We start from the raw sequence: 55,665 nt of genomic DNA on the forward strand, positions 1-55,665 counted from the left end.
CCCCCCCCCCCCCCCCCCCCCCCCCCCCCCCCCCCCCCCCCCCCCCCCCCCCTTCTTCCCCCCCCCCCCCCCCCCCCCCCCCCCCCCCCCCCCCTTTCCCCCCCTCCCCCCCCTCCCCCCCCCCCCCCCCCCCCCCCCCCCCTCGGTGTTCCCCCACTCCGCTCGCCGCCCGATTTCGGCGCCGGATACTGTGCTGGTCATGGCGAACGCAGAGATCGGCGTAATCGGAGGCTCCGGCTTCTACTCGTTCCTCGACGACGTGACCGAGGTCCGGGTGGACACCCCCTACGGTCCGCCCAGCGACTCCCTCTTCCTCGGCGAGATCGCCGGCCGGCGGGTCGCCTTCCTGCCCCGGCACGGACGCGGCCACCATCTGCCGCCGCACCGGATCAACTACCGGGCCAATCTGTGGGCGCTCAGGTCCGTGGGGGCCCGGCAGGTGCTCGGCCCGTGCGCGGTGGGCGGGCTGCGCCCCGAGTACGGCCCGGGCACGCTGCTCGTGCCGGACCAGCTGGTCGACCGTACGAAGTCCCGGGCGGGAACGTACTTCGACGGGCTGCCGCTGCCGGACGGCGCGGTACCGAACGTGGTGCACACGTCCCTGGCCGACCCGTACTGCCCCGTCGGGCGTGCGGCCGCGCTGAAGGCGGCCCGCGGGCGGGACTGGGAGGCGGTGGACGGCGGCACGCTCGTCGTGATCGAGGGGCCGCGCTTCTCGACCCGCGCCGAATCGTTGTGGCATCAGGCGCAGGGCTGGTCGGTGGTGGGCATGACCGGTCACCCTGAGGCGTCCCTCGCCCGTGAACTGGAGCTCTGCTACACGTCGTTGACCCTCGTCACCGACCTCGACGCGGGTGCCGAGACCGGCGAGGGCGTCTCGCACGACGAGGTGCTGCGGGTGTTCGCGGCCAACGTGGACCGGCTGCGGGGCGTGCTGTTCGACGCGGTGGCCGCGCTGCCGTCACCGGATGAGCGGAACTGTCTGTGCGTGAACGCGCTGGGCGGGATGGACCCGGGGTTCGAACTGCCTTAGTGGGGGCGGGGGTTCCTGCTCGGGAACAGGGGCGGAAGTTCTCGTTCGGGTGAGGGAGTTTTCCACAACCCGTCGGTAGTCCACCGGCTTCGGCGGGAATCGGCGCGGGGCCTCATCGTGGCAGGGCAAACCGATGCCTCGTCACAGGTGGTGGCCCTCATGTCCTCCTTCGCTCCCTCGCCCGCCGGGTTCCCCTCCCCGTCCGCCTTCCCCTCCGCCGTCGCTTCGCGCCCACCCGGCGCCGACGCCCCTCCCATCTGCGAGGTGCCGCACTTCGCTCCCGTGCGGGTGCGCGGCGGGTGGTACCAACTACGGCGGCTCGTACGGCACCGCAGGCGGGCCGTGGCCGTCGGTCTCGCCGTGACCGCGGCCGCGCTGGTGGCGGCGGGCCCACGGGGCGACGACGGGGCACGGGGACATCCGGTGGCCGAGCCCGTACCGGGGCGCCGTGCCGTGGAGACGGTGTCGGCGCCGGTGCGGATCGCCGACGGGGCGACCGTCCGACTGCTGCAGCCCGGGGACCGGGTCGACGTCATCGCCGCCGAGGACTCGGCCCTTGGCGGTGAGGCCCAAGTGGTCGCGCGCGGGGCGCGGGTGACGAAGGTGCCGGAGCCCGTGGACGGCGTGAGCGAGGGCGGGGCGCTGGTCGTGCTCTCGGTGCCTCGGTCGACGGCGGCACGTCTCGCGGGCGCGGGTGCGACGGCACGGCTGGCGGTGACACTGTGGTGAGCCGCGCGGTACATCCAGTGCGCACCTTTGTGCCAAGTCGCCCTTTCGAGCTACCCAATTGGACAGGGTCACCGCACGTTGACGTAGGTTGCGGAGCTGTTTGTTCCACAAGCTGTGCGTGCGAGAAGAGGCCCCTGGGTGAGCGAGAAGAAGCCGAACGTCTGGGAGGGCTTCAAGGCCTTCCTGATGCGCGGGAACGTCGTCGACCTGGCAGTAGCGGTGGTCATCGGCGCCGCCTTCACCAACATCGTCAACTCAGTGGTGAAGGGACTCATCAACCCGCTCGTCGGGGCGATCGGTACCAAGAACCTCGACAGCTACAGCTCGTGTCTGAGCGACAGCTGCAAGGGCGACGAAGGCATCCGGCTCCTGTGGGGCTCGGTCCTCGGCGCCACCCTGACCTTCGTGATCACCGCGGCCGTCGTGTACTTCCTGATGGTCCTGCCGATGTCGAAGTACCTGGCCCGGGCGGAGGCCCGCAGGAAAGCGAAGGAGGGCACCCACGAGGTCATCGAGATCACCGAGCTGGAGGTCCTCAAGGAGATCCGCGACGCGCTGGTGGCGCAGCGGGGCTCGGGGCACGACGGGCGCTGACGGCCTGGGCCGTGCGACTCGCTCAGAGGTGGTGGGGCGGCTTCTCGTCGAGGAAGCGCTTCAGGTCGGCCGCGCTGTCACCGTCGGCGCGCGGCCGGTCGCCCCAGCCACGGTCGGTGTCGTCCGAGGACTGCTGGTCCAGCGGGTCGTCGAAGATCAGCGCGGCCTTGGGCTCACGCGGCTCGGCATCGGGGGCGGTGCTCATGCGTCCAGGGTACGGCCCCGGTACTCCGGGCCACGTGTCCATGCCGGCCCCCGTACCCGTGACCGGGCCCGCGCCCGCCGCTGTTCCGGCTGGTTCACCAGGCCCCGTCCCCTCGTCCCGGATCCCCGCGCAAGCAATTCCGCGCGCCATCTGCTGTGCTTGGCCGCATGACGTCCAGTCCGACTCCCACTCCCACGCCCACTCCTGCCCGGCCGCCGGGTCGGCAGAGCCCTCTGCGCAGGCTCACCGCCCGCGGCCGGGACGAGGCCCATCGGGTCGCCTCGCCGCTGGAGCTCTTCTTCGACCTGTGTTTCGTGGTGGCCATCGCCCAGGCGGGCGTGGCCCTGGTGCACTCCGTCGCCGAGGCACACGCCGGCGAGGGGATCATCAACTACGCGATGGTCTTCTTCGCCATCTGGTGGGCGTGGATGAACTTCACCTGGTTCGCGTCGGCGTACGACAACGACGACGCCCTCTACCGGGTCGTCACCCTGCTGCAGATCGCCGGTGTCCTGGTCCTGGCGGCCGGGGTGTCCAGGGGGTTCGAGGATCACGAGTACCTGGCCGTGTGGCTGGGCTACGTGATCATGCGGTCGGCGCTGATCGTGCAGTGGCTGCGGGTGGCGCGATCGAGCGAGGCCGCGGAGCGGACGACGGCGCTGCGGTACGTGTTCGGCGTGCTGCTGTGCCAGGTCGGCTGGCTCGGCCTGGTGGTCCTGCCGGAGGGCGGGCGGGCCTGGGTCTTCCTGGTGATGGCGCTGCTGGAGATGTGTGTGCCGGTCTTCGCCGAGAAGGACCACCCCACGTCGTGGCATCCGCACCACATCGCGGAACGCTACGGGCTGTTCACAATCATCGTGCTGGGCGAGACGATTGCCGCCGCCACGGTCGCCGTGAAGTCCGGCATCGACGAGAACGACGCGCTGGGCGAAGTGCTGCCGATCGCCGCGGGCGGACTGCTGATCGTCTTCGCCGCCTGGTGGATCTACTTCGTGGTGACCATCCATGGCCACCTGCGCTCCAACAAGCAGGCGTTCCTGTGGGGTTACGGCCACTACCTGGTCTTCGCCTCGGCCGCCGCGATCGGGGCGGGCCTGGAGGTCGCCGTGGAGCAGGCCGTCGGCAAGGCGCACATCTCCACGCAGGCCGCGTCGGCCGCGGTGACCCTGCCGACCGCGCTGTATCTGCTGACCGTGTGGCTGCTGCACTCGCGCCACTTCAAGGTGGGTGTCCCGCAGCAGCTGGTGCTGCCGGTCGCGGCGGTGCTGGTGATCTGCTGCACCTTCCTGGGCGACCGGGCGGTGTTCGCGGCGGGCGTCGTGGCGGCGCTGGCCGTGGTGACCGGGACGACGCTGACCGCGCGGACGGTGGCACGGGAGCAGCGGGAGCCGGTTCGCACGGTGTGATCCCGCCGGGCCGTGCGGGAGGGCGGCTGGTCGAGACTGGTGTCATGACAGATGCCATGACAGTCGACGCTCTGACGGACGTCGCCGGGGTGCGCGTGGGACACGCGACGCGCACCGGGGGCGGCTGGCTCACCGGCACCACCGTCGTGCTCGCCCCGGAGGGCGGCGCGGTCGCCGCGGTGGACGTGCGCGGCGGTGGTCCCGGCACCAAGGAGACCGACGCGCTCGACCCGCGCAACGTGGTGCAGAAGGTCGAGGCGATCGTGCTGACCGGGGGCAGCGCGTACGGGCTCGACGCGGCCTCCGGGGTGATGGCCTGGCTGGAGGAGCGGGGGCGCGGGGTGCGGGTCGGGCCGGATCCCACGCACGTGGTGCCGGTCGTGCCCGCCGCCTGTGTCTTCGATCTCGGGCGGGGCGGTGACTTCCGGGCCAGGCCGGACGCGGCGACCGGGCGGGCCGCCGTCGAGGCCGCCGCGGCCGGTGCCGTGGGTGCGGTGGTGCGGGAGGGCTGCGTGGGGGCGGGGACGGGGGCCGTGGCCGGGGCACTGAAGGGGGGTGTGGGCACGGCGAGCGTGCTGCTCGACTCGGGGATCACCGTGGCGGCGCTGGTGGTGGTCAACGCGGCGGGGTCGGTACTGGATCCGGAGACGGGGGTGTTGTACGGGGAGTTGTTCCAGGGGCGGGTGGACCGGCCGGAAGCACCGGTGCACGAGGCCGCGCGTCGGCGACTCGCCGAGACCGCGGCGAGGAACGCGCCGCCCCCGCTGAACACCACGCTCGCGGTGGTGGCCACCGACGCGGAACTGTCCAAGGCGCAGGCCCAGAAGGTGGCTGGTACGGCACACGACGGCATCGCGCGCGCCGTGCGTCCTGTGCATCTGCTCCACGACGGCGACACGGTGTTCGCGCTGGCCACGGGTGCGCGGCCGCTGGACACCGGGCATCCGCTCGCGCTCAACCCCGTGCTCGCCGCGGCGGCGGACGTGGTGACGCGGGCGATCGTGCGGGCCGTGCGGGCGGCGGAGTCGGTGGAGGGGGCGGGGGGTGTGTGGCCGGCGTACGAGGAGTTGTACGGGAGCGCCGGCGAAGGTGGAAGCGTGCCGCCCACGGCGTGACGGGTGCATGTGGGTGCGTTGCGCCCCTGGGTGCCGCGGCGTCCGCAGGGGCGTGAGGAACCGTGTGGACCCCACGTCCATGCCCGCGTTTCGTCCCGGTTCTGTCACGTGGGGCATTTGACGGGCTGTGGGGGAACCCGCGCGGGGACCGGGTCCCTCCTCCTTCACGGCACGGAGCGGACAACGCACATCACACGAACCGGGAGCAGCCCGTGACAACGCCGGACACAGCAGCGCGGCGCGCACTGGGGGCCTGTGCCGTCCTGATGGTCGGCGCCCTCGCCCTCACGGCGTGCGGCGGCAGCTCGAACGCGCAGAACGACGACAAGGGAGCCAAGGGAGACAAAGGAGCCGCCCGGGTATCGAGCGCGGAGATCGCCATCTCCGCGAAGAACGGTTCGACGGGTGCGTCGATCAACTCGACCGGCGTGAAGGTCAGTGACGGCACCCTGACGGGCGTGAAGATGACGGTGGCGGGCACGGGGCAGGACGTGCCGGGCGCGATGGCCGCGAACGGGGTGAGCTGGAAGCCCAAGGAGCAGTTGGAGCGCGGCACGAAGTACGAGATAGCCGCGACGGCCAAGGACTCGGACGGCAAGCCGGTGACGGCGAAGTCCGTCTTCACGACCGTGTCCAAGGCGAACAGCTTCATCGGGACGTACACACCGGACGACGGGACGACCGTCGGGGTCGGGATGCCGGTGTCGTTCGGCTTCGACAAGGCGATCAGCGACAAGAAGGCCGTGCAGTCGCACATCACGGTGACGTCGAGCAGCGGCCAGCAGGTGGTCGGGCACTGGTTCGGCTCGCAGCGGCTCGACTTCCGGCCCGAGGAGTACTGGAAGGCCGACTCGAAGGTCACGATGAAGATCGACCTGGACGGGGTCGAGGGCGCCAACGACGTCCGCGGGGTGCAGGAGAAGACCGTCAGCTTCACGATCGGACGCTCGCAGGTGTCCACGGTGGACGCGGACACACAGACGATGAAAGTCGTACGGGACGGTACGACCGTCAAGAGCGTGCCGATCTCGACGGGCAGCCCGGAGTTCACCACGTACAACGGGCAGATGGTGATCTCCGAGAAGTACAAGAAGATCCGTATGGACAGCAGGACGGTCGCCCTGGCCAACGCGTACGACATCCCTGACGTCCCGGACGCGATGCGTCTGACGCAGTCGGGGACCTTCATCCACGGCAACTACTGGTACAACAAGGCCAACCCGCCCTTCGGCCGCCAGGCCACCAGCCACGGCTGCGTGGGACTGCGGGACGTGAAGGGCGGCCGGGGGGACACTCCGGCCAAGTGGTTCTACGACAGTTCGCTCATCGGGGACGTGGTGATCGTCAAGAACTCCCCCGACAAGACGGTGGCACCGGACAACGGGCTCAACGGCTGGAACCTGCCCTGGAACGAGTGGGTCGCGGGCAGTGCGGTCAGCACGTCCTGATCGCCGCAACCCCCTCCCGATCAGGGGGTTTTGACGGATCGTCGGGCCGCGTGGGAACTTCCTGCGCGGCCCGGGGGTTTTCCGGGCGTACGTTTTCTCGGTTCCCGGACATGATGTCCGACCGAGGGGCTACGGTATGCACCCACAAGGTGACATGCAGCAACGCCGGGAGAAACCTTGAGCGTTCCGTACGAGACGACAGCGTACGAACCACCCGAGTCGCCCGAGTCTCCGGAGGAGCACCTCGCGCGACTCCTCGGTCGTGCCCTGAACTCCTTCGAGCTGCCCGACGAGGCGATACGACAGCTGGACTGCGCGCTGGCATACGACAGTTCGCTGCACTCCGCGCACCACAGCGCGGGCCTGCACCGCGAGACGTACCGGCACACCTGGCTGCTCGCCGACGGCTCCGCGCTCACTCTGTGGGAGCTCGTCCACAACACCGCGCGGGACAGCGTCCCGCAGCACGAGGTGTACGTCGACGAGGAGGAGCTGCGGGCGGCCACCGCGCGACTTCCCTTACCGCCGGACGCACCGGACTTCGAGCTGCCGGTGACGGTGCAGCTCTCGCCCGTGCAGCCGCCGCGGCACGCCTATGTGCCCGACGACTCGGCGGACCACGCGCGCCGGCTCCTGCGCCGCGCGGAGAACGCGGACCGGCCGGGTCCGGAGACGGCCGACCGGCTGACCGAGGCGTGCGCCCACCAGATCACACAGGCCTTCGGACGCCCGTGCCGGGCGGGGAGCGCCGGGCTGGGCTACTCCCTGTACGAGCACGCGTTCCTGCTGCGCGACGGCGCGGAGATGTCCCTGTGGGAGGTCGAGCACACGGCGACACCCGACGGACGGCACATGTGCGAGGTCTACGTCAGCGAGGACGCGGCCCGAGAGGCGATGGAGCGGCGCGCGGCGCAGGTCTCCTGAGCGACCGCCCTGCCCTCCGACCACACACCACCCAGGTCCACACCGGCCTGTCCCGCGGTGCGGTGTTCCGGTGAAGTGTCAGCGGCCGCTGACGAGTTGTCGTACGAGACCCGCGAACGCGTCCTTCTCCGCCGGTGTCAGTTCGACGGTCTCCAGGTGGGGACCCTCGCGGCGCTGGTGCGGGAGCGCGGGCAGGGAGCGGGCGGCGGCACGCCAGACGGTGGCCTCGAAACGGCCGCGGCGCAGCATGTAGACGAGACCGGCCGACCAGGCGAGGGTCACCAGGACGAGCAGGGTCATCGCCAGCAACTGGTAGACGGAGACGTGCTCAGGCATGCGGTCCAGTAGACACCACGGTCCGGGACTTCGGCCCCGGACCGTGACGTATCTCGCAGGTGCCGTGAACGACTCACAGCCGCCCCAAAGGGGCAGGGGTCACGCGGCGACCGGCTGCTTCCGCTCGGCCGTCGAGGCGTCGGCGGTCTCCGTCGCCGCGCCGGCCGTCGTCCCCGCGGCCGGCTTGCGCATGCTCTTCAGGACCACCACCAGGGCGGTCGTGACGCACACGCCCGCCGCGATGGCGATCAGGTAGAGGAACGGGCTGCCGATCAGCGGGACCACGAAGATGCCGCCGTGCGGGGCGCGCAGGGTGGCGCCGAAGGCCATCGACAGGGCGCCGGTGACCGCGCCGCCCGCCATCGAGGCCGGGATGACCCGTAGCGGGTCCGCCGCGGCGAACGGGATCGCGCCCTCGGAGATGAAGGAGGCGCCCAGGACCCAGGCGGCCTTGCCGTTCTCGCGCTCGGTCTGCGTGAAGAGCTTCTTGCGGACGGTGGTCGCGAGGGCCATGCCCAGCGGCGGGACCATGCCCGCGGCCATCACGGCGGCCATGACCTTCATCGCGGAGTCGCTCGGGTTCTGGACGGCGATGCCGGAGGTCGCGAAGGCGTACGCGACCTTGTTGACGGGGCCGCCGAGGTCGAAGCACATCATCAGGCCGAGCAGGACGCCGAGCAGGATGGCGTTGGTGCCGGAGAGGCCGGACAGCCAGTCCGTCATGCCCTTCTGGGCCTCGGCGATGGGCTTTCCGACGACGACGAACATCAGGAAGCCGACGATCAGCGAGGAGATCAGCGGGATCACCACCACCGGCATGATGCCGCGCAGCACCGGTGGGATCCTGATCCGCTGGATCGCGAGGACCACGCCACCGGCCAGCAGACCGGCGACCAGGCCGCCGAGGAATCCGGCGGCGATGTTGGAGGCGATCATTCCGCCGACGAAGCCGGGGACGAGACCGGGGCGGTCCGCCATGCCGTAGGCGATGTATCCGGCGAGGACCGGGATCAGGAAGCCGAAGGCGACCTGGCCGATCTGGAACAGCAGGGCGCCCCAGCTGTCGATCTCGGTCCAGGAGAAGTGCTTCATGACCGAGGGCGCGCTCGCGATCTGCCAGCCGCCGATCGCGAAGCCGAGGGCGAGCAGCAGACCGCCCGCGGCGACGAACGGGACCATGTAACTCACGCCGGTCATCAGCCACTTGCGGAGCTTGGTGCCGTAGCTGTCGCCGGACTCGCCGGCCCGCTCGACCGGCGTTCCCGCGCCTGCGCCTCCGCCCGCCGTGACCTCGCCGCGCGCGGCCTTCTCGCGCACCTGGGTGATCAGCTCGGCGGGCCGGTTGATGCCCGCCTTCACACCGACGTCGACGGTCGGCTTCCCGGCGAAGCGGTCCTTGTCGCGTACGGGGACGTCGTGGGCGAAGATCACGCCGTCCGCGTCCGCGATCACGGCCGGGTCGAGCCGGGTGAAGCCGGCCGAGCCCTGCGTCTCGACGACGAGTTCGACACCGGCCTCGCGGCCCGCGTTCTCCAGGGACTCGGCCGCCATGTAGGTGTGGGCGATGCCGGTCGGGCAGGAGGTGACGGCGACGATCCGGAAGGGGGCCGCCGGGGCGTCGGGAGCGGGGTCGGCCGTTGCGGCATCGGCGGAGGCCGCCGCCGATGCCGCAACGGAGTCTTCGGTGGCGCCCGCGGTGACCTCGGCAGGCGTTTGGTCCCCGCGGATCAGCGCCGCCGCGCTCGCCGCGTCCCCCGCCGACCGCAGCGCGTCCGTGAACTCGGTGTTCATCAGCTGCCGCGCGAGCGAGGACAGGATCGTCAGGTGGGCGTCGTCCGCGCCGGCCGGTGCGGCGATCAGGAAGATCAGGTCGGCGGGGCCGTCCGCGGCGCCGAAGTCGATGCCGGCGGCGCTGCGGCCGAAGCCGAGCGTGGGCTCGGTGACGTGTTCGCTGCGGCAGTGCGGGATGCCGATGCCGCCGTCGAGGCCGGTCGGCATCTGGGCCTCACGAGCGGCCACGTCGGCGAGGAAGCCCTCCAGGTCGGTGACCCGGCCCAGGGCGACCATGCGTTCGGCGAGGGCTCGGGCCGCCGCTTCCTTGGTGTCGGCGGACAGGTCGAGATCGACCAGGTCCGCGGTGATCATGTCGCTCATCGCGGGCTCCTTCGCACGCGTATCGCCCGGGGAGTGGAGTGGGCGGGAGGAGTGGGGACGGGGGTGATGCGGTGGGGACGGGTGGGGCTGGTGGAGGGGGTGACCAACGGGGAGTCCACCGTGGTGAAGAGTCTGAGGTCCCTCATGACACCGGCTCCTTCAGTACGCGGTCCACAGGCACCTCGGCCGTGACGGTCACCGCGGACGGGTCCAGGTCGTCCGGGGTCGGCATCACGCTGCCGGGCAGCTGGACGGCCGCCGCACCGTGGGCGACCGCGGAGGCGAGCGCGTCGGGGCCGCTGCCGCCGGCGATCAGGAACCCGGCGAGCGAGGAGTCACCGGCGCCGACGTTGCTGCGTACGGCGTCGACGTGCGCGCTGCCGAACCAGGCGCCCGTGGCGTCGACGAGCAGTTGCCCGTCCGCGCCCAGGCTCGCGAGCACGGCGCGGGCGCCCATCTCGCGCAGTTCCTCGGCGGCCTTCACGGCGTCGCCCACCGTGGCGAGGGGGCGTCCGACGGCCTCCGCGAGCTCCTCGGCGTTCGGCTTCACCACGTCGGGCCGTTCCCGCAGGGCCTCCAGCAGCGCGCGTCCCGAGGTGTCCAGCGCGATCCGCGCTCCCCCGGCGTGCGCCCGAGCGACCACCTCGGCGTACCAGGACGGCGCGAGCCCCCGGGGCAGGCTGCCGCAGCACGCGATCCACGAGGCGTCGCGTGACTGCTCACGGACGGTTTCCAGGAGCAGTTCCTGCTCGTGGGCCGACAGTTCGGGCCCCGGCGCGTTGATCTTCGTGAGCACTCCGTCCGACTCCGCGAGCGCGATGTTCGACCGGGTCGCTCCGGCGACCGGCACCGGTGCGACCTCGATGCCCTGCGCGTCGAGCAGATCCGCCACGAGCGCTCCCGGCGCACCGCCGAGCGGCAGGACGGCGACCGTGCGCTGCCCGGCGGCGGCGACGGCACGCGAGACGTTGACGCCCTTGCCACCGGGGTCCATGCGTTCACCGGTGGCGCGGATGACATCGCCGCGCTCCAGGGACGGGATCTCGTACGTCCGGTCCAGGGACGGATTCGGGGTGACGGTGAGGATCATGCGCACTCGTTCCTAGACACACAGCACATCCGTGCCGCCGCGCTCGATGGCGGCGGTCTCTTCGGGGCTCAGCCCGTTGTCGGTGATCAGCAGGTCCACGTCGCTCAGGTCGCCGAAACGGGCGAAGTGCTCCTGGCCGTGCTTGGCGGAGTCGGCGAGGAGGACCACGCGGCGGGCGGCGCCGATCGCCGCGCGCTTGACGGCGGCCTCGGCGAGGTCGGGGGTGGTGAGGCCGTGCTCGGTGGAGAAGCCGTTGGCCGCCACAAAGAGGACGTCGGCCCGGATCTCGCCGTACGCCCGCAGCGCCCAGGCGTCGACGGCGGCGCGCGTACGGTGTCGTACCCGCCCTCCGACGAGGTGGAGCTGGATGCCGGGGTGGTCCGCGAGGCGGGCCGCGATCGGCAGGCTGTGCGTGACGACGGTGAGCGAGGCCTCCAGCGGTACGGCGGCGGCCAGGCGGGCGACGGTCGTACCGGCGTCGAGGATCAGGGTGCCCTCGGCCGGCAGTTCGGCGAGGGCCGCCTTGGCGATGTGGTCCTTCTCGTCGGCTGCGGTCGTCTCGCGCTCGGCGAGGTCCGGCTCGAAGTCGAGACGCCCGGCCGGGATGGCCCCGCCGTGCACGCGGCGCAGCAGCCCCGCGCGGTCAAGGGCCTTCAGGTCCCGGCGGATCGTCTCGGCCGTGACCTGGAACTCCTCGGCCAGCGAGATGACGTCCACCCGCCCGCCGTCACGCGCGAGCCGGAGGATCTCCTGCTGCCGCTCCGGTGCGTACATGTCCGTTCGCCTCCGACCCGTGCCCGAACGTGTGGTTTCAGTCGGAGGCTACGCTCAGATTTCCGGAAAGTAAACAGGTTCGGGCGCGATCCGGGCATGAACGGACTTCCGGTTGAGTCCGAACCGGACGAAGGAGCACGCCGGAGAGCCGGAGGAAAGAGCACGCCGGAGAGCCAGGCGAAGGAGCACGCCGGAAAGGCCCGGCATCTCGAAAGACTGCCGGGCCCTCACCGGACACCTCACCCCACCGGACACCTCACCCCACCGGCTGCGGCTCCCGACCCTCCACGGCCACCGACTCCGAAGCCCCCTCCACGTGCTGCGCGGGCCGCTTCGGCAGCGCGAACATCAGCAGGAAGATGACGGCCATCACCGCGGCGACCCACCCGAGCGCGTGCTGGAAGGCGTCCACGAACGCCGGTCCCACCTCGACGGGCCGCACATCGTCCGGGACGACTCCGAAGAACACGACCGACACCAGGCCGAGCCCGAGCGCGTTGCCCATCTGCTGCACGGTGTTGATGAGCCCGGACGCCGAACCGGCGTGCTCGCGCGGCACCTCCGAGAGCACCGCGTCCGTCAGCGGCGCGACGATCAGTCCCATGCCGACGCCCATCACGACCAGCGGCAACGCCATCTGCCACGAGCTGATCCCCATGCCGTACCGGTCGGCCTCCCACAGGTAGAGCAGCACACCCACCGCCATCAGCAGCGCGCCGGCCTGGAGCACCTTGCGCCCGAAGCGCGGGACGAGCTGCTGCACCGACAGACCCGCGGCCGTGGAGACGGCGAGGGAGAACGGCACCCCGGTCAGCCCCGCCCGCAGCGGGCTCCAGCCAAGGCCCGTCTGCATGTACAGCGTCCACACCAGGAAGAAGATGCCGAGGCCGACACCGAACACGGTCTGCACCGCGATGCCGGCGGCGAAGCTCTTCACCCTGAACAGGGACAGCTCGACCAGCGGCGACCCGTCCCGCGCGGCCTTCCGCTTCTCGTAGGCCACCAGTGCGGCGAAGACGAGGGGCGCGGCGGCCATCGACATGTTCCCCCACACCGGCCAGTCCAGTTCCTCACCGCGGGTCAGCGGATAGAGCAGCATCAGCAGCCCCAGCACCACCAGGCCCACGCCCACCAGGTCCAGCTTCAGCGCCCGCGGCGCCTTGGACTCGGTGATGAAACGGCTGCCGAGGATCAGCCCCGCGATGCCGACCGGCAGGTTGATGAGGAAGATGGGCCGCCATTCGAGACCGAACAGGTTCCCCTCGGTCAGCAGAGCGCCGAGGAGCGGACCGGACACCGCGCCGAGTCCGACGACGGCGCCGAACAGCCCGAACACCTTCCCCCGCTCGTGCGCCGGGAAGGTCGCGTGCACGATCGACAGCACCTGCGGCACCATCATCGCCGCCATGCCGCCCTGCAGGATCCGGGCGGCGACCAGCATCTCCGGGTTCGCGGCGAGGCCGCACAGCGCGGAGGCCAGGGTGAAGCCGCCGATCCCGAAGAGGAACAGCCGCTTGCGCCCATGGATGTCACCGAGCCGCCCGCCGGTGATCAGCCCGGCGGCGAAGGCGAGGGCGTAACCGGCGGTGATCCACTGGATCTGGCTGACGGAGGCGCCCGAGTCCTGCCGGATCGACGGGATGGCGATGTTGACGATCGTGACGTCGACGAGGTCCATGAAGGCCGCGGTCATCACGATGGCGAGGGCGAACCAACGTCGCCGGTCGCCTGCGGCGGACTGGGTGCCGGGCTGTGCTTCGGGAGTCCCCGAAAGGGTGGTCTCGCTTGAGGTCATGCCGCAAAGCTACGACCCCATTAGGTCAGATCGTGTCCTACTTCTACGGCATCCTCGAACTCATGACGACGGACACCCCGGCACGGCTCCTGACGCTCCTCTCCCTCCTCCAGACGCCCCGCGAATGGCCCGGCGGCGAGCTCGCCGACCGCCTCCAGGTCTCCCGCCGCACGGTCCGCCGGGACATCGACCGGCTGCGCGAACTGGGTTACCCCGTCCAGGCGACCAAGGGTTCGGACGGCGGCTACCGGCTCGTCGCGGGCAAGGCGATGCCCCCGCTCGTCCTCGACGACGAAGAGGCCGTGGCCATCGCGGTCGGGCTGCGGGCGGGGGCGGGGCACGCGGTCGAGGGCATGGACGAGGCGTCCGTACGGGCGCTGGCGAAACTGGAGCAGGTCCTGCCCTCCCGGCTGCGGCACCGGGTGTCCACCCTCCAGGCCGCGACGACGCCGCTGCTCAGCGGGGACGGGGCGAGCATCGCGACCGAGACGCTGACCGTGATGGCGTCCACGGTGGCCGGGCACGAGCGGCTCCGGTTCGGCTACCGGGCGCGCGACGGCGCCGAGTCCCGACGCGTGGTGGAGCCGTACCGGCTGGTCTCCACCGGGCAGCGGTGGTACCTCGTCGCCTACGACCTCGACCGCGGCGACTGGCGGACCTTCCGGGTCGACCGGGTGAACGACCCCTTCGCCACCGGCGCGCGGTTCGCTCCGCGGGAGCTGCCGACGGGGAGTGCGGCGGAGTATCTGCGGCAGTCGATGCACCGGCGGCAGGAGACATACGAGATCGTCGTGACGTTCGAGGCCGATGCGACGGTGGTGGGTGCGCGGGTGCCGGCGTGGATGGGGGTGCCGGAGTCCCTCGGGGAGGGGCGGTGCCGGTTGCGGGCGACTGTGGGGGACGCGGTGGAGTGGATGGCCGTGCGGTTGGCCATGACGGGGGTGGAGTTCACCGTGCGGGAGCCTGCGGCGCTTGTGGCGGCTGTACGGGAGTTGGGTGGGCGGATGCTGCGGTCTGCGGGTGCGTGAGGTTGTGCGGGCCGTTCGGCGACTGCCGGCCGGTGGGGGCTTGTCGCGCAGTTCCCCGCGCCCCTGAGGGGAGTTGGGCGGCTGGCCGGCCGGTGGGGGCCGGTCGCGCAGTTCCCCGCGCCCCTGGAGGGAGTTGGGCGACTGCCGGCCGGTAGGGGCTGGTCGCGCAGTTCCCCGCGCCAGCGGAGGGAGTTGGTGGCGGTCGGAATCCGATGGGGTGTCAGTGTCCGTGGGGGCCGGGGCGGGTTTCGTCGTGCTCGGATTGATGGGGCGATGTGACAGAATCTGGCGTCCGGCAGGGCACCCCGTGGTTCAGGTACGGGGTGACCTGCCGTTCGTCGTATGAGTCGGACCCCGGCGCCCAGGGGGGGGTGGGGCGCCGAGGTCCGGCTCGGGGAGAGTCCCGGCGCGGGGGGGGGGATGCGTCGGGACTTGGTTCAGGCGGGTCCTGAGGCTGGCCTCCGGGATCCGAACACCTGGACCCTGAAGTCTTGTGCCCCGGGTCCAGGGGGTTGAAGCGGCGGAGTACAGCCATGTTTGCGCGGTCTTTCGCCACCCGGCGTACGCGGGGCAGGTTCAGGCCGCCGCGTCGAACCCGGTGTCGCGCGCCAGCTTCTTCAGCTCCAGCAGGGCGTGCTTCTCGATCTGCCGGATCCGCTCACGCGTGAGGCCGTGTTCCTTGCCGACCTCGGTCAGCGTGCGCTCGCGGCCGTCGTCGATGCCGTACCGCATCTTGATGATGGAGGCCGTGCGCTGGTCGAGCCGCCCGATCAGGTCGTCCAGTTCCTCGCTGCGCAGCAGGGTCAGGACGGACTGCTCGGGGGAGACCGCCGAGGTGTCCTCAAGCAGGTCACCGAACTGCGTGTCGCCGTCGTCGTCGATCGACATGTTCAGGGAGACCGGGTCGCGGGCCCAGTCCAGGACGTCCGTCACGCGCGCCGCGTTGGACTCGAGCTCGGCGGCGATCTCCGCGGGCTCGGGGTCGCGGCCGTGCTCGCGGTTGAACTCGCGCTGCACGCGGCGGATGCGGCCCAGCTCCTCCACGAGGTGGACGGGCAGCCGGATGGTGCGGGACTGGTCGGCGATGGAGCGGGTGATGGCCTGACGGATCCACCAGGTCGCGTACGTCGAGAACTTGAAGCCCTTGCGGTAGTCGAACTTCTCGACCGCGCGCACCAGGCCCGCGTTCCCCTCCTGGATCAGGTCGAGGAGCGGCAGGCCGCTGCGGGGGTAGCGGCGGGCCACGGCGACGACCAGGCGGAGGTTGGAGCGGATGAACACGTCCTTGGCGCGCTCGCTCTCCTCCACCAGGGCCTCCAGCTCTTCGCGGCTGGCGTCGGCCTTGGCCTCCTCGAACCCGTCGAGGACCTGGCGGGCGAACACACCCGCCTCGATGATCTGGGACAGCTCGACTTCCTTGGCGGCGTCGAGCAGCGGTGTACGCGCGATCTCGTCGAGGTACATGCCGACCAGGTCGCGGTCGGCGATCTCGCCGCCATGGACGCGAACACTGCGTGCCGCGTCGGTAGACCCGCCGGTGGCGGACTTACGACGGGCGACGGCACGGGTTGCCATGCGTGCTCCCTTGCGATGGTGGTGGTCAGCGGGCGGTCCTTCGGACGCCGGCACCGTCTCCGGTTGCTTCCGGACTCTCCTCGGGTGCCCTGCATCCGATGGAAACAACGACTGGAAACCGGACAGAATTCCCGGCGCATGCCCTATTTTTCTGATCTTGCAGTACCCTGTCCCGCCACAGGGGGAGGTCCGATGTCGTCGGAACGTACAGAGGTGCAGGTCAGACCGGGAGTCGAGGCTGACCTCGCTGCCCTCACCGACATCTACAACCACTATGTACGTGAGACGCCCATCACATTCGATACGGCCCTCTTCACTCCGGAAGAGCGCCGCCCCTGGCTGCTCTCCCACCCTGAAGACGGCCCGTACCGTCTGATGGTTGCCACGGCCGCGGACCCGACAGGAACCTCACAGGAGATCCTCGGTTACGCCACGTCCAGCCCGTTCCGCGCCAAACCCGCGTACGCGACCTCGGTGGAGGTCACCGTCTACCTCGCCCCGCACGCGGGGGGCCGCGGGGTCGGCACACTCCTCTACAAGGCGCTGTTCGAGGCGCTCGCCGGGGAGGATCTGCACCGCGCCTACGCGGGCATCGCCCAGCCCAACGAAGCGTCCACGCGGCTGCATGGACGCTTCGGTTTCCGGCACGTCGGCACGTACCGGGAGGTGGGCAGGAAGTTCGGCCGGTACTGGGACGTGGCCTGGTACGAGAAGGACCTGTAGGCCCTCACGGAAAGGCTCAGCCGAACTGCACCGACCGCTTCGCCATCCCCAGCCAGAACCCGTCGATGACGGACTTCTGCGCGTCCAGCTCACCGGTCACGTCCGCCGCGCCCATCGTGACGAAGAGGGGCGCGAAGTGCTCGGTGCGCGGGTGGGCGTAGCGCCCGGCCGGGGCCTTGTGCAGGAAGTCCAGCAGGGAGTCCACATCACGCGCCTCCAGGGCCCGCCGGCCCCAGTCGTCGAACTCCGAGGACCAGGTGGGCACTCCGGGGCCGGTGTGCCGCAGGGCGGCGAGGTTGTGGGTGAAGAAGCCGGAGCCGACGATCAGGACGCCCTCGTCGCGCAGGGGGGCGAGCTTGCGGCCGATCTCCATGAGCCGGACCGGGTCGAGGGTCGGCATGGAGACCTGGAGGACCGGGATGTCGGCCTCGGGGAACATCTCGACCAGGGGGACGTAGGCGCCGTGGTCAAGTCCGCGGTCCGGGACGTCCTGCACGGGGATGCCGGGGGCGCGCAGCAACTTGCGTACGGACTCTGCGAGTTCGGGGGCGCCGGGAGCGTCGTACGTCACCTGGTAGTAGTGCTCGGGGAAGCCCCAGAAGTCGTAGACCAGCGGGACGGGCTGTACCGCGCCGAGGGCGAGGGGGGCCTCCTCCCAGTGGGCGGAGACCATGAGGATCGCCTTGGGGCGGGGCAGGTCCGCGGACCAGGCGGCGAGCTCGCCGGGCCAGATCGGGTCGTCGGCGAGCGGCGGGGCACCGTGGCTCAGATAGAGGGCGGGCATGCGCTCCTGCGTGTCGGCGGACATTGCGGGGACTCCTCCAGTGCTTCCGGCGCAGAGTGCTTCAAATTTAAAGCTTCTTCCGACATGACTGTACGCCTCATTTGTTTAAGCTTCAAGGAGAGAGCTCGTAGAGTGGGATACATGAACACGGCATCCGTCCCCGATGAGGAGCCCCGGTGGCTCGACGACGACGAGCAGCGCATCTGGCGCTCCTACGTGCACGCCACGACCCTCCTCGAGGATCACCTCGACCGCCAGCTCCAGCGTGACGCCGGCATGCCGCACATCTACTACGGGCTGCTCGTCGCCCTCGTCGACGCGCCGCAACGGCGGCTGCGGATGACCGAGCTGGCCATGAAGGCGAAGATCACCCGGTCCCGGCTCTCGCACGCCATCGCCCGTCTGGAGCGCAACGGCTGGGTGCGCCGGGAGGACTGCACGGACGACAAGCGCGGCCAGTTCGCGGTGCTCACCGACCCGGGCCTGGACATGCTGCGAGGCGCCGCGCCGGGCCACGTGCGGGCCGTACGCAACGCCGTCTTCGACCGGCTGTCCCCGGAACAGCAGAAGTCCCTCGGCGAGATCATGCAGATTGTCGCCGAGGGACTCCAGCCGAACGAAGCGGGTGCGGACCTGCCCTGGCTCCGCTGAGCCGCTCACTCAGCGAAGCCGGGACAGATCCTGGAGCGTACGTACGGGGCGTCCCCATCCCCGTACGTACGTGGTGGTTCCCGAAGGGGTACGGCGTACGGCCGCCGTCAGTGGGCGACGACCGGGATCGCCAGCTCCTCCTCGGCGCCCTCCCCGGATCCGGTCACGGTGGTCGTGTCCGGACGGCCGGCGTTGACGAGGACCGAGACGATGACCGAGGCGAGCACCAGCATGCCGACGGCGAACCAGATCGCGTTGGTGTAGCCGTGCACCTGGCCCTCCAGCTGGACCAGCTGCTGCTGCGAGCGGGAGCTCGCGGAGCCGATGTGGTCCTTGATGTACGAGGTCGTGGCCGACGCGGCGATCGTGTTCAGCAGGGCCGTGCCGATCGCGCCGCCCACCTGCTGCGAGGTGTTGACCATCGCGGAGGCGACACCGGCGTCCCGGGGCTCGACGCCCAGGGTGGCCAGGGACATGGCCGGCATGAACGCCGTACCCATGCCGAGACCGAGCAGCAGCATGGCGGGCAGGATCGTCGAGGCGTACGACGAGCCGATCTCCAGCTGCGTCATCAGCAGCATGCCGACCGCGGCGACCAGGAAGCCGGGGCCCATCAGCAGGCGGGCCGGCAGGCGGGTCATCAGGCGGGTGCCGATCTGGGTCGAGCCGACCATCATGCCGACGATCATCGGCATGAAGGCGAAGCCGGTCTTGATCGGCGAGAAGCCCTTCACGATCTGCAGGTAGTAGGTGAGGAACAGGAAGGTGCCGAACATCGCGATGATCGCGATGCCGAGCGAGAGGTAGATCCCGCCGCGGTTGCGGTCGGTGACCACGCGCAGCGGCAGCAGCGGGGCCTTGACCTTGGCCTCGGTGATGACGAAGCCGATGAGCAGGACCGCCGAGGCGACGAACATGCCGACGGTCAGGGAGTCGCCCCAGCCGTTGGACTCGGCGCGGGTGAAGCCGTAGACCAGCGCGACCAGGCCGAGCGTGGAGAGCAGGACGCCGGGGATGTCGAGCGGGTTGCGGTTGCGGCCGCCCTCCGGCTCACGGATGACGAAGTACGCGCCGAGCGCGGCGACGATCGCGAACGGGATGTTCACGAAGAACGTCCAGCGCCAGTTCATGTACTCGGTCAGCACGCCGCCGAGGATGAAGCCGACGGCGCCGCCGCCACCGGCGATCGCGCCGTAGATGCCGAACGCCTTGGCGCGCTCCTTGGCGTCCGTGAACATCACGGCGAGCAGGGAGAGCGCGGCGGGCGCGAGCAGCGCGCCGAAGGCACCCTGGAGGGCGCGGGCGCCGAACATCATCGCTTCGTTGGTGGCCGCGCCGCCGATCGCGGAGGCGCCGGCGAAGCCGATCAGACCGACGACGAAGGCGCGCTTGCGTCCCCACAGGTCGGCGATGCGGCCGCCGAAGAGCAGGAGCCCACCGAAGGCGAGGGCGTAGGCCGTGACGACCCACTGCCGGTTGCCGTCGGATATGCCCAGGTCGGTCTGGGCGGACGGCAGCGCGATGTTCACGATGGTGGCGTCGAGGACGACCATCAGCTGGGCGAGCGCGATGAAGACCAGCGCCTTCCAGCGGTTGGCGTCACCGGACGGTGCCGGTGCGCCGATAGCCTTTGCGGCTGTTTCAGACATGGGGATACCCACTTCGGGACTTCGGAACGGAAAAAGAACGTGAAAGGGGACAGTCCGTCAGCACTGACGGCTGGTGAAAGACGTGACTAGAGACTGTTCTGGCGGTCTGAACTCATCGGTCAGGCCTGGCGGAGGTCCTCCAAGGTCAGCGCCGCGCCCGGGAGCACGGACGGGGCCGGGGCCCGCAGTCCGTCCAGGAACAGCTGAAGGTGGCGGTGCACGAACCCGTCGAGGGTGAGGCAGCCGGTGCCGGCCGGGGGCCGGGACAGCTGCGACACCGCGACCATCAGGTCGCCGACGCTCACGTCCGCACGGAGCTGACCGGCCGTCCTTGCCCGGTCCATGAGCTGCTCGACGAGCTGCTCGATCCGTTCGCGTGAGGCCACCAGATCGGGGTGGTACTGGTCGAAGGTGCTCTGGACCATCGGGCACAGCGCGCTGACCCGCTCGTCGGCGGAGGTGTGCACGAAGCGCTCCAGGGCACCGAAGGCGTCCCCGGTCTGCGCGAGTGCCAGCTCGGCCGCTTCGGACGTCCGGTCCAAAACGGAGCAGACGACATCGCGGACGAGCGCCTCGCGGTCGGGAAAGTTGCGGTACACCGTGGCGTTGCCGACGCCGGCCCTGCGAGCGATGTCGTCGAGCGGCACGTCGGGGCCGAACTCGGTGAACATCTCACGGGCGGCGGTGACGATCCGCTCCCGGTTGCGCAGCGCGTCGGCGCGGGGGGCCTTTCGCTGCACGGGGAGGGCGGTCTGCACGGTGTGCTCCTCGGTCGATTCCTCGGTTGACAGGGATCCGGGGAGTCAATCCCCGTTTCGCTCGGACACAGGTCTAAACGGGGAGACGCTCCCCGGTTATTTCGGGTTGAGGAGAAAACATGATGTGACCTGAGTCACAGCCAGTCAGGGACTCGGCGATACCCACGTTCGGTCTCCTCCAGCGCGCGTCCACCCCTCCCCCGGCAGAGGGTGATCGAAAAGGTGCAGCCTTTCCGACCAGCGGCTGCCGCGCTCCGAAGGGTGCCCGCATGCCGTGGACCAGCCGTCGCATACGCCCGCGCCGCGTCGCCGCCCTCGCGTCCGTGACCGCGCTGACCCTCGCCGTCAGCACCTCCGCCGGCACCGGGCACCTGATCGCGGGGACGCTGACCGCGGCCGGCCCGATCGCCCAGGCCCGCTCCGACACCCACGGCGCCTGTCTCATCAGCGGCGGCCCGGCCGTCCAGATGTCCGAGGGCCTGCCCACCCCCGGCGGCTACTCCCGCTCCACCGGCACCGTCCACGCCCTGACCCTGATGGTCGACTTCTCCGACGCGCCCGGCTCCGGCAGCGCCCTCGACCGTTTCCGCGAGTTCTTCCCGCAGACCCAGGAATGGTTCCGCACCGGTTCCTACGGCCGTCTCGACTACCGCCCCGAGACCCCGATCACCGACTGGCTGCGCATGCCGAGGTCCTTCAGGTCCTACGGCATAGAGCGCGGCGCCCCCTTCGACCCGGGCTACCGCCGCCTGGTCCAGGACATCGTGGCCACCGCCGACCCCCGGGTGGACTTCCGGTCCTACGACTTCGTCAACGTGCTGGTGACCCCCAACGCCGGGCCGTCCGCCCTCGACACGGTCCTGTCGGTGACCTTCGCCGGCAACACCGACGCCCCGGTCGCCGACGGCGTGCCCGTCGCCAACACCTCGTTCGTCTACTCCCGCCAGGACGACGGCTCCGGCTCCCTCCCGCAGACCGGCTACCGGGTCCTGCCCCACGAGAACGGCCACGTCTTCGGCCTGCCCGACCTCTACACCCAGGCCGGCGGGGGCGCGGTCGGCCACTGGGACATCATGAGCGAGGACTGGGGCGCCGACAACGACCTCCTCGGCTGGCACAAGTGGAAGCTGGGCTGGCTGGACGCGACGCAGGTCGACTGTGTGACGGAGCGCGGGACCGCGCAGTACACGCTGACCCCGCTGGCCCGGTCCGGCCCCGGCACGAAACTCCTCTTCGTCCCCATCGGCCGCCGCACCGGCTACGCCGTCGAACTGCGCACCCGCGAGGGCAACGACGCGACGGTGTGCCGGCCCGGGATCCTCGTCTACCGGGTCGACGCGGACGTGGACACCGGGCGGGGACCGGTACGGGTGTACGACTCACAGCGCGACAGCGGGGGATGCACACGCAGCCCCAACGTCCACGCGGAACTCTCGGACGCCCCGTTCACGGCCGGGGAGGAGTTCCGGGATCCCCGCACGGGCGTCCGGGTCCATGTCACGGGGGCGGACACGGACGGGAACTACCGGGTCTCGGTGACGCGGGGATAACGGCGGGCGCCGGGCCCCGGATCGGCATCGAGCACCGGGATAGCGGCGGGCACGGGGACAGGGGCGGTACCGGGTCGACCGTCGCGGGGGTGCGACGGCCGTGCGGTTACCGTAGGTGACGCGGGTCTGACCGCGGGTCGGACCGCACTGCACCGCACCGCCACCGGCGTGCCACGACCGGCGTTCGGATTACCGTAGGCGTGCCGCGACCGCCCTACCGGAGAACCGATGCCCGCTGAGACGACGCCTTCCCTGCCGGTACCGGAGTCCGCCGTGCCGGCCGAGGCGGTCGCGCCGCTGATCCGGGGGGTCAGGGTGCTGCGGGAACTGACGGATGCGGGCGGGACGCTGAGCCTGAGCGGTCTCGAACGGGCCACGGGCCTGGCACGTTCCACCGTCGACCGGATCACCTCGACGCTCGCGCGCCTGGGATACGTCCGCCTGGACGGCCGTGACGCGGTGATGACCCCCCGCCTCATGGAACTCGGCAACGCCTATCTCGCCGCCCTGCGCCTGCCCGCCCTGCTGTCCCCGGTGGCCGACGCCCTCGCCGACGAGCTGGACGAGTCGGTGTCCCTGGCGGTCGGTGACCGGGACGGCATCCGCTTCATCCACCAGGCGACCCGCCGCCGCGCGATGTCCCTCAGCTTCCGCATCGGCGACCTGCTCCCCGCCGAACGCACCGCGCCGGGGCCCCTGTTCGCGTCCGAGTGGACCGACGCCGACTGGCACGCCTGGCGCGAACGCCGGGCGGCGGACCAGGCCGACCGGGGCTTTCCGGCCGTACCGCCTCGGGAACTCCCCTGCGCGGACGGTGAGTTCGAGAGTGCCGCTGAGCAGTCGGGCCGGGACGGCTGGGCGCTGGACGACCAGTTGATCGAGCCGGGGCTTGTGGCGGTCTCCGTTCCGGTACGGGACCCGCGCACCGGCCGGATCGCCTGCGTGGCGAACGTCGTGAGCCACACCAGCCGGCACACGGCGACGGATCTGCGCGACACCCTGCTGCCGCGCCTGCGGGCGGCGGTGGCCGAGATGGAACGCGAGCTGGCCTCCGCCCCGCAGCCGGACCCGGGCCCGCCGCCCGCGAACCTCGTCTCCTGGATCGGCGCCTCCAAGCACGAACTGGGCCGGGACTTCATCGAGTCCCTCGCGCGCGGTCTGACGGTCCTGACGGCGTTCGGCGCGGGCCGGGCCGCGCTGACGCTGACGGACGTGGCGCGGGCGACGGGACTGGCGCGGGCGACGGCCCGCCGGGCCCTGATCACGTACGAACACCTCGGCCTGATCAGCCAGCAGCCGGAGTCCCGGACCTTCGGCCTCACCCCCCGGGTGCTGTCCCTGGGCTTCCCGCCCCTGTCCCGTACGTCCCTGCCGCGCATCGCGGCACCGCACCTGGCGGACCTGGCGGCGCGGGTCGGCGAGTCGACGGCGCTGGCGGTGCTGGTGTCCTCGGGGCCGGGCGCCGAGATCCAGTACACGGCACGGGCGGTGTCCCCACGGATCATGGGCGTGGACATCAGGGTGGGCACCCGGCTGCCGGCGGCGGCGACCTCCCTGGGCCGGGTCCTGCTGTCGGACACCCAGGACCACGCCCTGCTCGACGAGGACTGGGAGGACGGTCTGCGCACCCTCGCCGTGCCGCTCCACGACCGGACGGGCCGGGTGGTCGCCGCCGTGAACGTGGCCCTGCACGCGGCGGGCCGCACCCCGCGGGAATGCCTCGACGAACTCCTCCCCGAACTGCGCCTGACGGCGAGCCGCATCGAGACGGAACTCCGGACGGCGGGCCACTTCACGAAGGTCCCACTTCTCTGAGCCCGTCCGCTTCACCGACCCCGTCCCGCTTCTCCGACCCGGCGGCGTTTCTTTCCCGTTTTTCAGTGCCCGTGGCGGGCTACTGACCAATTCCCCACGGCCCGAGACTCGGTTCCGGCCGTGGGCACTCCCCCTCGTCGACGTGCCCAGGAAAAGGTCAAGTGCATCGCCCTGACCTTCGACGACGGCCCGTCCGCCGCGTACACCGCGCCCCTGCTGACGTACCTCGCGCAGTACGACGCGCGCGCCACGTTCTTCACGGTCGGGCAGAACGTCGTGGCCCACCCCGCCCTGGTGCGCGCCGAGGCCCGCGCGGGCAACGAGGTGGGCAACCACTCCTACAGCCACCCCGACCTCACCAAGCTCAGCCCGGAGCGGGCCGCCTACCAGCTGAACCGCACCAGTGCCGCCATCAAGGCCGCCACCGGCACGGCTCCCACCCTGTTCCGCCCGCCGTACGGCGCCATCAACAACACGGTCCGCCACGCCACCCGGCTCTCCCCGGTGCTGTGGACCCTGGACACCGAGGACTGGAAGTACCCGGACGCCTCGAAGGTCGCCCTGACCGTCATCGACAGGGTGCAGCGCAACGACGTCGTCCTCATGCACGACATCCACTCCACGTCGTGGCCGCCGTCCCCCAGATCCTGCGCACGCTCTCCGCCGAGGGCTACCACTTCGTCACCGTCAGCCACCTGCGCGCGACGATGTGACCTTGCGCGGTCGGACGGATCCTTGCGGCTCACCGAGACCTCCGGCCTGCCGCCTGGCGCAGCAGACTCGTTTCCTGGCCTGGCTGTCGCGGCCGCCGTAACCCGCTGCCATGGGGCAGGGCATGCTCGGGCAAGCGGCCGCAGTTGGCGGAGGCCGCGTCGAAGGTGCCTCGCCCTGGGACAACCAGGGCAAAGCTGCTCCACACTCCACTCCAAACTCCAACCGAACGCTGCCCGCCCGCCGCCTGTCCGCGCCTTATACCGATGCCGCTCGCCGGCGCGCATCCGCTACGCTGTTCCTGGTCGGTCGTTGGCGCACCGCGTTGTCTGTTCAAATAAGACTGCAGAGGCCGTCGCACCACGTCTGACCAGCGGGCTTGTGATCCTTACGGAAGATCCGTCTCCTGGATTTTCTCCAAGGCTGTCCACAAGCCCCCGCCTTCGTAGCTCAGGGGATAGAGCACCGCTCTCCTAAAGCGGGTGTCGCAGGTTCGAATCCTGCCGGGGGCACACGACTAAGGGCCAGTTCAGGGGCATGGTCCCCTCGAACTGGCCCTTTGCCATGATCACGGCTGTGCCACATACGTGCCAGAAATGCCACTACGATGCCACGTCGCCATTCCCCCGTTCCTTACGGATCATCAAGCCCCGGCTGCGCTCCGCTCCGCCAGGCGCGCTTCCCGGCTCTGGCTGCGCCAGCGCTCCTGCCTTCGGCCCGCTCAGCACTGCCTCCGCCGACGCGCGCCCACATGTGGATTGGGCCGAAAGCAATGAGTCGATCACTGCAAAGTGCGGCCGCCGGGTCAAGGCGATGCCTCCGGCGGGGGATCGGCCGGCACCGGGATGCAGGGGGCGCCGTTCGCGACTGCGGGTTCGTAGTGGTGTGCGCGGCCCATCCCGACCACCATCGACCCAGGCAGAGCCGAGCAGACGCAGCCCATGGCGTCCAGGTCGTTCGTACAGTGGCGCGCTCCACCTGGACGCCATGAATCACGCCCGCTCCACGGTGTGCGGGTCGACGGCGGACGGGATGAGAGCTGGGGAGAGTGGTGGGTGAGGAAGTGGGCGGCCGATTAGTCGCGGTTGGGCCAGATCGGGCCCTGGTCGGTCCAGATGACGCCCTTGTTGCGGCACAGGCAGAAGGGGTGGCCGATCGGGTCGGTGTAGACCTGCCAGCCGTATCCGTTGGGGCCGATGAAGTCCTGCCTTAGCGTCGCACCGAGGTCGAGGACGCGGCGCTGCTCGGACTCGAACTCGTCCACTTCGAAGTCGAGGTGGAACTGCTTGGGGTGCTCGCTGTCGGGCCACTGCGGAGCGCGGTAGTCGTTCACCCGGATGAATGCCAGCTCGATCTCGCCGAACTGGATGCTAGCCCAGTCCTCGGAGCTGCCTTCCTTGATCGGACGGCCCGTCACCTCGGAGTAGAAAGCCGCCAGCTTCATCGTGTCCGGGCAGTCGATAATGAAATCCGTGAGTCGCAGCATCCCGCGATCTTGGCATGAGCTCACACCTGACTTCGAGACAGGCCCAAAGGGCTGTGGATCAGAAGGTGCCCGTGCCACTCTCGTGCCAGAACGGACGGGGACTCACGGGAAACCGGGGACGAAGGCGCCGGCCGTCAGCCGAGCGAGGCCCCGCACCGGGGATGTCTGGGCCGTCCGAGAATACTCAGCAGTGGCCAAAGACGCCCAACGACGACCACCAGGCGCACGAGCCCACCGCCCCTGAACAGCGAAAAACGCAGATCATCAAGATCCCCGGCAAGACCCTGGGCGAGAAGAAGAGTCGATGCCCTCAACCAGCCGAAGAGGTGGCCGCCGGCACGCTGGCCCCTGAATGCGCATGCATGGACGGCCAAAGCGGCACGCTGCGGGCGGGTGGAGCCGCTCTAACATGAACGGCACCTGGCGCCCTCCCCCGCTCTCCGGGCCTCGGCGACGACGCCGTCGGTTTCACGCTCTCCGGGAACTGCTGCCCGAGAGCGTGAAACCGAGGAAGAAATGGAGGAGGCGCCGAGGCCCTCGATGCGCACAAGGAATGATTTGTCCGGCACTCCTGGGTCGCGCAGGGACAGTACGCTGATTTCAGCGGGATCAGGCCCGCCCGACGGGTGCCGGGAGGAGCGTCATGACTGCCGAGACGGTGGCCCCTGCGTGGATGCATGAGCAGATCACGGCGGAGCAATACGACTCCTGGTCCGAAGAGCAGTGTGCGGGGATCGAGATCGTGGACGGGATGGTCGTCGTGAGTCCCAGTGCGTCCAAGCGGCACAACCGCCTTGCCAGGATCCTGGCGAACGCTCTGGATTCCGCGGCTGGACCGGACTGGAACGCCGACACGGACTTCGATGTCCGCCTCCAGGACGTGCCACTCACCAACCGTCGCCCAGACGTCGTGGTCTATCGGGCGGACACCATCGACGTCGCACCCACTCGCCCCGAGCATGTTCTGTTGGTGGCCGAGGTTGTCTCGCCAGGGTCGGAGACCACTGACCGGATCGTGAAACTGGACCAGTACGCCAAAGCCGGTATCGCGTTCTACTGGCGGATCGAACAGGCTCCTACCGGCGTCCCACTGATCTACACCTACATCCTCGACCCGGCTACAAACAGTTACCGGATCGGCGACATGTTCACCGGTGTCGTGAAGGCTTGCGCTCCCTTCACCGTGGAGATCGACCTCGGCCAGCTGTGACGGATCGGCGCCCGGCGGGGAGGAAAGACCGGCCCGCCACGCGAAACCGACCAGCAAGTCATCGAGAAGCGAACAGCCCCCTCGGAGTGGTCTCCGAGGGGGCTGTTCGTACCGGGGATGGATGGCGCGCCCTCGCCCTCAGGCCTGGAAGGCCTGGAGGGCCAGGGCGTCTGCGTCTGTGCTGGTGAGGCCTCGTCGGACCCCAGCAGGCCTCAGCAGACCCCCGGCCCCCAGCGACCCGGTGTCAACCGATCAGTACTGCTCGGTCTCCACGAAACCCGCGTCCGCGTTGTCGTCGGCGCCGAAGGCGTCGGCGGCGGCCGTGGGGTCGAATCCGGGCGGGCTGTCCTTGAGGCCCAGGCCCAGGCCGGCCAGCTTCGCCTTGACCTCGTCGATGGACTTCGAACCGAAGTTACGGATGTCCAGGAGGTCGGCCTCGGAGCGCGAAAGGAGCTCACCCACCGAGTGGACGCCCTCACGCTTGAGGCAGTTGTAGGAGCGGACCGTGAGCTCCAGCTCCTCGATCGGCAGCGCGAGATCGGCGGCAAGGGCGGCGTCCGTGGGGGACGGGCCCATGTCGATGCCCTCGGCGTCGATGTTCAGCTCACGGGCGAGACCGAACAGCTCGACCAGCGTCTTACCGGCGGAGGCCATGGCGTCACGCGGACGCATCGCCTGCTTGGTCTCGACATCGACGATCAGCTTGTCGAAGTCGGTGCGCTGCTCGACACGCGTGGCCTCGACCTTGTACGTGACCTTGAGCACCGGGCTGTAGATGGAGTCGACCGGAATACGGCCGATCTCCTGGCCCACCTGCTTGTTCTGCACGGCGGAGACGTAACCGCGGCCACGCTCGACCGTCAGTTCCATCTCCAGCTTGCCCTTGCCGTTGAGCGTGGCAAGAACCAGGTCGGGGTTGTGGACCTCGACACCGGCCGGAGGCGCGATGTCGGCGGCGGTGACCAGACCCGGACCCTGCTTGCGCAGGTACATCACGACAGGCTCGTCGTGCTCCGAGGAGACGACCAGCTGCTTGATGTTGAGGATCAGGTCGGTGACGTCCTCCTTGACGCCCGGCACGGTGGTGAACTCGTGCAGGACACCGTCGATCCGGATGCTCGTGACAGCAGCACCGGGAATCGACGACAGGAGGGTACGGCGGAGGGAGTTGCCGAGGGTGTAACCGAAGCCCGGCTCCAGCGGCTCGATCACGAACCGGGAACGGAACTCGTCGACGACCTCTTCGGTCAAAGAGGGACGCTGAGCGATCAGCACGAGGTATTGCCCTTCAGTGTTTGGCGCCCGCTATGTGACGCCGTAGACACCACGAGGGTACGGGCGGTTCGACACCCGCCGAAGCCGAACCGCCCGACGTCCGCCCTGGCGCCGTCTCCGGAAGGCCGGTCACACCGCGCCCGCCCGTGGTCTCCGCGCGGCCCGGATGCCCTGCTGAGCGCGCATCCATCCCCCTTGGCGCGGACCGAATCCTCCTGCCCGTTGGGTCCCGGCCGGACTGGGACTATCGTCGGAATCACAGTGCCAGGGCGAGGAGGACGGCCGGTGATGCCGCAGGACGAGGCCGTGATCGGCTGCACGGGGAAGGTGCTCATCGGAACGCGCGGTTCCGCGGGCCCCGGTGAGATCCTGGTGCAGGTCAGAGGCGGCTCCGAGACGTTCCTCGCCTGGTCGGAAAGCCCCTTGTCGGCGGGCGCGACGGTGCTCGTGATCGAATCACGGGGATGCCGCGAGGTCGGCGTCATCGAGTGGGTGGATCCATTGGACGCGCTCGGCGATGACACCGCCGGCGCCGGCTGAGGAGTACAGGCATGTTCGGATACCGCGTCCCCGCCCCCGACGAGGCGATGTTGATCTCGGGAGGCAGGCGGGGACTGGGGGGCGCTCCGTTTCGAGTGGTGACGGGGCACGGCAAGTTCGTGCTCCCGGTCTTCCGCAAGGTCAGGTTCCTGACCCTGTCCATGTGCGAGTCCGAGGTCACCGAGACCTGTGTGACCAGGCAGGGCATCGCGTTGCACGTCCGCGCGGTCATCGCCTTCAAGGTCGGCAACGATCACGAGAGCATCATCAACGCGGGCCAGCGGTTCCTCTCCGACCAGGACCAGATGTCGGTGCTCACCGGCCGGATCTTCGCCGGCCATCTGCGGGCCATCATCGGCTCGATGACGGTCGAGGAGATCGTCACCGAGCGGCAGAAGCTGGCCGCGGAGGTCCTGGACACCTCGAAGACCGAGATGGCGAAGATCGGCCTGACCGTCGACTCCCTTCAGATCCAGTCGATCGACGACGGTGACACCGGCTACATCGACGCGATGTCCGCGCCGCACAAGGCGGCCATCCAGCGGCAGGCCCAGATCGCCCAGGCGCAGGCCACCCAGGCCTCGGTCGAGGCGGAGCAGGCGGCGGCCCGCAACCAGGCGGAGTACGCCCGGCAGACCGCCATCGTCAGGGCCGAGTACTCGGCCGAGGTGGACCGCGCCCAGGCGAAGGCCGCGCAGGCCGGGCCGCTGGCGCAGGCGGACGCCCAGCAGGAGGTGCTCGCCGCCCAGACGGAGCTGGCCCTGCGCCAGGCCAAGCTGCGCCAGCAGCAGCTGGTGGCCGAGATCGTGAAGCCCGCCGAGGCCGAGGCCGAGCGGATCAGGATCCTCGCGGCCGCCGAGGCGCAGCGGATGAAGATCCAGGCGGAGGCGGCGGCCTCGTACGACCGGGTCGCACTCGACCGGATGCTGATCGACCAGCTCCCGCAGATCGTCAAGGAGGCCGCGGGCGGCCTGGCGGGTGCCAACGTCAACGTCCTCAACGGCGCGGACGGGCTCGGCGAGATCGCCGCGGGCCTGGTGTCGCAGGGGCTGACGATCCTCGACTCGGTCCGGCAGAACCTGGGCGGACAGGACTCCGACGGCCACCGCCCAGACGGCCGCCCCGGGGCGAGCGAGGACAGCAGCCTGCTCCAACTGCCCTCCGGCAAGGAGCAGAAGCCGAAGAACGGCCGGGTGGACGTCGACTAGGGCGTCAACGGGCGTACTCGCGTGGGGAGTTCATCCAACGCCGTGGGCACGTACGGGCCTCTGGCGTTGCGGCCCGGCGTGCCCGGTCCCTCGCGGCGGCCCCTGCCCTGGTCGTGGTCGACCATCTCTCTCCCCGGAGTCCAGAAATCTATCCTGGCCGCAGTAGACATTGCGCGGTGATGTGGTTATGGTTTCTCTCGTAGCCGAGATCGAGCAAGGCCCGGCAGACACGAACTGCCGGGCAGAAGTACCAGTAGGTGCAGTTCGCAGGACGGTGCGGTGGTGGAGTTCCGAAGCCAGGGTTGATGCAGGACGGCGACGGGACTGACGACCGCACCGGGTGACCCGCAGTGATCAGGGGTCGCCAGGCAGTTCGGCAAGTGCAGTTCGCAGGACCAGCAGTGCTGTTCAGCGGTACCTCGGTAAAGGCGTCGGCTGCGGGCGCGCGTGCCGGGAGGTTCGGTAGTGGGGTTCCAAGCCGGAGCAGATGCAGGACGGGCGACGGGGCTGGCTGCCGAAGAGTGGCGCTGTGACAGGCCACCAGCAGTTCGCAACATCCGCAGTACGCAACACCAGCAGTATCAGTTCAGCCAGAGGGAAAGAACGGAGGATCCAGGCACCATCAGGATCGCCCGGGCGGACATCTTGGGCCCGGGTACCGCAGGACATCGATAGTGAGGTGGTCTCCGGTCGAGCAACCGCGATCCCCGCAGCCCCGACTGCTCTCAGGTCGGGCCCGCGGACACAGAAGGCCGGCGCAGTACCAGGGCCGGCAGATGGTGTAGCAGTTTCCTTCGGGGCCCTGGTGCCATTCGGCACCGGGGCCCCTCCACGCGTTCCACAGAGAGGTGCGATGACAGCAGACGACTCGTTCGGGCGTCTTGACGACGACGACTACCCCGCCTACACCATGGGCCGGGCCGCCGAGTTGCTCGGCACCACGCAGGGCTTCCTCCGGGCCATCGGCGAAGCCCGTCTCATCACGCCGCTCCGCTCCGCGGGCGGCCACCGCCGCTACTCCCGCTACCAGCTGCGCATCGCCGCCCGTGCCCGCGCGCTCGTCGACCAGGGCACCCCCATCGAGGCCGCCTGCCGCATCGTCATCCTCGAAGACCAGCTCGAGGAAGCTCAGCGCATCAACGCCGAATACCGCCGCGCCGCCGAGGCGTCCCGACCGCCCGCTGCGTGAGACCGCGCGCCGTCGCGCGTGGTCATGGGCCGGGAGTTCCCGTCGCGCACGCCTTCGCCCACGTCTTCGGCGTGGGCGTTCTGCTGCGCATGCCCGGGCGGTTTGCGGGGCAGATGTCCAGGCGTTCGTCGGACCGGCCTCTCGAAAGACCGTCCTGCACGGTCTCCTAGCATGAACACATGCCTGTAAGTGACACCCAGGAGTCCGAAGGAGGACGGGAAGCCATGTCCCGTGACGCAGCTGAGGTCGAGCGCGTGCACATCGCCTCGGAGCGTGGGGAGCACCACGACATCGGACAGCCCCGCGGACCACAGGACGACGACACGGGAGAGAACGTCCACACGGTCGCCGCTCTGGTCGAGCGGGCGGCCGACCTGGTGGAGCCGATCAAGCCGAGGCTGCGGGGCTGGCTCCATGCCGGCATGGTCCCCGCCGCGCTGATCGCAGGCATCGTGCTCATCTGTCTGGCTCCGACCCCGCAGGCGGCCCTGGCCTGTGCCGTGTACTCGGTCACCGCCTGGCTGCTGTTCGCGACGAGTGCCATCTACCACCGCGGCACCTGGGGGCCGCTGGGCGAGGCTCTTCTACGACGTCTCGACCACGCCAACATCTTCCTGATCATCGCCGGCACCTGCACCCCTCTGGCTGTGCTCCTCCTCCCGCCGGACCAGCGATCCGTGCTGCTGTGGATCGTGTGGACGGGCGCGGTGGCCGGCATCGCGTTCCGGGTCCTGTGGGTCGGCGCCCCGCGCTGGCTGTACACCCCGTGCTACCTGGCCCTGGGCTGGGCACCGGTGCGCTACCTGCCCGACTTCCTGCATGCGGGCGGGGTGGCCGTCCTCACCCTGGTCGTGGTCGGCGGCCTTCTCTACAGCGCGGGCGCGGTCGTCTACGCCCTCCAGCGGCCCGACCCCTCACCCCGGTGGTTCGGCTTCCACGAGGTGTTCCACGCGTTGACCGTGGCCGCCTTCGCCGCGCACTACATCGCCATTTCCCTGGCCACCTACTGAGCGGCGCACCGACCGCGCACTGACGCGCACACCGACCCGCACACCGACCGCCACCGGAATAAGCTCGCTCTTTTGAGCGCTTAACGGCGACTGCCCGCCCTGAAACGCTGCGCTCCGAGTGGGTCAATATCTATGGCCGCCACGTGAGAGTTTGACCCGTCGCGCGGAAAGTGTTTTTGCCGCAATCGGCTGGGTAAAGGCATTTACCGCCCCTGGGCCATCACCTCGTGCTACTGTCGATCTCAGTTGCAGTTGTGGTTCCCAAAAACTTACAAGCGCCTTCGCCTCGCGGGTCTCGGCGTACTGCCCAAGAGGAGATAAGACATGGCGTCAGGCACAGTGAAGTGGTTCAACGCGGCCAAGGGTTTCGGTTTCATCGAGCAGGACGGTGGGGGCGACGACGTGTTCGCCCACTTCTCGAACATCGCCGCCCAGGGCTTCCGCGAGCTGCTCGAAGGCCAGAAGGTCACCTTCGACATCGCGGCGGGCCAGAAAGGCCCGACGGCCGAGAACATCGTCCTCGCCTGACGCTGACGCGTACTTCGTAGCTGGGGCCCGCATCCCTCGGGGTGCGGGCCCCAGCTGCGGACATTTCCAGGGACACCCGCCTCGTCCGAGGCGCAACCGGCAGGAGTTCGGCGTCCGGGATTTCACGCCCTTATGGCACAAGAAATTCCGCCGATGCGACCCACGCCCGATCAACTGCACCCCCCAGATTTCTTTTCGTATTCCATTCGGTCCGTTCTTGAGATTCCCCGCGCTGCTTACGCTGCGGGAATTCCTTGATACGTGCCGTATCAAGGAAGGTTCTCCATGAACTCCGCACGTACGAATGACCGATCTTCCCGCCGCAACCGTGGCGACGGCGCCACCTTCGGCGCCGGTGCCGGTTCGAGCCGGGGCAGCCGCTTCGGATCGTCCGCCCCGAGCCGTTCCGGGGGTCCGAGCCGCTCGGGGGGTCCGAGCCGTTCCGGCGGCTACGGCCGACGGCCCGCCGCGGTCCAGGGCGAGTTCGCCCTGCCGGAGACGATCACTCCCGCACTGCCCGCGGTCGAGGCGTTCGCCGACCTGGACATGCCCCAGCAGCTGCTGGCCGCGCTGACCGCGCAAGGCGTGAGCGTCCCGTTCCCGATCCAGGGCGCGACCCTGCCCAACACCCTCGCGGGCCGCGACGCCCTGGGCCGCGGACGCACCGGCTCCGGCAAGACCCTCGCCTTCGGCCTGGCCCTGCTGGCCCGCACCGCCGGACAGCGCGCCGAGCCCCGCCAGCCGCTGGCCCTGGTCCTCGTGCCGACGCGTGAGCTGGCCCAGCAGGTGACCGACGCGCTCACCCCCTACGCCCGCTCGGTGCAGCTGCGGCTCGCCACGGTCGTCGGAGGAATGTCGATCAGCAGGCAGGCCAACGCGCTGCGCGCCGGAGCCGAGGTCGTCGTCGCCACGCCGGGCCGGCTCAAGGACCTCATCGACCGCGGTGACTGCCGGCTGAACCAGGTCGCGATCACCGTCCTCGACGAGGCGGACCAGATGGCCGACATGGGCTTCATGCCGCAGGTCACCGCGCTCCTGGACCAGGTCCGCCCCGAAGGCCAGCGGATGCTGTTCTCCGCCACCCTCGACCGCAACGTCGACCGCCTGGTCCGCCGCTACCTCACCGACCCGGTCGTGCACTCCGTCGACCCGTCCGCGGGTGCGGTCAGCACGATGGAGCACCACGTGCTGCACGTCCACGGCGCGGACAAGCACTGGACGACCACGCAGATCGCGGCGCGCGACGGCCGGGTGATCATGTTCCTGGACACCAAGCACGCCGTCGACCGGCTGACGCAGGACCTGCTGAACAGCGGTGTCCGGGCCGCCGCCCTGCACGGCGGCAAGTCGCAGCCGCAGCGCACCCGGACCCTGACCCAGTTCAAGACCGGGCACGTCACCGTGCTCGTGGCCACGAACGTCGCCGCCCGCGGCATCCACGTCGACAACCTCGACCTGGTCGTCAACGTCGACCCGCCGACCGACCACAAGGACTACCTGCACCGCGGCGGCCGTACCGCCCGCGCCGGCGAGTCCGGCCGGGTCGTCACCCTGGTCACCCCCAACCAGCGTCGCGACATGAGCCGCCTCATGAACACCGCCGGCATCGTGCCCGAGACCACCCAGGTCCGCACCGGCGATGAGGCGCTCGGCCGGATCACCGGTGCCCAGGCACCCTCCGGCATCCCGGTGACGATCACCGCGCCGGTCGCCGAGCGGCGTCAGCGCAGCACGACGTCGTCACGCGGCCGCCGCAGCCCCGCCTCGGCTGCCCGGCGCAGGACCGGGCGTCAGTCGTCGTTCAACCCGGCGGCGTAAAGCACTTCGTGTTCAGGTTGCGGAAACTGGCCCACCTCTGCAGGAGGCACGTTGTGACGATCGTTCAGATGGAGCTCCGCTCGACGGCTGCCGCCCCCGTACCCAGGACGGTGGCCGACGCCATGCAGACCGCCGGACCGCAGGTCTGTGACGACATGACCGTCGAGGTGGCCCTGTCCGTCATGGCGAGCGCCCGCACCGGGCACCTGATCGTCTGCGACAACGACGGCGTGTGCACCGGGCTTCTCACCCGGGCCCGGCTCACCGCGGTCCGCGACAGCACCTTGTACACGGACCGGGTCCAGCTGCGGGACATCCTCGTCGACCCGGGGCCCTTCGCCTCCCCCGTGACCACCATGGCCGAAGCCGAGCACACGATGCGTCACCGCCTGCTCGACGCCCTGCCCGTGGTCGACGAACACGGCAACGCCCTGGGTGTCCTCGCCCTGACCCGCTGAACCACCTCGACCGCGGCAGAACCGTCCCCTCGTTCTTCTCCCTGTGAGGCATCATGCGCTTCGTCATCGCCCGCTTCCCCTTCGACCTCACCAAGTTCGGCGTCCTGGAATCGATGAAGGGCGTCAAGCCCGAGGAAGTCACCGGGGCGTCCGTGATCATCGGCCGTCGCACCTACCCCGCCAAGCAGGTCGGGCAGGTCATCACGCGTCAGGACCGCCGCGACTTCAGCGCCGCCGAGGTCCTCAGGGCCATGGCGCACCTCGGCTTCACCTGCCGCGACGTCTCACCGGCCGCCGCACCCACGCGCGCGCTCAGCCCTCTCCAAGAGGCCTCCGCGATGCTCGGGACCCCCACGGCCGTCTGACCGACGGACAGGCGCGAGGCGCCACCGCCGCCCTCGCCGTCGTCTTCGAAGCAGCACTGATGGTCCGACCGGAACGTTCCGGTCGGACCATCAGTGCGTACGGGGGCGTCTCGGCGTCCTGTGACGACCTGACGCACCCGACAACCCGTCCGCGGAACGCACAGGTCAGCGAGAGCGCCAGGAGCGGCCCGCCAGGCGTTCCACGAGCAGGTAGTGGACGAGCAGCGACAGGAACCAGGTCACCACACCCCCGACCAGGAACAGGGCGAGCGGGCTGAGGCCGGGCTGGCCCCGGCGCAGCAGCCAGTACACGGGGAGGTGCAGCAGGAAGAGGCTGTACGACATGCGGCCGACCTCGGTGAGCAGGTCGGTCGAGAGCAGTCGGGCCAGGGGGCCTCGGCCGGTGCAGACCACCGCCGTCAGCAGGGCCGCGGCCAGGGCGACCGCGACCACGTACCGGCTCTCGCCCGGTCCGCCGCCGCGGAGGACCGCCGAGACCGCCAGGGCCGCCGCCGCGGCGAGGCCGGTCACCGCCGTCAGTACGGCAGCCGGGCGGGACAGCGCGCGACCGCCGCGTTCGGCCAGGTGTACGAGGCAGGCGGCACCGGCGCCGGCCGGCAGGGCGAGTGCCCGCAGGTCGGTGACGACGCCGACGCCGGGCAGCATCCCGCGGGCCGCCGCGACCGTCGCCGCACCGGTGAGCAGTGCGACGGCCAGGCTCACGGCGGCGAGCCGGCGGCGGGCCAGGAGGCCGACGCACGCCAGCAGAAGGGACCACACGAGGACGGAACGCGCGGTGACGTCACCCAGCCACAGGGGAGCGAGCGGTGAGTCCGTCGTGGGGACCGTGCCCAGGGGGCTCCCCCGCAGCCAGTCGGCCCAGCCTCCGTGGCCGGGGAGGACCGACGCGGCCTGCCGGGTGAGGTCGCGGACGACACGTGGCGGGCCCAGCGCCCAGCAGACCGCGAAGGTCAGGGTGACCGACACCAGCAGGGCGGGGACCATGCGCTTGGTCCGGCGGGCCAGGAAGCCCAGGACGCCGGTCGTTCCGGTGGCCGTCGCCCTGCGGATCAGGGGCAGGGTGGTCAGGAAACCCGAGAGGACCAGCAGGACGTCGACGCCCGCGCCGGACCAGGAGATCCACCGTCCGCCGGCGCCGGTGTCGTAGAGCAGAACGGCCAGCACGGCCGCGCCCCGCAGGCCGTCCACGGCGGAGAACCGTCTTGCGCTCGCCTCGTCCGCAGAAGCCGGTGCCGGGTCCGGCGCGGGCTCGACAGGGCGGGCCGGGAGGCGAGGGGTGCCCACGAAGGGAACGGCACCGGCCGGTCCCGCGAACACGGCCGGGAACCCGCCGGGGCCGGCCGCCCGCTCCTCGGTCCGTACGGCACGGGTGTGCCCGTGCGTCTCGGCCGGGTTCGGCGGGCGGTGTGCGCAGTGCTCTTGGTTCATCTCGGCCAGGTCCGGAAGCAGGAGGTGATGACGGATTCGGCTGGGCGGCCGAGGAAGGAGGTGGGGGAGCCGGCCGGGGTGCCGGCCTCGGGGTCGGCGTGGAAGTCGAGGTTCCACCAGTACAGGCCGGCCATGTCGCGGTCCCGGGCGACCCGGCAGGCCGCTTCGAACCAGCGTTTCTGCACGGTGGGGTTGGGTTTCCCGCCCCCCTTCCACACGGCCGGGTGACGGTAGGCGCCGTCCTCGGCGATGATGCCGACCTCGCTCAGCACGATCCGGGGCAGTTTCCCGGTGCCCTTGCGGTCCAGCCAGCGCTGCCAGCCCGCGGCGATCTGCGCGACGGAGGCGTCGTCGCCGAGTCCGGCCAGGGGGAAGTAGGCGTCTATGCCCAGGTGGTCGACGGGGACGGGGACGTGGCGGGAGACGTAGTCGTCCCAGTTGGCGTCGTAGGACAGTTCACCGGGGAAGGACTTGTGCGCCGTGGCGGTCAGGGTGTGCCAGCGCGGGTCGTCCTCCAGCGATGTCAGTTCCACCCCGAGGACGAAGGTGCTCGCGTGGTGGCGGGCCGCGAGGGTGAGGTAGGGCGCGAGGAATGCCCCGTACGAGCGGAACCAGGCCGCCCTGTCGGTGGGGGCGAGTGAGCCGCGCCAGGCCAGGGGGTCCTTGGCGACCAGGTTCTTCTCGTCGAGCAGGGGGCGCACGGTGATGCGCAGTCCGGCCGCCCTCGCGGTGTCCAGGAGCATTCCCAGGTGCCGTACGGACGGTGTCCTGGCCGAGGCGGCGACCCGGTTCGAGGTGGGGCCGGTGGTCGCGAACGGGAAGGTGACCGAGATCGCGTTCATGTGCTTGCCGACCATGTAGTCCACCACGCGCAGGGCGTCGGTGCGCACGGACGCGTCGGTCTCGCCCGGGTAGGCGTACCAGAGGACCTGCGCGCCGAGTTGGGGGTCGCCGGGTTGCCAGGGGTGGGCGACCTTCGCGGGGGCCGGGGGCCGGCTCGCGGACGGGGACACCAGGGTTGCCGGGGACGCCGGGGTCGTCGCCGTCGGTGCCGCCGGGGAGACGCACGCGGCCGTCGACAGGAGAACGAGCAGGACGAGACCGTAGAGACGGGCACGGGTACGGGTACGCATTTCTCAGGCCGGTTTCGCTATGACGACGAACTGGTTCTCCACGCCCCGCAGGCAGCGCAGCAGTCCCCGGAAGGACCCGGCCGCCTCCCAGAGCGCGAAGAACGGCATCAGGGCGATCACCGCCATCGGCTCCCACCACAGGCGGCGGCCGTTGGCCGACACCGAGGCGTTGATCTTGAGGCCTTCCCAGTACATCCAGACCGCGTAGCCCATGGTCACCGCCCACAGGGGCAGGATCCACGGGGTGACGGGCGAGGTGTTGAGGTCGCCGAGCAGCGCGCCGACCGCGAGGACGACGCCGACGTGCTGGAAGGGCCCCATCACCCAGGTCGTCACGCTGTACATGAGCAGGGCGCGGGAACGGCGCGGCAGGCTGCGGTTGAAGGCCAGGCCCACCAGGCCCCAGGACCAGCGCTCGCGTTGCTTGAGGAAGTCCCGCATGGTGGCCGGGGACGCGCCGTAGCTGCGGCCGGAGAACCAGTCGCTGCGGCCCTTGTAGCGGCTGGCGAAGACCAGGGCGAGGTGGGCGTCCTCGCAGATGGAGTCCGGGCCGAAGTCCCAGCCGATGGTGGCCTCGATGGACGCGCGGAGCAGCAGGAGTTCGCCGTGCAGTCCGGCCAGCGGGGTGCCGCCGCCGGTGAGGACGGCGAAGCGGGCGATGTCGTCGGCGGGGCGGATCGCGTCGGCCAGCCAGGTCAGCCGGTTGACGGCGTTCTCGCGCGGATAGGTCAGCATGCCCTGGGCGAGGTGCTTGCCGTCGGGGCCCGCACGGCGTTGGGCGTTGATGAAACGGGCGACCTGTTCGGCGGTGTCGGGGCCGACACCGGTGTCGTCGTCCATGTGCAGCACCCATACGTCGTCCAGGGCCTCGCGCTCCGCGATGCGCAGCTCGTGGGCGTAGTGGTTGGCGCGGGCCTTGAAGCGGGTGCCGTTCGGGGTGCGGTAGGCCTTCGGCACGGTGACCACCCGCATCAGGGGGCTGCGCGCGGCCAGGGCGTCGATGCGGGCGGCGGCCTCGCAGCCCTCCTCCGTGAGGATGTCGATGCGCAGGTCGGGGAACCAGTGCGGCAGGAACGCGCAGTACGAGAGCACCGACCGTTCCAGTGCCGGGTAGGTGTCGTCGCGGCCGATGGTCGGGACGAGCACGACGAGCCGGTCGTGCAGCGCCGGTGCCGCGGAGGTCCAGCCGCGCTGGCGGGCGATACGGCGGCGGGTCAGCACGGCACCGGTGACGCCGACGAACGAGCTGACGACGGGCAGCGTCCACAGGACGGTGACCGCCCAGCCCATCAGCGTCACCCGGGGTGAGTACAGCGTGGCGGAGAAGGCGTAGGCGAGGGCCGCGGTGACCAGAAGGGACAGGAAGCCCGGTTTCCAGGCTGCCTGCCGCTTCACCATCCGGGCGGTGCGACGGGACGGGGAACCGTCCGTGACGGTTGCGGAGATGGCCATGATCACCCACTTGAGTACGCCAAAGGCCGACTTGTCACTCAGGGGTGGAAAGTGCCCGAAGTGCTAAGTGGAACCTTGCATGACGATTACACCTTTGGTGAAGATGATTCCGGTCACAGCGCCCTCGTGGCCGGGCCGGCCGCGCCTCAGGAGCTCGTGAGGATCACGAGTCGCTGGGTCGCCCTGGTCATCGCGACATAGCGGTCGACCGCGCCCTCGATGCCCGCGCCGAAGTTCTCCGGGTCGACGAGGACGACCAGGTCGAATTCGAGGCCCTTGGAGAGTTCCGGGGGGAGGGACCGGATGCGAGGGCTCGGCGAGGTGAAGGCGGGGGCTCCGATGACGCAGGCGATGCCGTCGGGGTGGGTGCTGAGCCAGGTGTCGAGGGTCGGGGTCAGGTCCGCGGTGGAGCCGTGGGTGACGGGGACGCCGGTGGAGCGGATGGAGGTGGGCACGTTGGCGTCCGGGAGGGCGGCGCGGATGACCGGCTCGGCCTCCTTCATGATCTCTTCCGGGGTGCGGTAGTTGACGCTCAGGGAGGCGAGGGTGACACGGTCGAGGCCGATCCGTTCGAGCCGTTCCTGCCAGGTCTCCGTGAAGCCGTGCCGGGCCTGGGCGCGGTCGCCGACGATGGTGAAGCTGCGGGACGGGCAGCGCAGCAGCAGCATCTGCCACTCCGCGTCGGTCAGTTCCTGTGCCTCGTCGACGACGACGTGCGCGAACGGACCGGCGAGCAGGTCGGGGTCGGCGGTGTGCAGGGTGTTCTCGTCGACCAGTGCCTGGTGGAAGTCCTCGCCGCGCAGCATAGACACCAGGCCCATGCCGTACTCGTCGTCGGCGACCGAGCTCAGGCTCTCGACGACCGTGGCCATCTGCTCGCGTTGGGCGGCCACGGAGGCCTCGTGCCGGCGCTTGCGCAGCGAGGCTCCCGGGTCGCCGAGCCGCTGCCGTGCCGCGTCCAGGAGCGGCAGGTCGGACACGGTCCACGCCTGGCCGTCGGCGCGTTGGAGTTTCGTCACGTCGTCGCGGTCGAGCCAGGGAGCGCACATCCGCAGATAGGCGGGGACCGTCCACAGGTCGGAGACGAGGTCGGCGGCTTCGAGCAGCGGCCAGGCGCGGTTGAACGCGGCGAGCAACTCCCTGTTCTGCCGAAGCGACTTGCGCAGCAGGTTCTCCGGGGCGTCGCCGTCGTGCCTGTCCACCAGGATGGTGAGCAGCGCCTGCCAGACCTGGTCGCGGGCGTCGTTGTGCGGGGCGCCTTCCGCCGCGTCGAAGGCGTCGGCCCAGTCGCCGGCGCTCAGCGGGATGTCGGACCAGTGGGTCGTGACGGTCATGCCCTCGGTGGGCGGTTCCTCGTAGAACCCGACGGCCTTCTCGATGGCCCGCACCAGGTCGGCGGACGACTTCAGTCGGGCCACCTCCGGGTCGCTCTCGACTCCGGCCGTGGCTCCCTCGGCCACGAAGTCCCGCAGTACGCAGGTCTGTACGCCCTCCTCGCCCAGGCTGGGCAGGACGTCGGAGACGTAGGCGAGGTAGGGCCGGTGCGGGCCGACGAAGAGCACGCCGCCTCGGCGGTGACCGAGGCGCGGGTCGGAGTGCAGGAGGTAGGCGGAGCGGTGCAGGGCGACGACGGTCTTGCCGGTGCCCGGGCCGCCGTCGACGACGAGCGCGCCGCGCGATCCGGCGCGGATGATGGCGTCCTGGTCGGCCTGGATGGTGCCGAGGACGTCCCGCATCCGTTCCGAACGGTCGCTGCCCAGACCGGCGATGAAGGCGGACTGGTCGTCGAGTGAGGCGTGGTGTCCGGCGAACCCGTCCGGGGCGAACACCTCGTCCCAGTAGTCGCCGACGCGGCCGGCGGTCCAGCGGTACCTGCGGCGGCTCGCCAGTCCCATCGGGTTGGCGTGGGTGGCGCCGAAGAACGGCTCGGCCACCGGGGAACGCCAGTCGACCAGCAGCCGGCGGCCGGTGCTGTCGGTGAGGCCGAGCCGTCCGACGTACACCGGCTCGGGGTCGTCCGCGCCGACCATGTGCCCGAGACACAGGTCCAGGCCGAAGCGGCGCAGGGTGCGCAGGCGGGCGCTGAGCCGGTGGATCTCCGTGTCCCGGTCCATCGCCTCCTGGCCGATGCCGCCGGGCGCCCTGCGGGTGGCGTCGAGGGTCCCGGACAGTTCGGCGATCGTCTGCTCCAGGCATTCCGCGATGGCCGCGAAGTGCCGCTCGTCGCCGGCGATCAGCGTCGGGTCGGCCTTGGCGGCGAGCCGGTCGGGGAGGGCGAACACGCTCGTGGGAAGGGGGTTCACGGCAGCAGCTCCGATGCGGGGTCGGCGGTGACGATGTCGACCGGCGCCTTCACGGCCACCAGGGCGCGCACCGGCGCCCCGACCGGCAGTGAACCGTACACGGACAGAACAACATGCATGTATCAAATACCCCATTTACGGCAGCTTCTGGCCTCGGCCGGTAATTCTGCGCCCGGACGGGGGCCTTGCCGCAAGTCCCCCCGTGCGCTATAGGTTGAGAGTGGCAAGGAGTGGGGCGACCTCCTTGCCTTTCTCTTTGTCCGGCGACTTGCCCGGCGACCTCTGCGACCCCTGCGCCCCCGGCTCAGGCGGCGAGGCGCTCGGCGAGCACCTTCGCCTTGACCTCCGCGTCCTGGAGGGCCTGCGCGCGGGAGGCCTCGAACAGCGGGACGAACTCGGCGAGGGCCGGGTTGTGCGGGGCCATGGTCATCTCGGGGACGATGAAGTCGACTTCGAGCGCGAGAGCGCCTCCGAGGAGCGCCTTCAGGTAGGTCTGGACGAACTCGTCGGACTCGCGCGGGGTGCCGGGGGCGTAGGAGCCGCCGCGGCTGGCGACGACGGTGACCGGGGTGCCCTTGGCGGAGGGGTTCTCGCCGCCGGTGCGACCGAAGAGGACCACGTTGTCCAGCCAGGCCTTGAGGGTCGAGGGGATCGTGTAGTTGTACATCGGGGCGCCGATGAGGATCGCGTCCGCGCCCTCCAGTTCCTCGATGAGCTCCAGGCGGGCGGCGAAGGCCGCGGCCTGCTCGGGGGTGTGGGTGGCCGGGTCGGCGAAGCCGGCGGTGTGGGCGTCGGCGCTGATGTGCGGGACGGGGTCCGTGGCCAGGTCGCGGTATATCACCGTGCCGGCCGGGTGCTGGTCCTGCCACGCCTTGCGGAAGGCGTCCGTCACGGCGCGGGAGGCGGAGGCGCCGTCGGGCATGACCGAGGAGTCGATGTGCAGCAAGGTGGCCATGAGGTTCTCCATCGCGGTAATGAGCTAAGGATCGGTACCTAGCTATATCTAGCACAGGTACTTACTTTTTTTCACTACCGTACGGCACAAAGGTACCCTGCACTCATGACGGCCGAGCAGATCCACGACCGGGAACCGTGCAAGCGGGTCGACGATGGCATCACCCGCGTCTTCGGGCTGCTCGGTAAGCGCTGGAACGGCCCGATCCTCGCCGTGCTCATGGAGCGGCCGACCTACTTCTCCGAGCTGCGGCGGGCCATCCCCGGCCTCAGCGAGCGCATGCTCGCCGACCGGCTAGTCGAGCTCGGCGCGGCCGGGCTCGTGCTTCGCGAGGTGGACGAGGGTCCCCCGCTGCGGGTCTCCTACCGGCTGACCGCGGCGGGTGCCGCACTGGAGCCCGCCCTCAGGGAGCTCGCCGCCTGGGCGAGGGACCATCTGCCGGACGCGTCTCCGTGCCGGAACGAGGATCGCTAGCGTCCGGATCTCCGGAAGGTCTTCGAAACATTCGGAGTCTGGTTCGGATTTTCGATCTTCCATCCCCGCGATCTTCCGAAAGATTTCGCAGGTTTCCTCAGGTGAGAGGGCTGCCGAAGCATTCGAAACATCTGCCGAAACTGTTGACGCTTGACAGGGGCAGACCAAAACTGTGAAACATGACTGACACACCCGCACACCCCACGCGTCGCGGCGTCTGCGCGCTGCTGTTGGCCGGCGGAGCCACTCTGGCCCTGCCCGGCACCGCCGAAGCGGCCACGGTCATCACCACCAACCAGACCGGGACCAACAACGGCTACTACTACTCGTTCTGGACCGACAGCCAGGGCACGGTCTCCATGACCCTGAACTCCGGCGGCAACTACAGCACTTCATGGCGCAACACCGGCAACTTCGTGGCCGGCAAGGGCTGGAGCAACGGCTCACGCAGGACCGTGAGCTACTCGGGCAGCTTCAACCCGTCCGGCAACGCCTACCTGGCCCTCTACGGCTGGACGTCCAGCCCGCTGGTCGAGTACTACGTCGTCGACAACTGGGGCACCTACCGGCCCACGGGCACGTACAAGGGGACGGTCACCAGCGACGGCGGGACCTACGACATCTACCAGACCACCCGCTACAACGCCCCCTCCGTGGAGGGCACCAAGACCTTCAACCAGTACTGGAGCGTCCGGCAGTCGAAGCGGACCGGCGGCACCATCACCACCGGCAACCACTTCGACGCCTGGGCCCGGGCCGGCATGCCGATGGGCAGCTTCAAGTACTACATGATCCTCGCGACCGAGGGTTACCAGAGCAGCGGCAGCTCGAACATCACGGTGACGTGATGAGGGCCCGGGCGCACTTCCCGCTCCTGGCCGCCGCCGCGCTGGCCGCCGCCGGCACCCTCACCGTCCCCGTCGCCGCGCAGGCCGCCCCCGCGCAGGCCGCCGCCTGCTCCGGATACGTCGGACTCACCTTCGACGACGGCCCCGGAAGCGGCACCACCACCCTGCTCAACTCCCTGAAGCAGTACGGCCTCAGGGCCACCATGTTCAACACGGGCCAGAACGCCGCCGCCAACCCGGCCCTGGTCAGGGCTCAGGTCAGCGCCGGCATGTGGGTCGGCAACCACAGCTACACCCACCCGCATCTGACCCAGCAGAGCCAGGCCACGATCGACTCGGAGATCTCCCGCACCCAGCAGGCGATCGCCAACGCGGGCGGCGGTACGCCGAGGCTGTTCCGGCCGCCGTACGGCGAGACCAACGCGACCGTGAAGGCCGTCGAGGCCAAGTACGGGCTGACCGAGGTCCTCTGGCAGGTCGATTCGCAGGACTGGAACAACGCCAGTACCGACGCGATCGTCGCGGCGGCCGGCCGGCTCACGAACGGCCAGGTCATCCTCATGCACGACTGGCCGACCAACACCCGCGCGGCGATCCCTCGGATCGCCCAGACCCTGGCGGCCAAGGGCCTGTGCGCCGGCATGATCTCGCCCCAGACCGGGCGAGCCGTGGCTCCGGGCTGACGCCGATCCCGACCACTCAGCCACTCAGCCACGGGAGCAGCACCGGACAGCACGACAGCAATCCGGTGCCGGTGCGGCGGTCGTACCCATCGGCCGCCGTGCCGGGCACCTCGCGCGGCGCCGCGAGGATCGCCGACCCGTTCGGCTGTAAAAGCCGCGATTCCCCCCACAGGGCACATAGCTGCCGTAATCATGAGCGGCTAGCCCTGACCCATACCCGGCGCGTCCTCCGCGCGCCGCCCCGGAGGGAACCGCAGCGATGGCCACTCCCCTGTCCGCCGCGAAGATGCTCGCCGCACTGAAGGCCGAGGGCCTCACCGTGCACGAGCACACCGGCTGGAAGACCCACAACCGTGAGGCGGCGACCGGGAAGTCCTTCGGTCCCGTCATCGGGGTGCTGATCCACCACACCGGCGGGCACGGCGACAAGGAACTCTGCTTCAAGGGCAGATCCGATCTGCCGGGACCGCTGTGCCACGCGTGGCTGGGCAAGACCGCCGGGCTGTGGATGATCGGCAACGGCCGTACCAACCACGCGGGTCACGCCGACATCGACGTCCTGAACGCGATCCGCGCGGAGAAGCCCCTCCCCCACGACGACCTGGCCACGGCCGACGGCAACGACTGCCTCTACGGGCTGGAGATCGAGAACCTCGGCAAGGGCGAGGACCCCTACCCGGACGCGCAGTACCGGCAGGCCGTGCTGTGGGCGGCGGCGATCTGCCGGGCCCACGGCTGGAGCGAGAGGTCCGTGGCCGGGCACAAGGAGGTGCAGCCCGGGAAGATCGACCCGAGCTTCGACATGGACGACTTCCGCGCCGACGTGAAGAGGCAACTGGCCGCCGGCCCCGGCAAGACGGTGCCGACGAGCCGACGCCGCGTCCGAACGGAAAGCCCCGCGTCTGCGTGACCGGGCTCCGCGAGAAGCCGGGGCCGTCATGTGATTCGCGCCCGGGGTGTATCTGCCGGGCGGTTCCGGGCTCTTCTCCACAGGGGTCGGGGGACTTCCCAGGAGGTGGGATGCCATGGCGAAACGCCTGGTGGTCTGCTGCGACGGAACATGGAACGCGGCGAACCAGAAATATCGGACCAATGTGTCGAAGGTGGCGCGTGCGGTACTCCCCGCCTCCGCCGACGGCACGGAACAGCGGGTCGGCTACCTGAACGGCGTCGGGACCAAGTGGACCGAGAAGCTGCCGGGTGGCGCGTTCGGGTGGGGCCTGTCGGAGAAGGTGCGGGAGGCCTACTGCTTCCTCGTCGAGAACTTCGAGCCAGGGGACGAGTTGTTCCTCTTCGGGTTCAGCCGGGGCGCCTACACCGTGCGCAGTCTGGCGGGGCTGGTGCGCAACTCCGGGATCCTGCGGCTGGAGCACGAGAACCGGCTGGCGCAGGCGTGGGACCTGTACCGGGACCGGGGCAAGAAGCCGGCCGAGCAGGTGTCCAAGGACTTCCGGAGGGACTACTCCCACGAGACGAAGATCCGCTTCATCGGCGTCTGGGACACGGTCGGCGCCCTCGGCATCCCGATCCCGGGACCCCATGTGCTGTGGCCGCTGGTCAAGTGGGTCAACAGCCACTGGGCCTTCCACGACACCGAGTTGAGCAGCTGGGTCGAGGGTGCGTTCCACGCGGTCGCGGTCGACGAGGAGCGGCAGGCGTTCCAGCCGGCCCTGTGGCATCAGCAGCCCGGTGTCGGTCCGGAGGAACAGGAACTGAGCCAGGTCTGGTTCAGCGGGGTGCACTGTGACATCGGGGGCGGTTACCAGGACACCGCCCTGTCCGACCTCAGCCTGCTGTGGACGGTCGACAAGGCCGTCAGGTTCGGTCTGGCCCTCGACACCGCCGCCCTCGGCACGGGCCCCTTGCGGCCCCTGGGCGAGATCCACGACTCCTTCAACGGCTTGTTCCGTCTGGCCCCACGCCTGAACCGACCCATCGGCCAGGCCCGGGCCACGAAGGACGGTCCCCTCGACGGCCACGAGTGCGTCGCCGAGACCGCCCGGCTCCGCTACAGGACACCGCCGGACCCTGGCTATGACCCGCCCGGGCTGAAGAACTATCTGAACGCGACGGGCAAGGTCTGCATCGCACCGGTTCCCGGACCGCCCGCTCCCCCACCGCCCACCACGCCGCTGCTGATGGTGCGGCCTTCCGTGCCCGAGCCTCCGGCCCGGCAGCCTTCGTGACACCGGCGTGTTCACCCGTACAGATTCCCTGTACGGGTGAACACGGGTGAACGTACGCCCCTATGTGGGGAGTTCATCGGCATGAGCACCACCTCACCCCGCACCGTCCACATCCGCGACTCCAAGAACTCCGGCGGCCCCGCGCTCACCGTCGCCCCCGGCACCTGGACGGCGTTCCTCACGCTGGCCCAGCGCTGAGAGCGTCAGGGTCACGGCGATCGACAGGGCCGCCATCAGCGTCATCGCCGTTGCCGGTGAGGTGAGTTGGGCCAGGGTGCCCGCGAGGACCGCGCCGATGCCCTGGAGGGCGACCATGCCGGTGGTGTGCAACCCGAGGGCCTGACCGGCGAGTTCGTCGGGCGTGAGGGACATCAGGCGTTCCTGGAGGACCAGGGACGCGGCGAAGCCCACGGAGGCCACCGCGGCGGCCAGAAGTGACAGCGCCACCCCCGGCCGCAGGACGAAGAACAGGTACGGCACCGCCAGCAGCAACCGCAGCGGGGTCGCGAGGCGGGGGCGCAGCGCGGGCGGTACCAGGCGGCCCACCGCCATGTCACCCACGAACATGCCCAGCGCCCCGCACGCGTACATCGTGCCGGCGGCCGAGGGGGCGTAGGAGACGTAGAGCGAATCGCTGCCGACGATCAGGCCGTTGGGGACCCACAGGCCCAGGTATGCCAGGCGGCGAGGGCGGGAGGACCACAGGAGGGCGTTGGTGCGCCAGGTCGCCGCGACGGAGGGGCGGCCGGCGGAGCGCGGCGGGCGAGCCGTGAGGCCGAGGCGGGTGACGAGGGCCGAGAGCAGGTAGAACGCCGTCGTGAGGAGCAGGCAGGCGCGCGGGGACAGCAGCGTCAGCAGGGCGCCGCCCGTCGCGAAGCCGGTGATCTGGATCAGACCCCAGAGCATGTTGAAGACCGAACGGCCAAGGACATAGCCGTCCTTGGGGAGGATCTCGTTCATCAGGCCGCCGCGCACTCCCCCGCCCAGTGACGCGACCAGGCCCTGCAGGAGCAGGATCACGAAGATCCCCCAGATCGGCAGACCCGGCACCGCCAGCACCGCCGTACCCGCCGCGAAGGCGAGGGAGATGACGGTCAGGATCGCGCGCGGCGGCAGCCGGTCGGCGGCCGAGAGCAGGAACGCGCCTCCCAGTAACTGCGCCAGCTGCGGCCCGAACATGCTCACCGCCGACAGCAGCGGGGAGTCGGTGGCCCGGTAGACCAGTGTGCCGAGGGCCAGGCCGCCGATGGTCTGGGCGGCGGCGTAGGCGGCGAAGGAGAGCAGGAAGGGGCTGTACTCCGGGGTCCGGAGGAGGGTGCGGTAGCTGCGCATGCGGGGGAGTCTCGGAGCGGTCGGCGGCTGACGGTTAGTGTTTCGCGCGGTCGCGAAACCACGGGGGGCTTTGATGGGCTGGTGGCAGGTCGACGCGGACACGCTCGTCCGCAGCCGGTTCTTGGTCTGCCCGTTCACCGAGACCTTCGCGACCCTGCGGCTGCTGAACACCGGCACCGGCGCCCACCCCGGCGAGGACGCCTGGCTCCGCGCGCACCTTCCCGGCTATCGCGCCCGCCTCGCGGCCGACCCGGTGACCGCGCTGCTGGTGCGCTCCGCGATGGGCACGTCGTGGATCGCCGACTTCCTCGCCCCCCTGCCGCCGGAGGGGGCACCCCTGGAGGAGACGCTGGCCCGGATCCGGGCCAGCGATCCGGCTGAGGCCCGCGCGAACGTCCAGGTCTCCCTCCGCGGTCCGCTCCCCGCGATCCTGGACCGCGACGACCTCCCCGAGCGGGCGGCCGCGCTCCTCTCCTACGTCTGGACGCGGACCGTACGGCCGTACTGGGACCGTCGGCGGCGGATCCTGGAGGCGGACGTGGTCGCCCGGACCGCACAGGTGAGCCGGGGCGGCTGGGCGGCCGTCATCGACTCCCTGCTGCCGGGCCAGACCCGCTGGCTCGGCGACAACCGGCTCCAGGTGAACCGGCGCGATCGCCCGCCCCGCGACATCCGCGGCGCCGAACTCGTCTTCGTCCCCGTCACCCACGGACGCGGCTGGGCGACCTGGGAGGAGCCGGGACGGTACGCCCTCGTCTACGGCTGCGCGGGCGCCCTCGCCGACCCGGGTGCCCGGAGCGTGCCCGCGAGCCTGGGCACCCTGCTCGGCACCGGGCGGGCCAGGGTGCTCGTCCTGCTCGACTCCCCTCTGAGCACCAGCCAGCTCGTCGCCGTGACCGGGCAGGGGCTCGGGTCGGTGGGACGGCATCTGCGGGTGCTGCTGGACGCGGGCCTCGTGGAGCGGCGGCGGGCCGGGCGGTCGGTGCTGTACGTGCGGACGGCGGCCGGGGAGGTGCTGGTGGAGGCGTCCGGGGCGGGGAAGGCGGGAGCGGGGAATCCGCGGGGTGCACGGGGCGGAGTTAGCATCCGCTCATGACTACAGATGCCCCTTCCTCTCCTCTCGACGTCGAGATCGACGCCCTGACCGGCGGTTCCGCGGACCTCGCCCAGTACGCCGGCAAGGCGGTCCTCATCGTCAACGTCGCCTCCAAGTGCGGTCTGACCCCGCAGTACAACGGACTGGAGAAGCTCCAGGAGCGGTACGCCGAGCGGGGCTTCACCGTGCTCGGCGTGCCCTGCAACCAGTTCCTCGGGCAGGAGCCCGGCAACGCCGAGGAGATCGCCGAGTTCTGCTCGGCGACGTACGGCGTGACCTTCCCGCTGACCGAGAAGGTCGAGGTGAACGGCGAGGGCCGGCACGCGCTGTACGAGCGGCTCGTCGGGGTCGAGGATGCCGAGGGGCACGGTGGCGACATCCGCTGGAACTTCGAGAAGTTCCTCATCGGCCGGGACGGGACGGTCGTGGCCCGGTTCTCGCCGCAGACCGAGCCGGAGTCGGACACCATCGTCACCGCCGTGGAGAGCGCGCTCGGCTGAGCCCTGTGTTGACCTTGCCCCTGGGGCAGGGTCGAGCGTCTGCGTCACCGGGCGGAAGGACCCGTCCGGTGACGGAGGATGCCGAGGTGGACGAGAAAGAGCTGCTGACGATCGGCGCGTTCGCCGCACGCTGCCGGCTTTCCGCCAAGGCGCTGCGGCTGTACGACCGGCTCGGGCTGCTGTGCCCCGCGTATGTCGACGTGGCCAGCGGATACCGCTACTACCGCGCCGGGCAGGCCGAACAGGCCCGCCTCGTGGCCATGTTGCGCCACCTCGACATGCCGCTCGCGCGGATCGCCGAGGTCGTGGAGGCGGGCGGCGCCGAGGGCGCCGAACTGCTCACCGCGTACTGGGCGGACGTGGAGGACCGGCTGGCCCGGCAGCGGACACTCGCCGAGTACCTCCGTGGACGGCTGTCGGGGAGGAGCTCCGAGATGTACGGAAAGTTCGTGGTCGAGACGGTGGACGTACCCGAACAAGTGGTGATCACCGAGACCCGGCACACGCTGGCCGATGAGCTGCCCGCCTGGATCGGCGCCTCGCTGGAGCGGCTGGAGCGGGCGGCCCGGGAGTGCGGAGGGGTCCCGGCGGCGCCGTACGTCGTCTACCACTCCGAGGTGTCGATGGAGAGCGACGGCCCCGCCGAGTCCTGTGTGCCGGTCGCGGACGAGGCGGCGGCGCGGGCGTGGGCCGGGCGGCGGGGGCGGGCCTGGGAGACGGCGGTGCGGGTGGAGCCCGCGCGGCGGCTGGCGTACACCCGGGTCTCCAAGGCGCAGGTGGCGCATCCGCAGATCATGGCCGCGTTCGAGGCGGTGGAGGAGTGGATCGCGGCGCAGGGGCTCACGCAGGCGGGGCCGTGCCGGGAGGTGTACTTCGCGGACTGGGAGGCCGCGGGGCCGGAGGACCCGGTGTGTGACGTGGCGTTTCCGGTGAGGTGATGCGGCCCCGCGCCCCTTGAGCAGGTCCAGGTGTACCCACCCGGGGGGGGGCGCGGGTCGGCATCGATATGCGGCTCCGCCGCGTGGGCGGGACCAGCCACAACCCACCCGCATCCGACACACGGCCCCCGGCCGAAACGCCGCAGGCCATGGCCGAGCCCCCTCGGCAAGGACGGCGATCTGGTCGAGAGGGCTCTGTGGTCGTGCTTGTGCAGTTGTCGCGAGCAGTTGTCGTGTGCAGTTATGGGTGAACGGGACGGGGATCAGGCCGATCCGCCCCTCACACCTTGACCGAGGACACGAAGGCACTCCACGCCTCGGCGGGGAAGGCCAGCTTGGGGCCCTCGGGGATCTTGGTGTCGCCGAGTTCGAGTGCTTCCTCTTCGGTCGACCTCACCATCAGGCACGCCCCGTTGGCGTTGGTGTAGGTAGAGGTCGTCCATGAGTCCAGGTCGCCCAGACGAATTGCCATATTCGCTCCGTAGCCAGATGCGCAGTGTTCGGATTCCGCCAACCTTTACTGATCGTTGGCGTGATCGACGCTACTCGCAGGCCTCATCTTTCGGAGCAGTCATTCACTCTTCTGGCGGCATATTCCAAGGGACTCTTCCAAATGGACGTGGCCGGGGTGTACTATCCGGCCCGCCCTGTCAGGAAGAAGCTCAACGGGCGTACTCCCGGGCGTACTCCTTGGCGAGGTCCTCGATCAGCTGACGCGACTGGTCGACGTTGAGCGCCTGCGCCCTCAAGTGCTCGTACATCACTGTGTACTTCTGCACGTCGTGCGCCTTCTCCAGGTACAGGTCGCTGGTGACACCCTCGATGTAGACGACGCTGGAGTCCGCCGCGTCCGAGAACTCCAGGATGGAGTACTGGCCGCTGAGCCCGGGATGCGCGCCGACGTCGAACGGCAGTACCTGCACGGTGATATGGGGCTGCTGGGACATCTCGACGAGGTACTCCAGCTGCTCGCGCATGATCTGCCGGCCGCCGACGACCCGGCGCAGGGACGCCTCGTCCAGGACCACCCACAGCCGCAGCGGGTCCTGTTCGGCGGCGACCCGGCTCTGCCTGCGCAGCCGCACCTCGACGCGCTTGTCGTTCTCCGTCTCCGTCGCCTCGGGCGCGCCGCCGCGCACGATGGCCTCGGCGTACGGCCGGGTCTGCAACAGGCCGGTGATGATCTGGGGTTCGTACACGCGCAGCGACTCGGCGTCGGTCTCCAGACCGATGTAGACGCTGTACGGAATGTCCCCGAACGCGTGCCACCAGCCCTGCTGCCGCGAGTCCTTGGCCATTTGCATGAGGGATTCGACGATGCGCTGGTCCTCGACCTCGTACACGCCGCACAGGTCGCGGACATCACGCTGGCTGATGCTGCGCCGGCCGTTCTCCAGCCGGCTGATCTTCGACTGCGACACCAGCAGGCGTTCGGCGACCTCCTCGGCCGTCATGCCCTTGAGCTCACGGAGCCTGCGCAGCTCCTGGCCCAGCCGGCGTCGCCTCACGGTGGGATTGACATTGGACGCCACGGGACGTGCACCTCCGGCTGCGTGCCTCGTTCTTGACTTTGCGTATCTGCTGTTGAGCAGACTGCCACCAAGGTGCTTATTACCGCTGGGAAACCGCGTATATGCGCTGCGTGCACGTCAGTTGAGGACAACCTGGCGGCAGGGCCCGGACATGCGGCCGCGCGGGACGTCGGAACCCGACGACGTCCGATGTACGGACGTACGGTTCCGTCGCCCCGCGCGGACCAGCGGCTCCCGAACCGGTCCTGGGGACTGGAGGTGCGGCGCTGAGTGGTGCGGGTCGTGCGGTGGTGCGGGTCGTGCGGTGGTGCGGGTCGTGCGGTGGTGCTGTCCGACGGTGCGTGCCGTGGAACTGCGGCTCAGTGAGCCACGGCGCGCGCCATCGGTCCTCGGCGCGGTTGCATCGGGACGCCGCGAGCGGGTTCCGGTGCGGGCCTGGCTCCCGGGGCGGCCTGACGGCCGGCGGGTGCCGGGCTGCGGCGCGGCTGCGCCGCCACGCCGTTCTGGACGTCCATCACCGCGTGCGCGACGAGACCGCCCATCGGGTCGTGCCTGATGAGGTCCCGCAGCCGGGAGCGCGAGGATCGTCCCTCGTTGCCCGGATACAGGTGCTTGCCGAGGCCGACCGCGTGTGCCAGGGCGGCGAGCGCCGCGGTCCGCGGGTCCGGCGGTACGCCGGTGCGGATCGCCGAGTCCAGTCGGGCCTTGATCTCCCGGCTGATCTCGTTGTCCGTCGCCTGGTAGCGAGTCGTCGGCAGCACTCCGCACATCTGACCCGCCACGGCATGCACCATGCCGCACCGCTCCAGATGCGAGAGGTAGGTCTGACGGAGCCCCAGTCGTGGCCCGCCGATCCAGTTCACTGCCCGCACGGGAGCGCCACGCCTTCGCAGCAACTCCAACGCGCAGTCCAAAGTCGGATCTCCAGTCGGCCGTGGGGCTACCACGGCGATACGATCCCCGTCTGGGGCTATCCGTCCGGCCAGCGCCAGCTCCACTAGCTGTGCTCCGGCCAGTCCGAGGTCGAGCGACTGCGGCTGTGCGGTGGTACCCGTGGTCGGGTCCAACGCCAGCAGTAGAAGCTCTTCCGGAAGCGTTCTGCGGCTCCTGCCCATCCATGCCTCCCCGCGTGGATGAAAGACAGGGTGACCCCTCTCACATTGGTCTGTCGAGGGTGCGTGACCTGTTTGTAGTGGAACCAGTAGGTATGTCGTTCTCGTCTACCGCTTGGGACAAGGCCACACACAGGACACTGGTACATGGTTCGGACAGCGTGGTGTGGCGGTTGCCCGGGCGGCGATTCAACGGTTCGGCGGACGCACGGTGACGGATACCCATCACGTGCGGCACAAGAGGAGGCATCGGTGGCGGGCGAGTCCCCCGACAGGTCGAAGCAGCACAAGTCGTCGGGAGAACCGACGTCGGGGAGCGCGAGTCCGGTTCCCGAGGCGAGGAGCGCGACTCCCGACCCCCGGCTGGCGGTGGCGAAGGAGTCCATCTCCCTCGGAGGCATCGACACCGCCACGAGGATCTTCTCGGTACGGGAACTCCCGAAGACCCCCGAGACCCCCGAGGAGGCCCCCGAGGGCCCCACAGAGGCCGCGGCGGAGGGTTCGGGCACAGGGAGCCCCGAAAGCGGCGCTCCGGCCCCGGAGGAGGCCCCTGAGCCCTCCGAGGACCCCGGCGAGCGAGACGCGCGCCTCCGAGACGCGGTGGCGGCGTGGGTCTCGACGGGGGACACCCCCGAGGACACGGACGCCCCCGCGCCAAGCGAGAACGACTCGACACCGGAGCCGGAGCCGGAGCCGGACGCGGAGACCGACAGCGAGCCGGACACCGCGGCGGAGCCCGAGACCGAGCCGGACGCCGACGCGGACACCGCGGCGGACGCGGACCCGGACCCGGCAGCCGACCCCGCCGACACGGACGCAGAAGACGCAGTCCCTGCCGACACCGACAAGCCGGACTCCCCAGGGGCGCGGGGAACTGCGCAACCAGCCCCCACCGAGCCGCAGCAAACCGACGACCCCGCCGACAAGGGCGAGACCTCCAAGGCCGACGAGGACGGCAAGGCCGACGCGACCGACGACGATCAGTCGCCCGTCGATCAGCCCACCGCCGTCTTCAAGGCCCCCCGGCCCCCCGTGGACCAACCCACCACCACGCTGAAGGTCGGCAAGGCGGCGGCGCCCCCCGGGCAGCCGGCCGACCAGCCGACCGAGGCCGAGCGGACGAGCAAGTTCGTCGCACTGAAGCCGCTGGACGAAACCCGCGAACCCCGCGAACCCCGGCCGAGGGCGGACGTGACCGCCGTAGTCCCCCAGGTCGGTCCGGAGCGGACCACGCAGCAGCCGCTGCCGCCGAGGCCCCCGCTCGACCTGCTGGCCGAACTGACCAACACCCCGCCGCCCCCGCCCAGCCCCCTGCGCACCGTCGCGCGCCGGCTGAAGATCTGGACGCCTCTCGTCCTGCTGCTCGTGGTCGTGTTCGCAGTCGTGCAGAATCTGCGCGCGCTGCCCGCCCCCACGCTCCAGCTCACCGGCGAGCAGACGTACACCTTCGAGGGCGGCAAGGTCGACATCCCCTGGCCCGCCGAGGGACAGGCCGCGCTGGACGTGCAGGGCGTCGGCACGTTCGGCTCGTCCGGTGGCCAGAAGCCCGTGCCGATCGCCAGTGTCGCGAAGGTGATGACCGCGTACATCATCCTGCGCGACCACCCGCTCAAGAGCGGCGCCGACGGCCCGAAGATCAAGATCGATCAGCTGGCCCAGGACCAGGTCACGGCCAAGGACGAGTCCACCGTCCCCGTGACCGCGGGCGACAGCATCACCCAGCGCGAGGCACTCACGG

53 protein-coding genes, 1 tRNA gene and 1 pseudogene (1 of these 55 only partly in view) are annotated in these 55,665 nt (G+C 70.4%); 33 read left to right on the plus strand and 22 right to left on the minus strand.

Annotated features, from left to right (window positions below; translation table 11 throughout):
- Positions 1-199: 199 nt before the first annotated feature.
- From ACZ48Z_RS13625 to mscL, 3 genes are all read left to right on the plus strand, one after another.
- Positions 200-1,033 carry an S-methyl-5'-thioadenosine phosphorylase gene (locus ACZ48Z_RS13625; protein WP_468736009.1) on the plus strand — a complete coding sequence of 278 codons (834 nt, stop codon included), beginning with the start codon at positions 200-202 and terminating at the stop codon, positions 1,031-1,033.
- Positions 1,034-1,192: 159 nt separating this feature from the next.
- Positions 1,193-1,762, plus strand: a complete 570-nt coding sequence (locus tag ACZ48Z_RS13630) for a hypothetical protein (RefSeq protein WP_468736010.1) — start codon at positions 1,193-1,195, stop codon at positions 1,760-1,762.
- 138 nt (positions 1,763-1,900) lie between these two features.
- A complete protein-coding gene (gene mscL / locus ACZ48Z_RS13635; protein WP_468736011.1) occupies positions 1,901-2,356 on the plus strand; it encodes a large conductance mechanosensitive channel protein MscL in 456 nt (151 codons plus the stop codon).
- 22 nt (positions 2,357-2,378) lie between these two features.
- Here the strand turns inward: mscL and ACZ48Z_RS13640 are convergent, their stop codons facing one another.
- Positions 2,379-2,561 (minus strand): hypothetical protein, encoded by a 183-nt coding sequence (locus tag ACZ48Z_RS13640; protein WP_468736012.1) that lies wholly within the window; start codon positions 2,559-2,561, stop codon positions 2,379-2,381.
- Positions 2,562-2,728: 167 nt separating this feature from the next.
- On the opposite strand from ACZ48Z_RS13640, the gene ACZ48Z_RS13645 reads away from it, so the two are divergent.
- The 4 genes from ACZ48Z_RS13645 (at position 2,729) to ACZ48Z_RS13660 (ending at position 7,454) form a co-directional block, all read left to right on the plus strand.
- A complete protein-coding gene (locus ACZ48Z_RS13645; RefSeq protein WP_468736013.1) occupies positions 2,729-3,967 on the plus strand; it encodes a low temperature requirement protein A in 1,239 nt (412 codons plus the stop codon).
- Between the two features lie 56 nt (positions 3,968-4,023).
- Entirely contained in the window at positions 4,024-5,082 is a 1,059-nt protein-coding gene (locus ACZ48Z_RS13650) for a P1 family peptidase (RefSeq protein ID WP_468736014.1), read from the plus strand.
- 212 nt (positions 5,083-5,294) lie between these two features.
- On the plus strand, positions 5,295-6,530 hold the full coding sequence (locus ACZ48Z_RS13655; RefSeq protein ID WP_468736015.1) for a L,D-transpeptidase: 1,236 nt from the start codon (positions 5,295-5,297) through the stop codon (positions 6,528-6,530).
- 177 nt (positions 6,531-6,707) lie between these two features.
- The gene (locus ACZ48Z_RS13660) at positions 6,708-7,454 is read left to right on the plus strand and encodes a DUF6227 family protein (RefSeq protein WP_468736016.1); all 747 of its coding nucleotides are present in this window, start codon (positions 6,708-6,710) and stop codon (positions 7,452-7,454) included.
- A 78-nt stretch (positions 7,455-7,532) separates the two neighbouring features.
- Here the strand turns inward: ACZ48Z_RS13660 and ACZ48Z_RS13665 are convergent, their stop codons facing one another.
- The 5 genes from ACZ48Z_RS13665 to ACZ48Z_RS13685 form a co-directional block, all read right to left on the minus strand.
- Positions 7,533-7,790, minus strand: a complete 258-nt coding sequence (locus tag ACZ48Z_RS13665; protein ID WP_468736017.1) for a hypothetical protein — start codon at positions 7,788-7,790, stop codon at positions 7,533-7,535.
- Positions 7,791-7,889: 99 nt separating this feature from the next.
- Complete coding sequence (locus ACZ48Z_RS13670; RefSeq protein ID WP_468736018.1) at positions 7,890-9,944, minus strand: PTS fructose transporter subunit IIABC; 2,055 nt, start codon at positions 9,942-9,944, stop codon at positions 7,890-7,892.
- A gap of 142 nt (positions 9,945-10,086) precedes the next feature.
- Positions 10,087-11,034: a 1-phosphofructokinase gene (gene pfkB, locus ACZ48Z_RS13675; protein WP_468736019.1), complete on the minus strand. Its 948-nt coding sequence runs from the start codon at positions 11,032-11,034 to the stop codon at positions 10,087-10,089.
- 12 nt (positions 11,035-11,046) lie between these two features.
- A complete protein-coding gene (locus tag ACZ48Z_RS13680) occupies positions 11,047-11,808 on the minus strand; it encodes a DeoR/GlpR family DNA-binding transcription regulator (protein WP_468736020.1) in 762 nt (253 codons plus the stop codon).
- Positions 11,809-12,064: 256 nt separating this feature from the next.
- Positions 12,065-13,603, minus strand: coding sequence for an MFS transporter (locus ACZ48Z_RS13685; protein ID WP_468736021.1), 1,539 nt, complete (start codon positions 13,601-13,603; stop codon positions 12,065-12,067).
- 62 nt (positions 13,604-13,665) lie between these two features.
- Between ACZ48Z_RS13685 and ACZ48Z_RS13690 the strand changes: the two genes are divergently transcribed.
- The gene (locus ACZ48Z_RS13690) at positions 13,666-14,631 is read left to right on the plus strand and encodes a helix-turn-helix transcriptional regulator (RefSeq protein ID WP_468736332.1); all 966 of its coding nucleotides are present in this window, start codon (positions 13,666-13,668) and stop codon (positions 14,629-14,631) included.
- 576 nt (positions 14,632-15,207) lie between these two features.
- Here the strand turns inward: ACZ48Z_RS13690 and ACZ48Z_RS13695 are convergent.
- Complete coding sequence (locus ACZ48Z_RS13695; RefSeq protein ID WP_468736022.1) at positions 15,208-16,206, minus strand: sigma-70 family RNA polymerase sigma factor; 999 nt, start codon at positions 16,204-16,206, stop codon at positions 15,208-15,210.
- A gap of 192 nt (positions 16,207-16,398) precedes the next feature.
- On the opposite strand from ACZ48Z_RS13695, the gene ACZ48Z_RS13700 reads away from it, so the two are divergent.
- Complete coding sequence (locus ACZ48Z_RS13700; protein ID WP_468736023.1) at positions 16,399-16,929, plus strand: GNAT family N-acetyltransferase; 531 nt, start codon at positions 16,399-16,401, stop codon at positions 16,927-16,929.
- Between the two features lie 16 nt (positions 16,930-16,945).
- Here the strand turns inward: ACZ48Z_RS13700 and ACZ48Z_RS13705 are convergent, their stop codons facing one another.
- Positions 16,946-17,737 (minus strand): dioxygenase family protein, encoded by a 792-nt coding sequence (locus tag ACZ48Z_RS13705; protein ID WP_468736024.1) that lies wholly within the window; start codon positions 17,735-17,737, stop codon positions 16,946-16,948.
- Between the two features lie 117 nt (positions 17,738-17,854).
- Here ACZ48Z_RS13705 and ACZ48Z_RS13710 point away from each other — a divergent pair, with 117 nt between their 5' ends.
- Positions 17,855-18,364 carry a MarR family winged helix-turn-helix transcriptional regulator gene (locus tag ACZ48Z_RS13710; protein WP_468736025.1) on the plus strand — a complete coding sequence of 170 codons (510 nt, stop codon included), beginning with the start codon at positions 17,855-17,857 and terminating at the stop codon, positions 18,362-18,364.
- A 107-nt stretch (positions 18,365-18,471) separates the two neighbouring features.
- Here the strand turns inward: ACZ48Z_RS13710 and ACZ48Z_RS13715 are convergent, their stop codons facing one another.
- Complete coding sequence (locus ACZ48Z_RS13715) at positions 18,472-20,013, minus strand: MFS transporter (protein ID WP_468736026.1); 1,542 nt, start codon at positions 20,011-20,013, stop codon at positions 18,472-18,474.
- Between the two features lie 119 nt (positions 20,014-20,132).
- Positions 20,133-20,771, minus strand: a complete 639-nt coding sequence (locus tag ACZ48Z_RS13720; protein WP_468736027.1) for a TetR/AcrR family transcriptional regulator — start codon at positions 20,769-20,771, stop codon at positions 20,133-20,135.
- A 269-nt stretch (positions 20,772-21,040) separates the two neighbouring features.
- On the opposite strand from ACZ48Z_RS13720, the gene ACZ48Z_RS13725 reads away from it, so the two are divergent.
- From ACZ48Z_RS13725 to ACZ48Z_RS13740, 4 genes are all read left to right on the plus strand, one after another.
- A complete protein-coding gene (locus tag ACZ48Z_RS13725; protein WP_468736028.1) occupies positions 21,041-22,321 on the plus strand; it encodes a M6 family metalloprotease domain-containing protein in 1,281 nt (426 codons plus the stop codon).
- A 228-nt stretch (positions 22,322-22,549) separates the two neighbouring features.
- Entirely contained in the window at positions 22,550-24,136 is a 1,587-nt protein-coding gene (locus ACZ48Z_RS13730; protein ID WP_468736029.1) for an IclR family transcriptional regulator domain-containing protein, read from the plus strand.
- Between the two features lie 120 nt (positions 24,137-24,256).
- Positions 24,257-25,324 carry a polysaccharide deacetylase family protein gene (locus tag ACZ48Z_RS13735; protein WP_468736333.1) on the plus strand — a complete coding sequence of 356 codons (1,068 nt, stop codon included), beginning with the start codon at positions 24,257-24,259 and terminating at the stop codon, positions 25,322-25,324.
- A tRNA-Arg gene (locus ACZ48Z_RS13740) sits at positions 25,287-25,359 on the plus strand. Before ACZ48Z_RS13735 ends, ACZ48Z_RS13740 begins: the two co-directional genes overlap by 38 nt.
- A gap of 563 nt (positions 25,360-25,922) precedes the next feature.
- Here the strand turns inward: ACZ48Z_RS13740 and ACZ48Z_RS13745 are convergent.
- Positions 25,923-26,333, minus strand: a complete 411-nt coding sequence (locus ACZ48Z_RS13745; RefSeq protein WP_468736030.1) for a VOC family protein — start codon at positions 26,331-26,333, stop codon at positions 25,923-25,925.
- 643 nt (positions 26,334-26,976) lie between these two features.
- On the opposite strand from ACZ48Z_RS13745, the gene ACZ48Z_RS13750 reads away from it, so the two are divergent.
- Entirely contained in the window at positions 26,977-27,543 is a 567-nt protein-coding gene (locus ACZ48Z_RS13750; protein WP_468736031.1) for a Uma2 family endonuclease, read from the plus strand.
- Between the two features lie 252 nt (positions 27,544-27,795).
- On the opposite strand, the gene ACZ48Z_RS13755 is transcribed toward ACZ48Z_RS13750, so the two are convergent.
- A complete protein-coding gene (locus tag ACZ48Z_RS13755) occupies positions 27,796-28,818 on the minus strand; it encodes a DNA-directed RNA polymerase subunit alpha (protein WP_468736032.1) in 1,023 nt (340 codons plus the stop codon).
- A gap of 288 nt (positions 28,819-29,106) precedes the next feature.
- Here ACZ48Z_RS13755 and ACZ48Z_RS13760 point away from each other — a divergent pair, with 288 nt between their 5' ends.
- The 8 genes from ACZ48Z_RS13760 (at position 29,107) to ACZ48Z_RS13795 (ending at position 35,934) form a co-directional block, all read left to right on the plus strand.
- Positions 29,107-29,358, plus strand: coding sequence for a hypothetical protein (locus ACZ48Z_RS13760; RefSeq protein ID WP_468736033.1), 252 nt, complete (start codon positions 29,107-29,109; stop codon positions 29,356-29,358).
- Positions 29,359-29,369: 11 nt separating this feature from the next.
- A complete protein-coding gene (locus tag ACZ48Z_RS13765; protein WP_468736034.1) occupies positions 29,370-30,566 on the plus strand; it encodes a flotillin family protein in 1,197 nt (398 codons plus the stop codon).
- Between the two features lie 853 nt (positions 30,567-31,419).
- Positions 31,420-31,755, plus strand: a complete 336-nt coding sequence (locus ACZ48Z_RS13770; protein WP_468736035.1) for a MerR family transcriptional regulator — start codon at positions 31,420-31,422, stop codon at positions 31,753-31,755.
- A gap of 224 nt (positions 31,756-31,979) precedes the next feature.
- On the plus strand, positions 31,980-32,765 hold the full coding sequence (trhA, locus tag ACZ48Z_RS13775; protein ID WP_468736036.1) for a PAQR family membrane homeostasis protein TrhA: 786 nt from the start codon (positions 31,980-31,982) through the stop codon (positions 32,763-32,765).
- Between the two features lie 324 nt (positions 32,766-33,089).
- A complete protein-coding gene (locus ACZ48Z_RS13780; protein WP_384125656.1) occupies positions 33,090-33,293 on the plus strand; it encodes a cold-shock protein in 204 nt (67 codons plus the stop codon).
- Positions 33,294-33,578: 285 nt separating this feature from the next.
- Positions 33,579-35,111 (plus strand): DEAD/DEAH box helicase, encoded by a 1,533-nt coding sequence (locus ACZ48Z_RS13785; RefSeq protein WP_468736037.1) that lies wholly within the window; start codon positions 33,579-33,581, stop codon positions 35,109-35,111.
- 53 nt (positions 35,112-35,164) lie between these two features.
- Positions 35,165-35,569 carry a CBS domain-containing protein gene (locus ACZ48Z_RS13790; protein WP_468736038.1) on the plus strand — a complete coding sequence of 135 codons (405 nt, stop codon included), beginning with the start codon at positions 35,165-35,167 and terminating at the stop codon, positions 35,567-35,569.
- Between the two features lie 53 nt (positions 35,570-35,622).
- Positions 35,623-35,934 carry an SCO5918 family protein gene (locus ACZ48Z_RS13795; protein WP_468736039.1) on the plus strand — a complete coding sequence of 104 codons (312 nt, stop codon included), beginning with the start codon at positions 35,623-35,625 and terminating at the stop codon, positions 35,932-35,934.
- A 165-nt stretch (positions 35,935-36,099) separates the two neighbouring features.
- Here the strand turns inward: ACZ48Z_RS13795 and ACZ48Z_RS13800 are convergent, their stop codons facing one another.
- The 6 genes from ACZ48Z_RS13800 to ACZ48Z_RS13825 form a co-directional block, all read right to left on the minus strand.
- Positions 36,100-37,383, minus strand: a complete 1,284-nt coding sequence (locus ACZ48Z_RS13800; RefSeq protein WP_468736040.1) for an acyltransferase family protein — start codon at positions 37,381-37,383, stop codon at positions 36,100-36,102.
- The gene (locus ACZ48Z_RS13805) at positions 37,380-38,516 is read right to left on the minus strand and encodes a glycoside hydrolase family 113 (protein WP_468736041.1); all 1,137 of its coding nucleotides are present in this window, start codon (positions 38,514-38,516) and stop codon (positions 37,380-37,382) included. Before ACZ48Z_RS13805 ends, ACZ48Z_RS13800 begins: the two co-directional genes overlap by 4 nt.
- Positions 38,517-38,519: 3 nt before the next feature.
- Positions 38,520-39,968: a glycosyltransferase family 2 protein gene (locus ACZ48Z_RS13810; protein ID WP_468736042.1), complete on the minus strand. Its 1,449-nt coding sequence runs from the start codon at positions 39,966-39,968 to the stop codon at positions 38,520-38,522.
- Positions 39,969-40,114: 146 nt separating this feature from the next.
- Positions 40,115-42,271, minus strand: coding sequence for an RNA polymerase recycling motor ATPase HelR (helR, locus tag ACZ48Z_RS13815; protein WP_468736043.1), 2,157 nt, complete (start codon positions 42,269-42,271; stop codon positions 40,115-40,117).
- Entirely contained in the window at positions 42,268-42,390 is a 123-nt protein-coding gene (locus tag ACZ48Z_RS13820; RefSeq protein ID WP_468736044.1) for a hypothetical protein, read from the minus strand. The genes helR and ACZ48Z_RS13820 overlap by 4 nt, the downstream gene beginning before the upstream one ends.
- Positions 42,391-42,575: 185 nt before the next feature.
- Positions 42,576-43,226 carry an FMN-dependent NADH-azoreductase gene (locus ACZ48Z_RS13825; RefSeq protein ID WP_468736045.1) on the minus strand — a complete coding sequence of 217 codons (651 nt, stop codon included), beginning with the start codon at positions 43,224-43,226 and terminating at the stop codon, positions 42,576-42,578.
- A 105-nt stretch (positions 43,227-43,331) separates the two neighbouring features.
- On the opposite strand from ACZ48Z_RS13825, the gene ACZ48Z_RS13830 reads away from it, so the two are divergent.
- The 6 genes from ACZ48Z_RS13830 (at position 43,332) to ACZ48Z_RS13855 (ending at position 47,615) form a co-directional block, all read left to right on the plus strand.
- Positions 43,332-43,700 carry a winged helix-turn-helix transcriptional regulator gene (locus tag ACZ48Z_RS13830; protein ID WP_468736046.1) on the plus strand — a complete coding sequence of 123 codons (369 nt, stop codon included), beginning with the start codon at positions 43,332-43,334 and terminating at the stop codon, positions 43,698-43,700.
- A gap of 179 nt (positions 43,701-43,879) precedes the next feature.
- On the plus strand, positions 43,880-44,548 hold the full coding sequence (locus tag ACZ48Z_RS13835) for a glycoside hydrolase family 11 protein (RefSeq protein ID WP_468736047.1): 669 nt from the start codon (positions 43,880-43,882) through the stop codon (positions 44,546-44,548).
- Positions 44,548-45,231, plus strand: coding sequence for a polysaccharide deacetylase family protein (locus tag ACZ48Z_RS13840; RefSeq protein ID WP_468736048.1), 684 nt, complete (start codon positions 44,548-44,550; stop codon positions 45,229-45,231). The genes ACZ48Z_RS13835 and ACZ48Z_RS13840 overlap by 1 nt, the downstream gene beginning before the upstream one ends.
- A 259-nt stretch (positions 45,232-45,490) precedes the next feature.
- Positions 45,491-46,141: an N-acetylmuramoyl-L-alanine amidase gene (locus tag ACZ48Z_RS13845; protein WP_468736049.1), complete on the plus strand. Its 651-nt coding sequence runs from the start codon at positions 45,491-45,493 to the stop codon at positions 46,139-46,141.
- Between the two features lie 115 nt (positions 46,142-46,256).
- Positions 46,257-47,417 carry a DUF2235 domain-containing protein gene (locus ACZ48Z_RS13850; RefSeq protein WP_468736050.1) on the plus strand — a complete coding sequence of 387 codons (1,161 nt, stop codon included), beginning with the start codon at positions 46,257-46,259 and terminating at the stop codon, positions 47,415-47,417.
- Between the two features lie 81 nt (positions 47,418-47,498).
- Positions 47,499-47,615, plus strand: coding sequence for a DUF397 domain-containing protein (locus ACZ48Z_RS13855; RefSeq protein ID WP_468736051.1), 117 nt, complete (start codon positions 47,499-47,501; stop codon positions 47,613-47,615).
- Positions 47,616-47,867: 252 nt separating this feature from the next.
- Here ACZ48Z_RS13855 and ACZ48Z_RS13860 read toward each other — a convergent pair.
- Positions 47,868-48,749: pseudogene (locus tag ACZ48Z_RS13860) on the minus strand (MFS transporter); the annotation flags it as partial.
- A gap of 73 nt (positions 48,750-48,822) precedes the next feature.
- On the opposite strand from ACZ48Z_RS13860, the gene ACZ48Z_RS13865 reads away from it, so the two are divergent.
- From ACZ48Z_RS13865 to ACZ48Z_RS13875, 3 genes are all read left to right on the plus strand, one after another.
- The gene (locus ACZ48Z_RS13865; RefSeq protein ID WP_468736052.1) at positions 48,823-49,845 is read left to right on the plus strand and encodes an ArsR/SmtB family transcription factor; all 1,023 of its coding nucleotides are present in this window, start codon (positions 48,823-48,825) and stop codon (positions 49,843-49,845) included.
- The gene (locus ACZ48Z_RS13870; protein WP_468736053.1) at positions 49,842-50,345 is read left to right on the plus strand and encodes a glutathione peroxidase; all 504 of its coding nucleotides are present in this window, start codon (positions 49,842-49,844) and stop codon (positions 50,343-50,345) included. Before ACZ48Z_RS13865 ends, ACZ48Z_RS13870 begins: the two co-directional genes overlap by 4 nt.
- 68 nt (positions 50,346-50,413) lie before the next feature.
- Complete coding sequence (locus tag ACZ48Z_RS13875; protein WP_468736054.1) at positions 50,414-51,283, plus strand: MerR family transcriptional regulator; 870 nt, start codon at positions 50,414-50,416, stop codon at positions 51,281-51,283.
- A gap of 280 nt (positions 51,284-51,563) precedes the next feature.
- On the opposite strand, the gene ACZ48Z_RS13880 is transcribed toward ACZ48Z_RS13875, so the two are convergent.
- The 3 genes from ACZ48Z_RS13880 to ACZ48Z_RS13890 all read right to left on the minus strand — a co-directional run bounded on the left by ACZ48Z_RS13880 (position 51,564) and on the right by ACZ48Z_RS13890 (position 53,930).
- Positions 51,564-51,755 carry a DUF397 domain-containing protein gene (locus ACZ48Z_RS13880; protein WP_468736055.1) on the minus strand — a complete coding sequence of 64 codons (192 nt, stop codon included), beginning with the start codon at positions 51,753-51,755 and terminating at the stop codon, positions 51,564-51,566.
- 190 nt (positions 51,756-51,945) lie between these two features.
- Complete coding sequence (locus ACZ48Z_RS13885) at positions 51,946-52,815, minus strand: helix-turn-helix domain-containing protein (protein ID WP_328748166.1); 870 nt, start codon at positions 52,813-52,815, stop codon at positions 51,946-51,948.
- 359 nt (positions 52,816-53,174) lie between these two features.
- Positions 53,175-53,930, minus strand: a complete 756-nt coding sequence (locus tag ACZ48Z_RS13890) for a GOLPH3/VPS74 family protein (protein ID WP_007382717.1) — start codon at positions 53,928-53,930, stop codon at positions 53,175-53,177.
- Between the two features lie 249 nt (positions 53,931-54,179).
- Here ACZ48Z_RS13890 and ACZ48Z_RS13895 point away from each other — a divergent pair, with 249 nt between their 5' ends.
- Positions 54,180-55,665, plus strand: partial view of a D-alanyl-D-alanine carboxypeptidase gene (locus ACZ48Z_RS13895; protein WP_468736056.1) — the 5' portion only. 791 nt of this gene lie beyond the right edge of the window; 1,486 of the gene's 2,277 nt are visible here — the first part of the coding sequence; its start codon is at positions 54,180-54,182; the stop codon falls past the right edge of the window.

The organism is Streptomyces sp. NPDC031225, from assembly GCF_055570355.1.

Bases quoted from the DNA above. Each gene is read 5' to 3' on its own strand.
- ACZ48Z_RS13890 (WP_007382717.1), bottom strand. From the start codon at position 53,930: ATGGGCAGGAGCCGCAGAACGCTTCCGGAAGAGCTTCTACTGCTGGCG.
- ACZ48Z_RS13705 (WP_468736024.1), bottom strand. From the start codon at position 17,737: ATGTCCGCCGACACGCAGGAGCGCATGCCCGCCCTCTATCTGAGCCAC.
- ACZ48Z_RS13835 (WP_468736047.1), top strand. From the start codon at position 43,880: ATGACTGACACACCCGCACACCCCACGCGTCGCGGCGTCTGCGCGCTG.
- ACZ48Z_RS13760 (WP_468736033.1), top strand. From the start codon at position 29,107: ATGCCGCAGGACGAGGCCGTGATCGGCTGCACGGGGAAGGTGCTCATC.
- pfkB (WP_468736019.1), bottom strand. From the start codon at position 11,034: ATGATCCTCACCGTCACCCCGAATCCGTCCCTGGACCGGACGTACGAG.
- ACZ48Z_RS13805 (WP_468736041.1), bottom strand. From the start codon at position 38,516: ATGCGTACCCGTACCCGTGCCCGTCTCTACGGTCTCGTCCTGCTCGTT.
- ACZ48Z_RS13730 (WP_468736029.1), top strand. From the start codon at position 22,550: ATGCCCGCTGAGACGACGCCTTCCCTGCCGGTACCGGAGTCCGCCGTG.
- ACZ48Z_RS13800 (WP_468736040.1), bottom strand. From the start codon at position 37,383: ATGAACCAAGAGCACTGCGCACACCGCCCGCCGAACCCGGCCGAGACG.
- ACZ48Z_RS13870 (WP_468736053.1), top strand. From the start codon at position 49,842: ATGACTACAGATGCCCCTTCCTCTCCTCTCGACGTCGAGATCGACGCC.
- ACZ48Z_RS13690 (WP_468736332.1), top strand. From the start codon at position 13,666: ATGACGACGGACACCCCGGCACGGCTCCTGACGCTCCTCTCCCTCCTC.
- ACZ48Z_RS13865 (WP_468736052.1), top strand. From the start codon at position 48,823: ATGGGCTGGTGGCAGGTCGACGCGGACACGCTCGTCCGCAGCCGGTTC.
- ACZ48Z_RS13850 (WP_468736050.1), top strand. From the start codon at position 46,257: ATGGCGAAACGCCTGGTGGTCTGCTGCGACGGAACATGGAACGCGGCG.
- trhA (WP_468736036.1), top strand. From the start codon at position 31,980: ATGTCCCGTGACGCAGCTGAGGTCGAGCGCGTGCACATCGCCTCGGAG.
- ACZ48Z_RS13810 (WP_468736042.1), bottom strand. From the start codon at position 39,968: ATGGCCATCTCCGCAACCGTCACGGACGGTTCCCCGTCCCGTCGCACC.
- ACZ48Z_RS13795 (WP_468736039.1), top strand. From the start codon at position 35,623: ATGCGCTTCGTCATCGCCCGCTTCCCCTTCGACCTCACCAAGTTCGGC.
- ACZ48Z_RS13725 (WP_468736028.1), top strand. From the start codon at position 21,041: ATGCCGTGGACCAGCCGTCGCATACGCCCGCGCCGCGTCGCCGCCCTC.
- ACZ48Z_RS13845 (WP_468736049.1), top strand. From the start codon at position 45,491: ATGGCCACTCCCCTGTCCGCCGCGAAGATGCTCGCCGCACTGAAGGCC.
- ACZ48Z_RS13640 (WP_468736012.1), bottom strand. From the start codon at position 2,561: ATGAGCACCGCCCCCGATGCCGAGCCGCGTGAGCCCAAGGCCGCGCTG.
- ACZ48Z_RS13855 (WP_468736051.1), top strand. From the start codon at position 47,499: ATGAGCACCACCTCACCCCGCACCGTCCACATCCGCGACTCCAAGAAC.
- ACZ48Z_RS13685 (WP_468736021.1), bottom strand. From the start codon at position 13,603: ATGACCTCAAGCGAGACCACCCTTTCGGGGACTCCCGAAGCACAGCCC.
- ACZ48Z_RS13785 (WP_468736037.1), top strand. From the start codon at position 33,579: ATGAACTCCGCACGTACGAATGACCGATCTTCCCGCCGCAACCGTGGC.
- ACZ48Z_RS13820 (WP_468736044.1), bottom strand. From the start codon at position 42,390: ATGCATGTTGTTCTGTCCGTGTACGGTTCACTGCCGGTCGGGGCGCCG.
- ACZ48Z_RS13670 (WP_468736018.1), bottom strand. From the start codon at position 9,944: ATGAGCGACATGATCACCGCGGACCTGGTCGATCTCGACCTGTCCGCC.
- ACZ48Z_RS13665 (WP_468736017.1), bottom strand. From the start codon at position 7,790: ATGCCTGAGCACGTCTCCGTCTACCAGTTGCTGGCGATGACCCTGCTC.
- ACZ48Z_RS13770 (WP_468736035.1), top strand. From the start codon at position 31,420: ATGACAGCAGACGACTCGTTCGGGCGTCTTGACGACGACGACTACCCC.
- ACZ48Z_RS13710 (WP_468736025.1), top strand. From the start codon at position 17,855: ATGAACACGGCATCCGTCCCCGATGAGGAGCCCCGGTGGCTCGACGAC.
- ACZ48Z_RS13625 (WP_468736009.1), top strand. From the start codon at position 200: ATGGCGAACGCAGAGATCGGCGTAATCGGAGGCTCCGGCTTCTACTCG.
- ACZ48Z_RS13695 (WP_468736022.1), bottom strand. From the start codon at position 16,206: ATGGCAACCCGTGCCGTCGCCCGTCGTAAGTCCGCCACCGGCGGGTCT.
- ACZ48Z_RS13645 (WP_468736013.1), top strand. From the start codon at position 2,729: ATGACGTCCAGTCCGACTCCCACTCCCACGCCCACTCCTGCCCGGCCG.
- ACZ48Z_RS13700 (WP_468736023.1), top strand. From the start codon at position 16,399: ATGTCGTCGGAACGTACAGAGGTGCAGGTCAGACCGGGAGTCGAGGCT.
- ACZ48Z_RS13650 (WP_468736014.1), top strand. From the start codon at position 4,024: ATGACAGTCGACGCTCTGACGGACGTCGCCGGGGTGCGCGTGGGACAC.
- ACZ48Z_RS13750 (WP_468736031.1), top strand. From the start codon at position 26,977: ATGACTGCCGAGACGGTGGCCCCTGCGTGGATGCATGAGCAGATCACG.
- ACZ48Z_RS13780 (WP_384125656.1), top strand. From the start codon at position 33,090: ATGGCGTCAGGCACAGTGAAGTGGTTCAACGCGGCCAAGGGTTTCGGT.
- ACZ48Z_RS13880 (WP_468736055.1), bottom strand. From the start codon at position 51,755: ATGGCAATTCGTCTGGGCGACCTGGACTCATGGACGACCTCTACCTAC.
- ACZ48Z_RS13825 (WP_468736045.1), bottom strand. From the start codon at position 43,226: ATGGCCACCTTGCTGCACATCGACTCCTCGGTCATGCCCGACGGCGCC.
- ACZ48Z_RS13765 (WP_468736034.1), top strand. From the start codon at position 29,370: ATGTTCGGATACCGCGTCCCCGCCCCCGACGAGGCGATGTTGATCTCG.
- ACZ48Z_RS13830 (WP_468736046.1), top strand. From the start codon at position 43,332: ATGACGGCCGAGCAGATCCACGACCGGGAACCGTGCAAGCGGGTCGAC.
- ACZ48Z_RS13745 (WP_468736030.1), bottom strand. From the start codon at position 26,333: ATGCTGCGACTCACGGATTTCATTATCGACTGCCCGGACACGATGAAG.
- ACZ48Z_RS13840 (WP_468736048.1), top strand. From the start codon at position 44,548: ATGAGGGCCCGGGCGCACTTCCCGCTCCTGGCCGCCGCCGCGCTGGCC.
- ACZ48Z_RS13630 (WP_468736010.1), top strand. From the start codon at position 1,193: ATGTCCTCCTTCGCTCCCTCGCCCGCCGGGTTCCCCTCCCCGTCCGCC.
- ACZ48Z_RS13680 (WP_468736020.1), bottom strand. From the start codon at position 11,808: ATGTACGCACCGGAGCGGCAGCAGGAGATCCTCCGGCTCGCGCGTGAC.
- ACZ48Z_RS13715 (WP_468736026.1), bottom strand. From the start codon at position 20,013: ATGTCTGAAACAGCCGCAAAGGCTATCGGCGCACCGGCACCGTCCGGT.